The following is a 57,671-nucleotide window of genomic DNA, read 5'->3' as shown; positions in this document are numbered from 1 at the left end:
CATCAACCTACCTACGATGGCCATTATTTTGAAGTACTGGTGCAATGGCAAAAAACAGGCAAGAACAAAGTTATTGGCTCTTGGACCATTACCAGCGATAAAACCGCAAGCTTGCCTGCTATTTCTGCAACTGCTAAAGAGCCTACAGGCTGGCCTCAACACACCGCCTGGTGGAAAAATTTCTGGAGTAAATCGAGCATTTCGGTACCCGATCTGGTTATTCAGAAGCAATATTACCTCGAAATGTATAAATTGGGTAGCGTAGCCCGTAAAGGCGCACCAGCCATTACTTTACAGGCCGTTTGGACAGCCGATAACGGTAGTTTACCACCGTGGAAAGGCGATTTTCATAACGACCTCAATACCCAGTTAAGCTACTGGCCAACTTACACCGGTAACCGCCTGGCAGAAGGAGCAACCTTTACCGATTGGCTTTGGAAAATCAGAAACCGCAACCTGAGCTATACTAAACAGTATTTTGGTGTTGCAGGCTTGAATGTGCCGGGGGTGGTTACGCTAAACGGCGACCCTATGGGCGGCTGGATCCAGTATTCGCTTTCGCCAACCGTTGGGGCCTGGGCTTCGCAGCACTTTTACTGGCAGTGGAAATACAGTATGGACGATGCTTTTCTGAAAACAAGAGCCTATCCATACATTCATGATGCCGCAACTTTCTTAGAAAACATTACCCGGTTAAAGGATGGTGTGCGTAAATTACCGTTAAGCTCCAGTCCAGAGTTTAACGATAATAGCATTAAAGCCTGGTTTTTAGAATGGACCAATTTCGATTTATCGCTGGCTAAGTTTTTATTTAAGGCAGCGGCCGAAGTAAGCCAGGCCAACGGTAAAGAAGCCGAGCGCAAACACTGGTTAACTGTTTTGAGTCAATTGCCTGAATACGAAATTAACGAAACCGGATTTACCATTGCACCGGGATCAAATTTAACCAGCTCGCACCGCCATATGTCGCAATATATGGCCATTTACCCGCTCGATTTGCTTGATGCCAATAAAGAAAAAGATAAAACAGTAATCGATAACTCTTTAAAACGCATTGAAGAAATGGGTACCAGAGCCTGGTGCGGTTACTCTTTTAGCTGGATGGCTTCTTTGTACGCCAGGGCTTACCAGGCAGATAAAGCGGTAAAACAACTCGAAATCTTTGCCAGTAATTTCTGTTCTGCAAACAGTTTCCATTTAAACGGCGATCAGAAAGGTGGCCAATATTCAGGTTTCACCTATCGGCCGTTCACGCTCGAAGGTAACTTTGCCTTTGCACAAGGCCTGCAGGAGTTGCTGGTGCAAAGCCGCAACGGTTATATACAGGTTTTCCCGGCAGTGCCGCAAAGCTGGGCTAATGTTTCATTTAAAGATTTACGTACCGAAGGTGCCTTTTTGGTAAGTGCTGCCAAAGAAAATGGTGTGCCTGCAAAAGTAAAAATCTATGCTGAGAAAGGCGGTTTGCTACGGGTTAAGCTCCCTTTTAAAACTTATGTAGCTAAAGATGTACCTGCAGGAAGTGTAAAAATGGGCGATGATGGAATTGCTGAGATAAAGCTTAAACCAAAGCAAACTGTGACCTTTGAGAATGGTTATGAGTAGTTTTTAATTAGGAGTGCCGCTACAGATAATCGTCATTTCGAGCGGAGTGCAACGAGCCGAGAAAGCTGATTAAAGATCTCTCCCCGCCTGTACGGGCAGGCATTTCGCTGCGCTTCAGTCGAGATGACGATTTTCTATTAGATTTGTCATCCTGAGCTTGTCGAAGGACCTACGTAAAACATTGTGAGGCGTTTCGACAGGCTCAACGTGACAAACCTTAAGGAGGATCTCCATAGGTCACCGTCATTTCGACCGCAGTGGAGAAATCTACTTATCCTAATCCCGTGGTTCGTGTCCGCACGAACCATTATTCTATTCTTTACTTCCAATCCACAACCCTAATCTCATCTCCGGTACGGATAATACCCAGTGCCTGGGGAATAAGGTTCTGGCCGAACATTATTTTTTTATTCAAAGTGCGGTAGCCCGCTAAGGTGCGCAAAGGTTCCTGTCCTTTTTCGCCGGTTTGCTGGTCGATGGTAATTAATACACAGCGGGCGCAGGGCTTTACAGCCGAGAAGAGGATATCGCCGATGTAAAAAGTTTTAAATTGATCTTCCTGATGTGGCTCACCACCCGTAAACACAAAGTTAGGGCGAAACCTATCCATCAATACCGGTTCCTGTAATTTTTCGTTAAGTCCGTTTAAGGCAGCCTGGCCAATCATCAGGCAGGGATAACCATCAGCGAAGCTTACAATCTCGTCATTCGAGGCATAGTCACGGTCAACGAAACGCTTCTCTGCCAAGGGCATTTTTACCAGCTTTACCTTAAATTTCAAATAAGCCGAAAACCACTCACTCACCTCAGCATTTACCTCCAGTCCTGTAGAGGCATCGTTCCAGATACTTACCGGAATGGCGGTGCCAGCATCTTCATCCAATCCAAAAGAAATATGCAGTTCTGGTGTAAGTTTATGCGCTACAGTTAGTTTTCCATCAGCAATACTTACCTGTAAAAGTGCCAGCTCAAAATGTTTTCGCTGGGTAATAAAAGTGCCATCTTCATCAACAAGCATCCACCTTCTATCGTATTTAAGGCCTTTATCTTCTAAGTGTGCTTCTTTAAGGCGAAAGCCACCCAACGATTTAATCGGGTACACGTATATCTCTGAAAGGGAGAACTTGTTCATGCTTTAAAGTTAAAAAACAAACAGCTAATTATTGCAGGTTATTGTGTAAGCAATGTCAAAGGTTTTAGGGGCTGCTTTCCTTTTTGTGCTATCGTTTGCATACTGTATTGTGTAGTTTAATTTATTGATTGTTAATTGTTTGTGTTTATTTTTAATAATTGTGTTGCCAGAGTTTTTGTAAACTGATTTGCTTATGATATATTTGTTATGCAACCGATTGTTATGGCTGCCTTAACCAAATAAAAAATGAATTATAAACGATTGATGTGCTGCCTGGCGCTGTTTATCTGCTGTGGCACCTACGCTATGGCTCAAAATGCAAGCCCTTACCTCATCAATGCCGCAAGCAAACCCTATTTATTGCGAAGTTTCCTGATGTTTGAAGGCAAGAAACGTACCCACGTAATTTCGGTAGGTACCCCCGAAAAGGTAAACTATGCTTACGATTTGAAACAAGGTGCTTTGCTGCAGGTATGGCGTGGAGATTTTATGGATGTAACAGAAATGTGGAAAGACAGGGGAGAACCCCAGCTGGCCAAACCTTTGGGTACGGTTTTACCGCTTTCTGCGGCACCAGCCCTTGCTGTGCTGACAGATAAAGATGCTGTCTGGCCCGATTCTATAGCTTTTGATGACCTCCTGAACAAGGGGTACGCATTAGATAAAAGCAAAATGCCTACATTTTTATACGCCGCCAATGGTGCCGATGTGACCGATAAAATAGCCGTTCAAAATGGCGGTACTGCATTAAGCCGCACCATTAGCATTAGCAACAGCAAGCAGCCACTTTATTGCCGTATTGCTGCGGGGCCCACTATCGAAGCCCATAAAAACAATACCTATAGTGTTGGCGATAAAACTTATACCATAAAGGTTGCCGATGGTACAAAAGCGTTCATCAGAAAGACCCAAAATGGCAAAGAACTGCTTGTACTATTGGCCAATGGAACCGATTCGTTAACCTATTCGCTAATCTGGTAATCAAAACATGAAAAAATTAACATACTTATTGCCGCTTTTGTTACTGGGTGCTGGTTTGGTAAGGGTAAAAGCACAAACAGAAAGCCAGATTTATCCCATTGTAACTATACCCATTCCAAAAGAAATAGCACTCGAAGTGGGTGGAATGACCTTTTTACCAAACGATGAGCTGGCTGTGGCCACCCGTAAAGGAGAAGTGTGGATTATTACCAACCCATACATGAAAGATGGGCAACAACCCAAATACAGGTTATTTGCACATGGTATGCACGAAATACTGGGCTTAAATTATATTAAGGGCGATATTTACCTTACCCAACGTGCTGAAATTACACGCCTGCGCGATTTGGATGGCGATGGCGAAGCCGACGAATACAGCACCATGTATTCGTGGCCCCTATCGGGCAATTATCATGAATATGCCTATGGCCCTATATTGGATAAAGATGGCAACATGGTGGTTACCCTAAATGTGGGCTGGATTGGTTATGGCGCAAGTTTATCTAAATGGCATGGCTGGATGCTTAAATTTACACCCGATTTTAAGTTAAAACCTTTTGCAACAGGTTTCCGTTCGCCTGCGGCGCTGGCACTGAATGGCGATGGCGAAATATTTTACGCTGAGAACCAGGGCGACTGGGTAGGCTCGGGCAGCATTACCCATGTAGAAGAAGGCGATTTTGTTGGCAATCCTGCTGGTTTGGTATGGGCAGATGAGCCCGGCTCTCCGGTAAAGCTGCACAAAAGTGATATTCCGGATACAGGTGAGCCCAAGTTTGAAGTGGCCAAAAGGGTACCCGGGCTAAAAAGCCCTTCTGTATGGATTCCGCACTCTATTATGGGTAATTCTACATCAGGGATCTTAAATTATTCGGATAATGGCAATATGGGGCCTTTTAAAGGACAACTTTTTGTAGGTGATCAATCGCAGAGTAATATTAACAGGGTATTTTTAGAAAAAATTAAAGGCGTGTATCAAGGTGCAGTATTTCCATTTCGCCGGGGATTTTCTTCCGGAATACTCAGAATGAACTGGGGGTCGGATGGCAGTATGCTGGTGGGCATGACCTCAAGGGGCTGGTCATCAACCGGAAAAGCCGAGTACGGGTTGCAGCGCTTAACCTGGTCGGGCATTATGCCATTCGAGGTACAAACCGTAAAGGCGCAGCCCGATGGTTTTGAGCTGGAGTTTACTTTGCCGGTTGACGAAAAAACAGCCCGCGATGCCGGCGCGTATAAACTATCAACTTTTACCTATAAATACCACCATATTTACGGAAGTCCGGTAATTAACCAGTCGGCCCGTAACATTAAAGCAGTTGTTGTTTCTCCCGACCGAAAACGTGTGCGTTTGGTACTTGATAGTTTAAAAGAGGGTTATATCCACGAAATCAGAATGGAAGGATTGCGTGCCGAAAATGGCAATACACCTTTGCTGCACAATTATGGGTATTATACCTTAAACAGGATTCCGGATGGAGAAAAGATAGTCTTAACTGTCGAAAATAAACCCACAGGTAAGATGGAGGGGGAGCATAGTATGGCAGGAATGGAGCATCACCAAATGGGCAATATACCTGCAAGCGGCGGTGCTGTTAAAGGTAATACCGATGCCAGTAAGCATGTAATCAGGCAGCCCGAAAGTTGGGACAAGGGACCAGACAAAACTATTTTACTGGGAACCAAACCAGGCCTGAAATTCGATATAACCAATATTACTTTAAAGGCGGGCACAAAAGTGAAGTTAACCTTTGCCAATGCCGACGATATGCTGCACAACTTTGTGCTTACCACACCAGGCTCGGGTAATGCGGTAGGCGAAATGGCTTTAAAAATGGGACTCGATGGCGAAAAGTACGATTTTGTTCCCGGTAGCCCAAAGGTGCTGGCACATACGGTTTTACTGCAGCCCGGTAAAGCAGATACCATTTATTTTACGGTGCCTAAAACACCTGGCGTATATCCGTTTATTTGTACCTACCCTGGCCATTATATGGTTATGAAAGGCCAGATTAAAGTGGTTAAATAACATTCGGGCTTAACAGCCAAATTATTAAAAGCAGATTGAGTGTAGCTATCAAACACTTAATCTGCTTTTTTTATGCTTTAATTTTTAATGTAGTGGCTTGGTGTAATGCCGTAAACCTTTTTAAACTCGCGGCTAAAGTACTTTACATCGTTAAAGCCTACCTGAACAGCTACCGAAAGAATAGAAGTTTCTCCCTGCTGGAGTAGCGTAACGGCATGTTTTAAACGCTGGGTTTTAATAAACTCATTTAACGAAAGATTAGTAAGCGCACTAAATTTTTTATAAAGTACTGATTTACTCATCCCTATTTCTAAAGTTAAGGCTACAATATCGAACTCGGCATTGGCTAAATTCTCTTCAATAACAAGCTGTAGTTTCGATAACAGCTTTTCATCAGCCGAAGCATTTGGCTGATGGATAATTGGAGGCAGTTGCAGCTGATCGCTGTATTTCTTTTGCATGGCCGTTTTTAAAGCCAGCATGTTATGGATATTAAGCTGAAGAATTTTGTTGCTGAAAGGTTTGGTAATATACACATCAGCGCCGTGTTCTAAACCTTGTATTTCATGTACCTGTGCCGATTTTGCCGTGAGTAGAATTACCGGGATGTGTGAGGTGCGGACATCTGTTTTGATTTTTTTGCAAAAGGTTAGCCCGTCCATAACCGGCATCATAATGTCGCTGATAATCAGATCAGGTAGGGTAGTGCTTGCAATTTCCCAGCCCTGCAAACCGTTCTCACTCACCTGTACATCATAATCATTGGCTAACGATTGCTTAATGAAATCTCTCAACTCCTTATTATCTTCTACAATCAGAACAGAGGGCTTGTTATTGTTAGCGGCGACTGTTGTTTCCGTAAGCGGGCTTTCGGTAGCATAATCGGGCTCGTGTTGCAGTTGGTAGGCTTCAGATACGGCTGCTTCGCCGGTATAAGCCCCTGTTAAATGGCTATTGCCCAGTTGTAACAATACTTTAAAAGCAGTGAAACCCCGTTCATTTGCTGTAGCTAACCTGCTGTTTACCCTGACCTCTCCCTGGTGTAGTTCTACCAGTTTTTTAGATAGTGCCAGGCCAATACCGGTACCCATACTTTGGTCTTCCTGATAAAAATTCTTGAAAATATCGTCGATGTTATAAAGTGCAATGCCTTTCCCATTGTCGTTAACCGTAACAGAAACTTGCTCAAGGCCGTTTTGTTCAATCACCAAGCTAATTTCGCCATCGGCAGGTGTAAATTTAAAGGCATTTGATAATAAATTGAAGAATACCTTTTCCATTTGGTTTTTATCAAAATAAACGGGTATGGCTTCATCAGTTGTTTTAAAAGTATAAGTTATGTTTTTGGCTTCAGCAAGGTGCGCAAAATTTTCAAACACGCCGCGTAAAAAAGCCACAATATCTGTTTCGGCAAAGTACAAGCGCAGATTTTCAGAATCGGCTTTTCTAAAGTCGAGCAGCTCGTTTACCAGGTGGTACAACCGCTCGGTATTGTTCTTAATGGTTAAAGCGTATTGGTGTACAACGGTATTATTGGTGGTAATCTCTTCAAGCTTCTCCAGTGGCCCTAAAATAAGCGTAAGTGGTGTTCGTATTTCATGCGATATGTTGGTAAAGAAATCCAGCTTCATCTGGTAATTTTTCTTCTGGTGTTCCGCTTCAATATGTTCCAGATAAAGCTCTTGCTTTAGCTTAGCCTTCGCCCTGAAAAATTTAATGATATAGGCAACTATAAAATAAATGGCTATGGCATAAAGTAAATAAGCCCAGATGGTTTTCCATATTGGCGGTAAAACGGTAATGGTAACCGATTTGATTTCCCTGCTCCAAATGCCATCGTTATTGGTTGCCTTAACCAGAAAGGTATAAGTTCCTGCTGATAAATTGGTGTAGGTGGCAGTGGGTACTTCGACATTGTTCCAGTTGCTTTCAAAACCTTCCAGCTTATAGGCATATTTGTTTTTACTCGGTTTTATAAAGTTTAGTGCCGAAAACTCTAAGGTAAAATTGTTCTGCAGGTGGTTAAAAGTGATGTTTTTACTCAAGTTAATATCTTCGGTAAGCAGCCTGGTTTCATCATTAATTTTAACCGGGTTATTAAAAAGCTTTAAGTTCGAAAGCACCACTTGAGGGGCAGTATTGTTTTTTTCTATTTTCTGCGGATCGAAGGTAACAAGGCCGTTAAAGGTGCCGAAAAACAATGCTCCGTTGGCAGCTTTGTAAAAAGAGCTGGTGTTAAACTGATTGTCGGGCAAGCCATCCAGCATGTTAAAACTCCTGAAAAAGCGGGCTTTGCGATCGTATTTTACCAAACCATTATCGGTACCAATCCATAAATTGTTTTGATTGTCTTCAACCAAGCTTAAAATGTTATCGCTGGGCAGGTTGTTTTTATAGTTAAACAGCTCGAAGGTTTTATTGCGCTGATTGAGCAGGGCTAAACCTTTGTGGTAAGTACCCAGCCAGATATTTCCTTCACTATCCTGCTGAATGCAGTTAATATTCAACTTAAATGCATGGTCTGGTTCACCTTTGTAATTTTCAGGCTGTATGGTCAGGTTAGGCGAGAGGCTGTATAAGCCGGCTGGTGTACCAATCCAGATCTTGTTCTGGCGATCCTGAAAGAGTGCAGTAATTTTTTTATTAAATCTGCTGTTGCTACCCGCTAAATTTAACAGCTGAAAACGTTTGGTTAAAGGATCAAAAAGGTTTAACCCTTCGTCGGTACCAACCAGTACCTGCTGCCCGCGGCTTACCAGCAGGCAATTCACATTGTCGGATGCGATATTGTTGCTGTTATTTCCAATCCCCTTGCGCTTGTACACGGTAAATTTTCCGGTTTGAGGATCAAAATAACTTAAGCCTCCAACTGATGTGCCGATTAGTACATGCTGATACTGATCAATCGCTATCGCTTTAACCAGATTGGAGCTAAGGCTGTTTGTATCGGCTGGCGAATTCTTATAGCTGATAAACTGATTGCTCTGCCTGTTAAAATAATTTAAACCACCAGCTTCGGTACCTACCCACAGGTTATGCTGCTTATCTTCGACTATAGCGCTTACTATACTGCTGCTGATGCTATTGGGCGAGAGGTTATTCTGATAGCTTTTAAAAGGGGTATTAACCGCATACACCACGTTTACACCACCAAAAAAAGTACCTATCCAAACCGAGCCGTCTTTATCCTGAAAAATATCATGAATGGAGTTTTGGCTTAAACTGTTTGCATCGGTAACATCGTGCTGGTAATGCTGAAAAGTAAACGAATCCGGATCGCCGATAGAAAGGCCATCCTGTGTGCCAATCCACATCTTGCCATTTTTAACCGAAATGATTTTCCGGATGTTATTGTTAACCAGGTTTCTTTTATCGGCACCGTTTTTGGCAAAGTGGCTAATCTTTTTGGTAGCCATATTCAGGATTTGTATGCCATTGGTTTTGGTGCCAAACCACAAATTGCCGTTTTTATCCTGTGCAATGGCTTTAATCTGGTTGCCATAAAATACATCAAACGCAGCCTCCTGATGCAACAGGACCTTTAGCTTTTTGTTGCTGAAAAAAAGTTCGTATAAGCCAACCGAAGTACCTACCCAGATATGCTGATCCCTATCTTCAAAAATTTCGCTAACCTCGTTACTGCCTTTACCCAGCTGGATGGGAATAATTTTTTTACTGTTTGCCGCAATAAATTTTAATCCGGTTAAGGAGGCTATCCAAAGTTGCTTTTGTTTATCCTCTACAATTTTGGTAATCCCTGAGCCAATTGGCATAATATGCTCGAAAGATTCGTTAACGGGGTTGTATAGGTCTAAACCACTGTTTATTACCCACATGCGCTGGTCGTTCCTTATTTCCAGGCATTTAATAAAATCGTTTGAAGAGATTGAACCGGTATTTTGCGGGTCGTTTTTGAAAATCCTGAATGTGCGGCCGTCAAAGCGGTTTAAACCGTATTTTGTACCCAGCCAGATATAGCCTGTAGTATCCTGATTGATAGATAACACCGAGTTATTAGACAAGCCGTTGCTGATGTTTAAGTGGTTGAAAATTAGTTGGCTACTTTGGGCGTGGCTTTTAGTGGCATTAAAAAAAATGCAGTAAAGCCATATCAATACCAATGAAAATCGAAGAGCCTTCAAATTTTTGTCGTTAAGTTCTGCTTGTTATTTGGTTTAAATGCTATTGGGTAGCGCTATTATTACTGGCAATCGTTCCTAATATCTAACCGGGATGAAGCGATTTGCATTAGCAATAATCAAATTTAGGAATGAAAAGGAAATATTTACCCTTTTTAAGGAAAAAAATTACCCTTCAACTGGCAGAACTACAGCAATTTCGAATAAGACAAAAGGCCGGGTAAACAGTGCCACATGGAGGCTTACAACATTTACACCACCTTTTACAGAACGAAAAGAACCGGATACACCTGGAAACAGGCATGCACTAACCAAATTAAAAATGATAAAGAGAAATTTACTGATCGCCGCTTTTACTTTTGCTTCGTTAACCACTATAACGAGTACTACCAAAGCCCAAACCGAAGAAAAGTTTATTACGCATAACCTGGCCCTGTGCCAAAAACAGGTAAAAGAAATGTTGGGCAGCAAAAGCCTTACGGCTACAGCTTTTCCGCAAACAACCGATAAAGAAGGGAAGCTGCGCAGTGGTGGCTTGTACGAGTGGACTACCGGCTTTTTCCCGGGCAACCTCTGGTATGCTTACGAGGCCAATAAAGATGCCGCACTAAAAGCACAGGCTATACAGTGGACAGAAAAGTTAGCACCCCTGCAAAACTTTACCGAGCATCACGATTTGGGTTTTATGATGTACTGCAGCTACGGCAATGCTTACAGGCTTACCCAAAACGAAAACTATAAGCAGGTTTTAATTAATTCGGCCAAAGCATTAAGTACCCGCTTTAATCCGGTTACAGGTTGCATTAAATCGTGGAATGTGTTTAAATCGTGGCATGGTAAAGAGAACTATAGCTTTCCGGTAATTATCGATAACATGATTAACCTGGAGTTGCTGTTTGCTGCCTCAAAAATATCGGGCGATACCAGTTTCAGGCACATTGCCATTACACATGCACTTACTACAATGAAAAACCAGTTCAGACCCGATTACAGTTCTTACCACGTAGTTTGTTATGATGATAAAACAGGGAAGGTACTGGCGCGCGAAACTGCACAGGGCTATTCAGATAACTCAACATGGGCACGTGGCCAGGCCTGGTCTATATATGGTTATACCATGACCTACCGCGAAACCAAAGATGTTCGCTTTTTAAAAATGGCCCAGGGTTTAGCCAATTATTTTATCGATAGCAAAAACCTGCCTGCCGACTTTGTACCTTACTGGGATTTTAATGCCAACCAGGCTGGCTATACACCGGGTGTAAACTCTAATGCCAATAACATTAAGGTAAAATACCGCGATGCTTCTGCAGCAGCAGTTACTGCATCGGCCCTGTTAGAACTGAGTACCTATACTACAGGTAAAACTGCCAAAAAGTATAAAGATGCAGCCGTAAAAATGCTTCACTCGCTGGCCACACCAGCATACTTTGCGGCAACAGGTACCAATGCCGATTTTATTCTGAAACACAATGTAGGATCGATTCCGCACAACAGCCAGATCGATGTACCTTTGGTATATGCCGATTACTATTTTATGGAGGCATTACTCAGGTACAAGAAGCTAAAGGCAGGATTAAAACTGTTTTAAGAAAATTTAACTCAGTGTGGTGAAAAAGGATAATTTTCACCCCTAAAAGGAAAAAAATACCCCTTAAATTTACACTTGAAGGGTAAATTTGATATCAAACAACCAACTATAAACTTTTTATTGAATTAGTGTTATGAGAAGAATTCTGCTATTTTCAGTCTTCCTACTGACCGTCTTTTCGAGTTCTGCCCAGCAGAGTAAGATAATAACCGGAACCGTTACCGATCAAAAAACAGGGGAAACCCTGGCCGGTGTTAGTATAAATATTAAAGGTACAACCAATGGTGCAGTTAGCACCCGGGCCCAGGGCGAATACAGTATTAGCGTACCTACCGATAAGCCAATTATTTTGGTGTTCAGGTATGTAGGCTACCACGCCAAAGAGGTAACTGTAAACCAACAAAAAACAATAAATGTAACGCTGGCCGAGCAAAACAACGATCTGGATCAGGTGGTGGTAGTGGGCTATGGCACAGTGGCCAAAAAAGACCTTACAGGTTCGGTAAGCTCAGTTAAAATGGCCGAGTTAAACAAAGCACCGGTACGTTCTTTCGATGAGGCTTTAGCAGGTCGTGTAGCCGGGGTGCAGGTAACCTCGGCCGATGGCCGCCCGGGTTCGGGGGTTGATATTGTGATTCGTGGTAATAACTCGGTTACGCAGGCCAACAGCCCCTTGTATGTGGTAGATGGTTTCCTGATCGAAGACCCCAATAACAATGTGGTTAATCCGGCCGATATCGAATCGATAGACATTTTAAAGGATGCATCGGCAACCGCTATTTACGGTGCCCGTGGCGCCAATGGAGTAGTGGTAATTACCACCAAAAAAGGTAAACAGGGCAAACCAGTATTTAGTTTCTCAAGCACCTTAGGTGTGCAGCGCATGGCCAAAAAAATGGAAATGATGAGTCCTTACGAGTATGTAAAATACCAGCTAGAACTTACGCCTGCTTTAACCGGAACACCAGCTACACCTACGCAAATTTATCTTACCGATGGAAAAACCGTTGATTATTACAATGGTGTTAATGCGATTGACTGGCAGGATTTGGTTTCGCGCACAGCTGTGTACAACAATAACGATTTTGCGGTAAGGGGTGGAACCAAAAAACTGAAATATGCAGTTTCTACTTCAACAGTTAACCAAAACGGTATTTTATTAAATTCAAATTATCAAAGATATACCGGCCGTGCAGTAATTGATTATGCCATTACCGATAAGTTAAAAGTAGGTATTAATGCCAATTACAGCTTCCTTAAACAAAAAGGGATAGACCCCACCAGGGGCGAAAATGGTGCTACTACCAACGTAATGACTTCTATTCTGGGCATGAGGCCAGTTCCTTCCGAAGTGTTTGATCTCGAAGATTCTTTCCAGGATCCGGATATGAACGCCGCTAACGATTACCGCATCAACCCGGTTATCAGCTTGCAGAATTCGTACAATGTAACCACTACACACAACATTACCGCCAATGGTTATGCCGAATATGCAATTCTTAAAGATTTAAAACTGAGATCATCTTTCGGTATTATCGAAAATAAATCCGAAAATGATGTATTCAACAACACCAAAACCTCTGCAGGTCGCCCGGGAGGAGTAAACGGCGTAAATGGAAGAATCAGCAATAACAATTACAGTAACTGGTTAAACGAAAACACGCTTACCTGGGATAAAAAAATAAGCAAAAAGTCGAAGTTAAACCTGTTAGGAGGATTTACACTTCAAAAAAGACACACTTGGAGCAATGGCCGCTCAGTAACCCAATTGCCTAACGAAGACCTGATGTTTGATGGCTTTGACCAGGGTGTACAGCAAAGGGTCGATCCTTCAGCATCCGATTGGACCATGGCTTCCTTTTTAGGCCGTATCAACTACAATTACGATTCTAAATACTTATTTACCGCCTCTTACCGCGCCGATGGATCGTCTAAATTTCCAAGCCAAAACCATTGGGGTTACTTCCCTTCGGCAGCTATTGCCTGGCGGTTTGATCAGGAAAATTTCCTCAAAAAATCTAAAATACTATCAGAAGGTAAATTGCGTGTGAGTTACGGACAAACTGGTAACAACCGCGTAGGCGATTTCGATTACCTGACCAATTATTTCAATCCGATTGTAAATACATACACTTTCAACAACGAATACGTACCGGGGGTAATCCCAACCAAACTGGGTAACTCCGATTTGAAATGGGAAACTACCGAACAGGTAGATGCCGGTATTGATTTAGGCTTTTTTAAGCAAAGAATTACCTTCAGTGCCGATGTATATAGAAAAGTAACCAAAGATTTATTGTTAAACACCCAATTGCCACCATCGGCAGGCTTTGGTACCGCATTAAAAAACATTGGTAGTGTAGAAAACAGGGGTTTGGAGTTAACCTTAACTACTCAAAACATTGTTACTAAAAATTTTACCTGGACTACCAATGCCAATATTGCCTTTAACCGCAATAAACTAATTTCGCTAGCTGAAGGGCAAAACACCCTCGAGAGTACCATTAACTGGGATGCCGCCTGGCGTAACGTAAGCGCTTATGTGGCCGAAGTAGGCCAGCCTTTAGGTTCTATGTATGGTTACGAGTGGTTGGGTACTTATAAATATGCCGATTTTAATACCTCCGTTAATGGCAGTGGTGTTACCGTTTATACTTTAAAACCAGAGGTTGCTACCAATGGAAATACTAGGGCTACCATCCAGCCGGGCGATATTAAATATAAAGACCAAAATGGCGATGGCGTAGTAAATGCCCAGGATTACGTTAAAATCGGAAATGGTTTACCAGCCCACACCGGTGGTTTTTCTAATAATTTTACCTATAAGGGTTTTGATTTAAATGTTTTCTTCCAATGGTCATACGGTAACGATCTTTTAAATGCCAATAAAATGCTGTTCGAAGGAAATACAAATGGCCTGGGTAATTTTAATCAATATGCGAGCTATGAAAACCGATGGACACCACAAAATGCCGAATCGGAGATGTTCCGTACCAGGGGCTTTTTTGGAGGCGGATATTCATCAAACTATGTAGAAGATGGTTCTTACCTGAGGCTAAAAACAGTATCGCTGGGCTATAACCTCGATCCGAAGGTGATTAAGAGAATTTACCTTAAATCGCTAAGGTTCTTTGTATCGGCACAAAACCTGGCCACTTGGACCAAATATTCGGGAGGAGACCCTGAGGTAAATACCTACCGTTCGGTTTTAACACCAGGATTTGATTTCTCTGCCTATCCGCGTGCCCGTACTATAGTTTTTGGTACAAACATTACATTTTAATCAAATAAATTATTTCAAGATGAAAAAGATATATGTATTATTAGTTTTGGTGGCCATTGCCAGCAGCTCTTGTAAGAAATTCTTAGATACCCAGCCAACCGATAAAATTGCACTTGAACAATATTATACCGATGAAACAGGCTTAACCCAGGCATTGGCAGGGGTGTACGATCCGCTGGGTTCGGGTAATGTGTACGGCAATTTGCCAAATGGTTTCGAAGCTTGTACCGATGAGGGCTATTATGCCCGTTCGGGTACAGTAACCGGCATACAGGTATTTAATTTCGATCCTTCCAATACCAACGTAACCAATTTATGGACCGACCTTTATACCGGAGTTAACCGTGCCAACGATTTAATTGCACACATTGATGTACCGCAAATGGATGAAGGCAAGCGGCAGATTATATTGGGCGAGGCTTTATTTTTAAGAGGTTACTACTACTTTATGCTGGTTACCCGCTTTGGCGATGTGCCTTTAAGGTTAGCGCCAACCACAAGCCCTAACGATGTGCAGTTAGCCCGCACCAAAACGGCTGATGTTTATGCCCAGATATTGAAAGATATGACCACAGCCGAAACAAAAGTGGCCACTTCTACCGCAATTGGTTACCCCAGCCGCGTTTCAAAAACGGTAGTACAAGGTATTCTGGCCAGGGTTTGCCTGCAAATGGCAGGCTACCCGCTAAACGATACCGGTAAATATGCCGAGGCACTGGCCTGGACTAAAAAAGTAATCAGCTCGGGCGAACATAGCCTGAATACTACTTTTAGTACCGATGCTGTATTTAGTGGTTTTAATGAAACTTTGCCATCGGTACCGGCCAATTCCAATAATGCCTACCGCCAGATCTTTATTAATGCTGCGCAGGAGATTTACAATACCAAAGAGAGCATGTGGGAAATTGAATTTAAAGGTAACCGTGCCGATGGTTATTTCGATCTGGGCCCTTTGGGGAGCCAGGTGGGAATTACCATGACACCATCGGCAGCCAATTCGCCCTTGTATTCCTATCCGGGTTATTGCTATGGTTTTATAAAAGGAACCGCACGTTTATACAATAAATACGATGCAACCGGAAAAGATTTACGCCGCGATTGGGTACTCACAACCTATACCTGGACCGTTAACAATACCACCAATACTGCTACCAAAACGGCTATTGCCAAAACCGTACAATACGGCAGGGATATGGCCAAATGGAGAAGGGAGTACGAACTGCTTACACCTAAAGATAAAAACCAGACCGGAATTAACTTCCCGGTGCTGCGCTATGCCGATATCCTGTTGATGTTTGCTGAAGCCGAAAATCAGGTAAATGGCCCGACAGCCGAGGCTTACAATGCCATTAACCAGGTGCGCCGCAGAGGTTACGGGTTGCCGGTTGCGGCAGCTAGTGTTGTGGCCGATTTGACCGGACTTAACAAAGCTACCTTTCAGCAAGCTATAGAAGACGAGCGCATGCGTGAATTGTGTTTCGAAGGCTTGCGCCGCATGGACTTAATCCGCTGGAATAAATTTGTAAGCACCATGAATTCGGTTGGTGCCGAAATGGGCGCTGCACCTACCAGTGGTGCACTAACTTCGGGTAACCAGCAATATGGTGGTTTAGGCGGTAAAAATGTTACGGCAAGAAATTTATTGTTTCCCATTCCTTCTTTAGAAATGTCGTCGAACAAATTAATAACTGAAAATAACCCGGGCTGGTAAATAGCCGCTAATACGTAGAATCTGCCGGAACACAAAACCGGCAGATTTTATTGTTTTGGCTCATCACAATTTAGGTATGGCTTTAAAAACATTTATTTTAGGTTTAATTACGTTCAGTAGCCTATCGCTGCAGGCTCAGGAAAGCACGATATGGCAGGATTTTAAAACGGCTAAAAGTACAGGTGTCACACCTGTTTTGCCCGATTTCTCTTATGCCGGCTACCGCTACAGCGAAGAAGCCATCCCCACGGTAAACTATAAGGTTTTCGATGTAACCAGCTTTGGGGCCGTTCCAAACGATAATATATCGGATAAAAAAGCATTTATTAGTGCTATTGCAGCAGCAGAGGCCAATGGCGAAGGGATTATTTATTTCCCCAAAGGCCGGTATCTGTTTAATACCGCTAACGACGATCAGCAGGTGATCCGCATTTCAGGGTCGAAAATTGTACTAAGGGGAGCGGGTAACGGAAAAGGGGGCACTGTTTTGTTTTTTGATAAAGATTTGCCTCCTGCCAATCCAAAGCAAATGTGGTCGGTACCGATGGCCATAAACATTGGTGCAAAGGGTGCCAATAAAAAACTGGCTGATGTAACAGCCAACGCCCCGCGCGAAACCCACATCATTGAAGTAAGTAATGCTTCCAAAATTAAGGCTGGCGACTGGATTATCCTCGAGGTAACCAATAACAGCCCCGAACTAATTGATTACGATTTAAAAGGTATAAAACCCGATACTAGCTGGGCTTCGCTGATTAAAAAAGGGGTGCAGGTTAATGAACGCCATCAGGTGGCTAAAGTAGACGACAACAAGCTTATGCTTGTAGAACCCATCCATTACGATGTGCAGGCCAAGCACCACTGGACCGTTTTGGGCTTTGCCCATTTAAGCGAGGTAGGGGTCGAAAATATTGTTTTCGAAGGCAACTGGCTAAAGAAATTTGTGCACCACCGCTCTGCACAGGATGATAGTGGATGGAGTATTCTGAGTTTAAACAAATCGGTAAACTCTTGGGTAAGAAACTGCACCTTCCGCAATGTAAACAACGGTTTAACCATCGGGGCATCGGCAGCCTGTACTGCTATTGATTTGGTTTTTGAGGGCAACATGGGACATAATTCTGTCGATGCCGCTGGTGGTTCGACCGGTATTTTGCTGGCCAATATTACCGATTTAACCGGTATGCACCATGCCGTAGGCGTAGGTGGCGGAAGCACTACCGCTACAGTAATCTGGCGTTCGAGATACCCCGAAAATACCTGTTTCGAATCACATTCCTCGCAACCCCGCTGTACCCTGCTCGATCAGGTAACCGGAGGCCTGTCTGACGGAAGGGCGGGAGGGGCCATATTTAATATGCCCAACCATGGCCGTAATCTGGTGCTGTGGAACTACAAGCAGTTAGGTGCTGCCAGAAAGAATTTCGAATTCTGGCCAGCCAAATCAATCTGGTGGAAAATAGTGCCGCCCATAATTGTGGGTTATCATGGTGCCGAAACCACGTTTAATAAAAACCAGGTACAGGTATTGGAAAGCCTGGGTAAAGCCGTACAACCCGAATCGTTATTTGAAGCCCAATTGGAATTAAGATTAGGTAAATTACCGCAGTGGATAGCCGAAGAGAAAAAGAAAATGAAAGAACAGGATAATCTGGCCGAAAAATAAGAGGAGCAACAGAAAGGAATAAGCACATACCCGGCACAGCTGCCCATAATGAAAACTGATAAAAACCCAAGACGAATGAGCAATAAAAAATATCCTCCGTATATTCTGTTTTTTCTATCCCTGTTAGTTGCGTTCCCGGCCATGGCACAAAAGGGTACGAAAGCTAAAACTAGCCCAAATTTGTTAATTATCATGGCCGATCAGTGGAGAGGGCAGGCACTGGGTTTCGAAGGCCGCGAGCCGGTATTGACGCCCTATTTAGATCAGTATGCCAAAGAGAGTTTGGTGCTGAGCCAGATGGTGAGTAATTACCCCGTTTGTTCGCCAGCCAGGGCCATGCTCATGACCGGACAATACCCACTCAAAAACCATGTTTACAGCAATGTAAACTCCAGTTCGGCCCCTTTCGGCATCGAACTTCAAAAAGATGCCGTATGCTGGTCGGATGTATTGAAACAGAACGACTATTCGAACGGTTACATAGGTAAATGGCATCTCGATTCGCCTTATCAACCTTACATTCCTACTTCAAACAACACAGGTAAAGTAGCCTGGAACGAGTGGACTGCGCCAGAGCGCAGGCATGGTTTCGATTATTGGTATGCTTATGGTACTTACGATGAACACAACAAACCCATGTACTGGGATACGGGCGATAAACGCGATGATTTTAAGTACGTAAACCAATGGGGCCCTGAGCACGAAGCCGATAAAGCATTGGCTTACTTTAAAAACGAAAGCCGAAAAATCCGTAAAAATGGTGCGCCTTTCTCATTGGTGGTTTCCATGAACCCGCCGCACTCTAATTACCGCACCGTACCCGAAAAATACTATAACCTGTACAAAGATGTTCCTTTGACCGATTTGGTAAAAGATCCCAATATCCCGGCAGCAGGTACGGCATTTGGCGATCAGTACCGTAAAGATGTTCGTTATTATTATGCCAATATTACTGGCGTAGATGAGCAGATTGGCCGCATTTTACAAGGTTTAAAAGATGAGCACCTGGAGGAGAATACCATTGTGGTCATTATGGCCGATCATGGTAACTGTTTAGGTAAACATGACGAAGAATCCAAAAACAACATCTTTGAAGAGTCGCTGCGGATTCCTTTCATTGTAAACTGGAAAGGTCATATCCAGCCCCGTAAAGATGATACCTTTTTAGGCAGTTTACCTGATATTTATCCAACCCTTTTAGATTTGATGGGATTAAAAAATAAAACACCAAAAGATGTAGATGGTAAGAGTTACGCCCAGTATTACCTGAATGGTAAAGGCGAAAAACCAGCCGAACAGTACATTTTAGGAGCCATTGGCAGCAGTAATGTAAACATTAACACCGGTTTCAGGGGCATTCGTACCAAGGACTATAAGCTGGCTTTTGTGAAGAAAAAGGGTAAAGGCGCATATGAGCTTTACGATTTAAAAGCAGATCCTTTCGAACTTAATAACATCTACCAGCCGGGTTTACCCATCGTAACAAAGCTGCAGCCAGTTTTGCTGCAGTGGCTGGAAAAAACAAAAGATGCCTTTGTTATCGGGAAATAACCTTAATTCATGATTTAAGCAATGAAAAGAAATTTAATATATAAGTGCCTGGCATGTTTGCCATTGCTTGGTACTGTTAACCTTGCGGTTGCACAAAATAAAGAAGCCGATAAAGTAAAAATGGAGCACGCCCAGATTGGCATTGTTGAAGATGCAAAATCGGGCTACAAGCATACCACCCACCCCGGAGCACAGTGGTTTCCGGAGGCTGGTTTAGGTATGTTTATCCATTGGAGCATTTCATCGATTAAACAAATAGACCTCTCGTGGCCCATGATGGCCGGCACCCAGATTGGCTGGCGCTCGCCCAAAATGGATTCGGCATCGGTTAAAAAGATTATGGATTCGGGCAATTATTTTGCCGGAAATGGCTGCGAAAAAACAAACAGCTGTATTACTCCGGTTGAGTATTGGGCACTGGCCAAAGACTTTAATCCTCAAAACTACGACCCCGAAAAATGGATTAAAGCAGCCAAAGCAGCCGGTATGACTTATGCGGTGCTTACAGCAAGACATCATGATGGTTTTGCCCTGTGGCCAAGCGCTTATGGTAATTTCAATACCAAAAATTACATGGGTGGCCGCGATCTGGTAAAAGATTATGTGGCCGCCTGCAGAAAATATGGATTAAAGGTTGGGATTTATTACTCAGGACCAGACTGGCACCAAAATGGCGATTTCCAAAATTTCATGTACTATGGGGTAGGTAGGGATTACCCAAATATCCCGGTGCTGGATGAAAATTTAAGGCCTCGGACTACCGTAAAAACCGAAGCTGAAAAGCAGGTTCATTACAATGAAATGGCTGCTTATGTAAAAGGGCAGGTTACTGAGCTGTTAAGTAATTACGGGCAGATTGATATGATCTGGTTCGATGGCGCAGCCGATATTTCGCGTGGAAATAAAGCCTGGGATAAATGCATAACCATGGCCGAAATCCATAAACTGCAACCCGCCATAGTGGTAAGTCCGAGATTTTTCGGTTATGGCGATTATAAAACCTTTGAGCAGGATAAAGCATTACCCAAAACCAAACAAGATGGCTGGGCCGAACTTTGTACGACCATTACCGATGGCGGTTGGGGCTATACCGGCAAGCCTTTAAAGCCCGTATCGCTGGTGCTTAACAATCTGATTAAGTGCAGGGCCAACAACGCCAATATGCTGTTAAATTACGGGCCAACCAAAGAAGGGGTACTTACTCCTGAAATGTACGCCAGCCTGGCCGAAATTGCCAGTTGGATGAAAGTAAATGGCAGTGCCATAAAAGGTGCACAGGCACTCAATGCCAGCGAATCTGCATCGGTACCGGCCACTGCAACTGATAAACACCGTTACCTGTTTTTACTGGCTCCTAAGAAGGGCGAAAAACCAGTCGATGAACAGGTGACTTTTAGCACAAAGGGAAGTATTAAAAACGTAAGTCTATCAGGTAATAAGGCGCCCCTTAAATACAGCGTAGAAAATGGGCAACTTACTGTACAGGTACCGGCAGCATTAAGAACCGCACTGCCCAATGTTATTGATCTGGAATTGAAGTAAGCAGAAATCGGGTTGTTTTATGGATTAAATCACAGTAAAGATTGTAAAGGACTATAGAACCTTCCAAGTATGAATGAGTTAGAAATGAGTGCCAGCCTCCATCGTGCCTGATCGAGGACACAGTAAAGAATAATGAAACCTATGGTTTTTGAGAGGCTTTATCTGATGCAATAGAATCAATTAACTCCCAGTTCGAAAAAGCCTGTCGAAATGATTTCCTAAATGATTGCGCATTGCATTGCGAAAACTTTCTGCTGAACCGTGTTTAAGTATTTCGACAAGCCCTTTGTGGGTAACAAATTTATCTTTGGCTTCATAAGGTTTGAACAATCCGCTTTTATGGACATAATCGAAAATAGGAAGTAACATAGTCTGAAATTTTTTAAGCATATTGTTTCCGGTGATTTCATAAAGCTTCCCGTGGAAAGCTATTTCCTGTGAAATCTGAAAAATCCCGTTGTCAGGTGCGTCCGGCTCTGTTTGTACAATTTCTTCCAGAATTTTAATATCACTATCAGTAATCCGCTCAAACAGTAAATCTGCCATTCCAATTTCAAGAACAAGTCTCAACTCGAAAATTTCTTTCAGTGTGCCCTCATCCAGCACAAATGGGTTCATGCTCTTACTGATTATTTCAAATATATCCGGACTCGTGATAACGGCACCTTTCTTCTTCCTTGATTCAATTAATCCCCTCAATTTTAATCTAACCATAGCTTCGCGAACTACGGTACGGCTAACTCCAATAGCTTTGCAAAGCTCCATTTCGGTAGGTATGCTATCTCCAACTTTTAATTTTTGATCCTGAAGAAATTTCACCAGCTGAGCTTCTACCCGATCAACAAGGGATGTAGTGTCAACTTGATTAAAAGTATTTATGTCAATCATGCTAAATTGTAGTTATGATGCAAATATAAGCATTGTAAAGAGTATTCGACATCACCTTAACTCAACAGTTTGGAGCGCAGCCATAAAGTTGGCTTGGTTTATTAGAGACTGACCTGACTGGTTGGCTTGTTCCTATCCAAGATTATCGATTGGTTATAACGGGGCACAGTATAATGAATATATTTGGTGTGTTTTTGGGCGTAGCCAAGGTGCTTTACTTGTTCAAAATGTATCTAAGATTTCCGAAAAGTCTTTGCAGTAATCTTTGGTCGTTTGTAATAATCTCAGCTACACCCGTTGCTTCAGCCTTAAAATCGAGCTTAGCCCCATAATTGGTTTTCAATTGTGCAGGAAAATCAACAAGAATCATATAGGTTTCAATATCAGCCTTATCAGTCTTGGTTATGTTTGTAGTAAGAGAAATGGATTTCACCCTTCCCTCAATCGTACCGTATTCCATAAATGGATAATTATCTAGTTTTACAATGACCTCTTGGCCCGCTTTGATTTTACCGCTACCGGTTGCCGGGAGAATCAGCTGTCCGAAGGATTTCTCCTCCTTTGGTACTATGGTAAAAACCTGCTCACCATTTTGAACGAATTGATTTTCCCTGTAAAATTTCAAAAACTGTACTTTTCCGTTAAAAGGAGATTTAAATACGAATTTTTGTTCCCAGTTTTTAATGTTGTCAAGTAAGTCATGATAAGCTGAGATTAGTGCTATTCGAAGTTCTTTTTCCTTTTCCGGCTTTTGAATACCGAGTTCCTGTAACTTGCTTTCTGTCTGTTTTAAAGTTTGTCTTGCGTTGATTGAATTAGTGATTAGGTTTTGTAAAGCATCTTTATTTGATAAAAAGCTCATTTCCGTTTTGTCAAATTCAGCTTCACTAATTACTTTCCTTGTAAATAGAATAGAGTCTCTTTTGAAAAATTTATAGGCATAGTCTAAATTATTTTTGGCCATCTCGATTCTTTTTGTCGCTGTAGTTATGGCATTGTTTTGTTCATGTAAGAGCACACGCAAGTTTTCATCCTGTTTATCATATAACCGGTCAAGTTTGTAGTTGCTAAATTCCTGAACGGCATTAACAAATGAATAATACTTTACATTGAGCTCACCCAGCGAGAAGTTATGGGGTAATTTCTGTAGTATATTTAGAATATCATCATTGTTGGGGTTATACACTTTAAGCAAACTATCAATTTTGGTTACATTGGTAGGCGTGGTCGAGTTTTCCAGATAGGCAATTATTTGTCCTTCCCTGACGATATCCATGGATTTTATACTATTCAGTTTAAGTTTGCCATTGTTATTGGCGATTAATTTAAGCGGTGAAAGGTTGGTGTTAACAGTAATCTGGCCTGTTACTACATCAGGATATCTAATTACCCAGCCGAACAAAAAAAACAGTACAAATAGAAGTGAAAGCACTGCCGTAACCCAAAATCCAAACCGTTTTGGCATCCTATCAATAATATTTTGTACTTCTTCCGTTCTCGCATTTGTAAGGTATAATTGTTCCTCGTTCATTTTAATAGTGTGTTTTGGCAAAAATAAATTTGGTTAGAAATATTATCAGCAAGCTAAAATTAACTGCTGATTGTCTCGCTTAAATCCAGTTGGGATTGGACTAGTTGGTGATACCTTCCTTTAGTCTCCATTAAGCTATTATGGTTACCAACCTCGACAATAATCCCGTTTTTCATTACAATAATTTGGTCAGCCTTGCGGATAGTGCTTAGCCTATGGGCCACTACGATTACAGTCTTATCCCTAAAAACATCATCCAGTGCCTTGGTAATCTTTTGTTCATTAATAGTATCCAGGCTATTAGTTGCTTCATCGAAAAATAAATAATCGGGGTTTTTGTACAATGCCCTGGCAATCAATATCCGCTGTTTTTGCCCGCCGCTTAAGCCTCTGCCTTGTTCCCCCATCAGTGTTTGATAACCCATAGGAAGGGCTTCAATTTCCTGAGCAATATTGGCTGTTTCTAAAGCTTTTTTTAATCGCAGGTAATCTATTTTTTCATCCTCTAGCGTGATATTATTTAGGATGGTATCATTGAAAATTTTTCCATCTTGCATTACAGCACCACATTTATCTCTCCATTGTCGCAGACTGATATTATTAATATTCATGTTGCCTATCAGGATTTCGCCGTAACTGGGTTTGTATAAGCGCAATAGTAATTTTAGCAGAGTAGATTTGCCGCTACCGCTATCGCCTACAATAGCTGTGATTTTACCTTCTGGGATAACCAGGCGGATGCCCTGTAAAACGGGTTTGCCATGTGGGGTATATTGAAACGCCAAATTTCTGATGACAAGACTTTTGTTTTCTGGTAACTCTACGCTATTTGTCCCAACGTTTTCGTGTTCGTCCTCCAATTGGTGTATTTCGTTAAGTCTTAAAAAACTAATTTTAGCAAACTGATAAGATATAATGAATTGAATGAATTGCACCACTGGAGCGTTTAACATGCCAATGATGAATTGAGTGGAAATCATTACTCCAAAGGTGATTTCGCCAGCGATTACAGCTTTAGCACAATAGAAGGTAATAAATAGGTTCTTAAGGCTATCGATAAACTGAGCACCAAGGTTTTGGGTGTTGGTAATGCTCAGTACCCTTAGGTTAACCTTATAAAGGCGAGCCTGTATATCTTCCCATTTCCATCTTTTCTGCTTCTCATAATTATTAATCTTGATGTCCTGAATACTTGCAATGGTCTCTACCCAATAACTTTGGTTTTTACTTACCAGATCAAAATATTCCCAATCTAGTTTCTTACGGATATTAAGAAAAGCCATTACCCATGAAACATAGATGAGGCTTCCGATTAGAAAGATATAAAAAATTACGGGGTTATAAATAAACATGATCACGCCGAAAACCAAGAATGTTAAAGCCGAGAAAATCATATTAAGCGAATTATTCATGATGAAACTTCGTATCCGTTCATGATCTTGAGCACGTTGTAAAATATCCCCAGTCATCTTATTTTCAAAGAATGTTATCGGTAAGCGCATGAGTTTAATAAGATAGTCGGATATCAAGGCGATATTAACCCTGCTTGTGACGTGCAGCAAGATCCAGTCCCTAACCAGATTACTTAATAGGATACTTACGACGATAGCTATATTCGCTATCAAAACAATATTTATAAAGTCAATATCCTTCGTCTGGATTCCGACATCAATTACAGCTTTGTTTATAAAAGGTAAGAGCCCCTGAAGTACAGTGACCATTAACATGACAATAAATAGATTCGAAAAGCTTTTTCCGTAAGGCTTAAAGTACCCGATAAAATTATCAAAAGTCTTCTTCCGCTCTATTTTTTCATCTCCTTGGCGCTGCTCGAAGTCAGCTTGTGGCGCTATTGCCATCAACATTCCCTTTTGCTGATTTTCCTTATACCATTTTTTGATAAAATCCTCCGAGTTGTATTTGATGTATCCTTTAGCCGGATCAGCAACATAGATATAGCCAGTAATTCCTTTTTCTTTACTTCTTTGGGCATTAACCTTATAAACGACAACAAAATGGCTATTGTCCCAGTGCAGAATAGCCGGCAATGATAGTCTAAGTAATAAGTCATCGATTGTACATTTTAGAGATAAACTCCTTAGACCAATTTCCTCGGCGGCATGACTTAAATCTAAAAAAGAAACACCTTCTTTACTTACACCGCATTTATCTCTTAAGTATTGCAGAGAATAAAATTTACCATAATGTTTAGCTATCATTTTTAGGCAGGCCGGTCCACAGTCCATCATGTCGAGCTGCATATCGCAAGGGAATTTTTTCAAGAGTCTAAAGGGGGATAAGCGTTTAATAATTTTTACAAAGCTTGAAAAAATATTTTGATTTCAGGTTATTTCTACTGATAATTGTTGTATTAAATAATACATAATTCATGAAAACAAAATTTAAATTAGCGTTTGACGAACTTGAAAATGTAATGGAGATGATGACCATCTCAGAAATTTTGTCTGCAAAAGGAGGGGAAGGCCCGCAAAATGGAGACGTATGGACCGTTAATGGGTATACTTTTGTCTACGATGCCTCTTTAGGTCAGTGGGTCGGATCGCTTCCTGAAATTACCATTACTTCTTCTTCTTCGGATCCTTACAGCTGGAATTGGTCAAATTATCTCAATGGTTACACTGGAAGTTTTTCGTATAGTAGTAGTGGTTATTCGGGTACAATTAGTCCAGGAGGAGGAGGCGGAAGCGGATCCGGCACAGCCCCGACATTATCTGTTGTTGATATCGCAGCAATGGCCATTCAAAATGGGCTCGCCTTCAATTCATTCTACAATACCTTAGATGCTGCAAGATTGGGCCAACTCCCGTTGGAAGCTAAAGATATCGTACACAATTTACTCCAATCCAATCCGGGTTCCGCATTAATCGATGATATTAAAGCAGCTGGGTCATTAAATGGAGTTGCTGTATTAAGTGCTGCTGGAAAAGTTTTAGGCTTCACTCAAGCTGGCGTTAGTTTGTATAACTTGTATCAAGATATCGCAGATGATGATGGTACAGTGTCTATGGTAAATGTTGCCGACGCGGTAATAAGTGTTGGTTCATTATTTATAAAATCTAATATATTGGGTGCAACCGTTTCGATGGGTTGGTTGATAATCAAAGGCGCAATTGATGAGAATTAAATTATTGGATAAGCTCTTTTACGTGGTCTATAATTCGTATTATAAACATGGAGAGTTTAAAAATGATATTCCCCCGCTAACAGTCGGGGGGATATTTGGAATTATGTTTTTATGTATGACATTATCTATTTTTTGCGTACTTGGATGGATAAACCCGGTATATGCGAAATTACCTAAATTAAATAAGGTCATACTTACACTAATTATGTTGTTTTTTGGTGCTTTGGTTTACTTCATATTTTATTATAATCAGCGGTATCTTAAAATTTATAACCTATATAAAGAAAATAAATTTCTAAATAGTCAGGTAGCAAAAATTGAATGTTTTGCTTTTATAATAGGGGTGATATTATTGCCTATAGCACTTTTGTTCATCCGAAATAAAATCGTTAACGGTCGTTGGTTCTAAATATTTGTTGGAGTATAGACTTTATGAAGAAAAACCTAATTCTTGTAGGAAATAAGCCGCCAATGAGGGAACCACTAGGAAATGAAATAGATTCATTTGATTATGTAATGCGTATAAACAGAATGAATTATTTAGGGCATTCGGGAAATAGGATTGATGGATTGTTTCTTGAGGCCAATACAGAGTTTACTAAAATATTTAAAGGCGGGGATAACAAAAAATCGATAAAATCGGCAGGACAGATTTTAATGCGAAATTGTTGGTATGAAATGTTTTCGGAATGGAGAGAATATATTTCAGAACGGCAGTACAATGGAATCGAAATTATTAATGAACGCAATGCAATTAGTGAGACTGGATTTGAACGGCTTACATCGCCGGTATTGCTCTTAGGACATCTGCTAAACTCAGGATGGGCCGAGCAGTACAATATATGGATTACTTGCCTTGATATTGAAAACCGGGCAATTATGATCGATAATCATAGCATCTGGCAATGGCATAAAGGTGCTGGGTTGTTTGAAGAACGTTATTTGAAAAATAAATTAAAGTCGGGCCAAATATTTCGATTAAAGGATGAATGATATTCCGGTACTGGTTCCTGTGAAAGGGAAAAGCGTTCGTTGCCCAAACAAGAACGAGACGCTTCTCCCTTTTACCTTAAATTATTTGAAGAGAGAAGGCTTCGAGAACGTTTACGTGATTTCTGATTCAAAAGAGCTATTGGGGATTGCCAAAGACTACAAGTTTAATGCATTCTTCGAGCAATGGAAAGAGGGGGGAGATGAGTTGCATTCAAGCTGGTCACTTATGCAAGATCTCAATTACGAAAGCTTTGTGCTTTCTTCGGTAACCCATCCATTCAAATCCTACAGGCTAATTTCCCAAATGATAGGACTAATGGAGCTTTCGGCTAATGTTCCTGACTTTATTGCAACTTCCAACACCTTTCCCGATAGAAAACAGTATTTCCTGGAAAAGAAACAAGGAAATGAATACCGTTTCAAGTTCAATTTTAAAAATAGGAAAGGATCTTTAAGTGACTCTCCTGAGGAAATGATTGACGGCGCAATCTATTTGATAAAAAAGGCTTTCCTGGAAAAAGTAGTCAAGTCGAATGATTCTAATTTGACTTTCTGGAGTGGCAATTTTAGTTGCATACCTAATAGTGCGCCATTTTTCGATATCGATACGATAGAAGACCTAAAAAGGTTTTTATCCTTTATTTCCCAATTTACAGCACAGGTTTAAAATGCCAGAGACTACCATATTGATTCCTACATATAATTGCGCTAAATTCATAAACCAAGCCGTTAAGAGTGTTTTACTACAGGATTATAGGGATTACGAAGTTTTAATTTTGGATGATGGAAGTACAGATAATACAGAAGAGGTTGTTTCCCGTATACATGATGCCCGGATAACCTATATAAGAAGCGAGTCGAATAAAGGCATCGTGAGCGCGCTAAATGAGGGAATTATTAGGTCTAATGGAAATTATATTGCAAGAATGGATGCAGATGACATTCTTCTCGGTGATAGGTTAAGTTCACAAATTGATTTTTTGAATGCTAATAATGACCACGGACTGGTAGGGGGCTGGTATCAGACTACGGATATACATGGGAGGATACTGGATCGGATTGAAACTCCATGTGATCCCTGGGAAACAAAAATGGGATTACTATTTCAAAATAAGTTTGCCCATTCAGCAGTAACTATGAGAGCAGAATATGCCTTTGACCTACGCTACGACCAGGAATATCAATATGCCGAGGACTATGATTTATGGTGCCGTATAGCGTCGATAAGCAAAGTCTCCAATTTGCCATCTTACTTCCTTAGCTATCGATGGTATCAGGGCAATAGTTGTAGCTTAAATCAAAAAATATTAAAAATGAATACCTTAAAAGTGCTTTCCAGAGAGCTTGATAAGTATGGGATCGTTCATAGTTCAGCAGAATTAGTTATCCATGGGGCATTGTGTTTTCGGCTAGGCAAACAATATTTTAATACAAAAGAACTTGTCGGAGAATTGGAAAACTGGTTTGAAAAAATATTAGGCTCCCATTTACTTTCCAATTCCGAGAGATCAGCGCTCAAAGGTTATATAGTTAGGAATTATAATGATTTGATCCAGTCAAAAAATAATTTACCATCAAAACAAGCAAGTTAATAATATGTGGGTTGCGGCTATAGGGTGCGTAAACCAAATTAATTGAACCCGTTCGGCCAATTTTTAGGCATGTTGTAGCCGATTGTTGCCTAGTATGAAGTTAAGTAGTTGTCTTTGGTGAGGCGGAGTCAATCTTTTTTTGGTTTTTTCATGTATGTAGGCTAGTATTTGGTATCTGTTATTTTTGCTGGAACCTAGGCTTTTTTCATTGGCAAACTATAAGAGTTCTGTGACTGAAAAGACATTCGGTTCTGTCTGTCCGGAAGGCCATTTGACAAGTGACGCCTCTGACTGTACCTTCAATTTCGTTACAGTAGGTGTTTTTTAACTATAATACCTTCCAAATAAGGGAGCATAGTTTTTGCCGGCGGTTTATTTAGTGATTGATTTAGGTAGCATGATCTTAAGCAGCGATATTATAGTCAATTAAATTGAAGCTGATGCAAAAAAAAAATATTTCCTTTAACGAAATACGTGCCCAAGATTATCAGGTCATGATGGTTTGCTGATCATAATATAGATTCTCGTGAGTTTTCTCCATTTTTGTACACCAAAGCTCATGGTAAGAGAAATAGTAAGCATAACCTTATGCATAAATGTAGGTAAACATCGTTACCACCAGCACCTGTATAGATGATTGTATCGCCAAAATCCTCATCCTCTACATACCCCCTGAAAGTACAATGGCGGCAACACTTGTTTTCCCAGTGCCATCTATTCCTCCGGCCCAGTTTCTATGGAAACTATCCTTCATCATAATTCTTCTATCTTCAAATTGATGGCCTTCTAGAATACCTTTTATCTCTCCAAATATTATCGGCTTAGTCATGAGAAGTTAGCGCTTAGTTTAGTCGTTCTTTTTTTAATACGAGCTTGATTAGCTAAGATGCTTTTGAATGGAATGTGGTAGATCTGGATATTTAATTGTCATTCAAACCTCTCAACCCTGCTCTCACTGCAGTTACTTCGTTGTGCAATATCCCGTAACATTAATTCAATGATAGACGGGGAGCTTGTTTTTCTATATCTATTTCCGAAAAGCTCTACCCTCGCATTGCTTCTTAGCTAATTAATTTCTTTTTTTACTTTACTTTTCACATATAAGGTTAATAATATATATACACCTGCTACGTAAAGTAATGTGATAAGGTCATAATTTTCTCCTCTCGGTCTGTTTGGGTCGCCAGTTGAAATAAATATAGCTTCCCTAAGCACGCCTCCCAATAAGAAAGCCACTATTGCACGGACCCAAGCTTTTTTAAAGTGGTGTATATACATTATGCATTATTTTTTACTTTGAAACCTTTAATTTGACTACTACTCCAGTCACTCGGATATAGTAACTCCCTTATATCAACTCTAAGAAATTCAGCGATCTCGTTTAGATCGTTCACAGACGGTTGTCTATGATTGTTCACCCATCTTGATACTGTCTCTTCAGATTTATTAAGATGTTTAGCAATATCCCTATTATAAACATCCTTCTCCTTAAATACTTCAGCTAAACGATTAATGTCCCTCATTTTATAAAAAAAATATTTCAAAAAAGTTTGACGTTATATGAAAAACTTTTACTATTATTGTGTTATCATAATGCGAAATATAGAGCTGGTTTTTCAGCTTTAAACGATGTTACTCGTCCAAAATCCGCCAGATTTACCACGAGTTGACCGGGTGTTCGCCTACATACTGGAATTATTATACTTTTGTATAATCCAGTAGGGCGTACCTCGTAAACTTTTGGGTAACTTTTTATCTTTGATGAAAAGCGGTTCTGGCGGAACCATGGCAAAAGTGAAGAGGTGCGCCTTATTGGTTTTTTACCAACATGTTTCCCATTTACTTTGTTGAGTCCGCATCGTTTTACATAAAAATTAACCGTTTATGAAAACGAAAAAATTAAGCGCCATCAAAGTGATTCACCTCCAGGAAGTGATTCGTAATTATTCCCTACAACTATTATTAAAGAACGTTATCTGTTCCCCATCGTAATACGTGCCAGAATTCCAAGTTAAAATATAGCCCAAAAGAGCAGAGGCTAGTGTGAAGAGAGCGCACAAAGCCCAGCAGGTTAATTTAGCTTGTTACCAGCCCTTTATTGCTAATTAGGCAAAGGTGCAGCACAATGGTTTTTCGCAATCCCAAGGTAAGTATCTTTTTCCTAATAACAAATATGGTTTACCATATCCGCATATATTAACGCGGAAGGGCTGGTTTTTGCTTTATTTCGCCCCCATTATTAATATTAATTTGAATCAGAACATAAACACTGATTTATGAGAGCAGAAACCATATACAACATAAACGAGAAGAGCTTTTATTTCAACAAATTCAGCAGTGGTGATGAAAAGGGCCTTGAATATTTTTATAATCAGCTCTATCCTTCGTTATTTTATCAAAGGAGAAGGTACATTAAAGATGACGTCAACGCGGACTGTATCGTTAGCGAAGCTTTTCTTCGTCTTTGGCTCATCAGAAATAGTATAACCTGTCCGAGCCACCTTAAAACCTTTCTCCATAGCACCACCCTAAAGGCCTGCAAAGCTTACTATAAGACCTCCCGCCACAATTTTCAACGGAATATGCTCAAACTTGACGAGATCGATAACTACCAGGAATTCATCGGAGGCTACGATCCGGAGGTAGAACCGGATCCTGAAGACGTTGTCTATCAGGAAGAACTGGATGAAGTCTTAAAGCTAAAATGGCGGCAAGTCGAGGCGGTCATGCCTAATCTCAACGAAAACCAGCAACTGTTTATTCAGCTCTGCCTGAAATATGATTTCAACTACGAACGCATTGCCTGGCATATTGGTGGCATTTCGGATTATCAGGTAGCCAGAAGCGTGGAAAAAACACTGGAAACATTAAAATCAATTCTGACCAGCTCACAAAAACTTGAGTCTACCGGAAAAGCCAGAAAATTCAAATTTGAGGGCGATCTGTGCGAGGAACAATCTAGTATTCTGCACATGCGGTATGAACTCCAGTACAGTTTTGAAGAGATAGCCAGAGCATTGAATTTAAGCCAGGAGCATATCAAAAGAGCTTTTGTGCTAGCCTATACCAAAGTAAAAAGGATAAAAAATTAATGCCATGGAAAAAGAAACGATGATTGTTACCCGTAAAATCCAGTTACTGATTGACTCGGACGATAAAGAAGTGATCAGAGCTGCGAAGGATCAGCTATACGACTGGCAACGCATTTGTTTCCGTGCTGCCAATATGATCATGAGCCACCATTTTGTGCAGGAACAAGTAAAGGATTTCTTTTACCTGACCGAGGAGATCAAGCTGAAAATAGCCGATGAGAAAAAGGAAGCGAACGGGATCCTGAATTCCTCACGCCAGAATACTACCTACAAACTGCTTTCCAATCATTTCAAGGGGCAGATTCCTACCAATATCCTAAGCAACCTCAACAATACTTTAATATCCTCTTTCAACAAAGAGAAGGATGCTTATTGGAAAGGAGAAAAGTCATTGAGGAACTACAAACGCAACATCCCACTGCCTTTTGGGGCAGAGGTAATTTCCAAACTGGCCAAAACTTCTGACCACAGGAATTTTACCTTCAGGCTTTTTCAGATTCCCTTTAGAACTTATCTTGGAAAAGACAGGTCGGACAAAAAGATCATGCTGGAAAGGATCTTGGGCGGTACATTGAAACTCCGCGCCAGCCACATTCAGCTCGATAAGGGTAAGGTATTTTTGCTGGCCGCCATAGCGATTGAAAAAGAACAACATGTACTTGATCCCACGATCATTGCCGAAGCCTCACTTTCAATAGAGCACCCGGTAACGGTTAAGATCGGTAGGCACGAGCATGCAATTGGAAACAGGGAAGAATTCCTATATAGGAGGCTAGCAATACAGTCGGCGGTAAACAGGGTCAAAAAAGCCGTAACTTTTAACCGTGGCGGCCATGGCAGGAAGCGGAAAATGAAAAGCGTTGAAGATTACCGCAATATGGAAAAACGGTATGTGGAGTATAAACTACATGTCTACAGCCGGATGCTGATCGATTTCTGTGTGAAACACCGGGCGGCAACATTATTACTGATTAACCAGCAGGAAAAAGAGGAAATAGCGAAAGAAGATCATTACCTGTTGCAGAACTGGAGCTATTATAGCCTTAAGGACAAAATCAACTATAAGGCAGAAATGGCAGGCATCCAGATGATTGTTGAGTAAGATATTAAGAGGTTTTTTGCAGAACCGTAGGGTGAGATAGCAATATCCTCACAAGCCGATTAAACTAGGCGTTGCAATGGCGGACTTCATGTTAGAGAAGAAATAAAAATGCATACTCTAGAGTTAAAGCTTATCCTGATCTGGATTTCCCAGACGAATATGCTAATACTGGGTCTGTTATTATTAAAGATGTTACTAAAGGCGATATTTATAATGCCAACTATATCTTAGTTAATTTTGGTACGCGAGTTGATTTAGATATTACCTTTTTGGATTTTAGGATAACATTATCCTCTTTTCCTTGGTGGGAGATAGTGTCTGGCAGTGATGGTCAGTTATTAGGCAGATTTGAGGATGTTATTGAACAATTGTATAATTTTCCTATTCATTCTGTAGTTAGGAGAGATTAGTATTTGGCGTACCGACATGCGTATGGAGCGATGGTCGTTGCAGTAAAGCTCGTTAGAGCGATGCAACGATATGTTCTATGGAACTTCAATCTGTATACAAGAAGTACATCAGGTAATATTTACTAGCTCCATTTAATATATAATAGTCTGAAGATATTCCGAATTGATAAGAGTCGCTAAGTTCGGTAATCTTATATATTTCATTTAGCATCAGTGCTTTATTGAATAACTTATAAAGATGATTCACTTCTTCATCTTGCTTAGTTTGTGCAACTTTTAATATCGTCATGTTTCCACTCAGATATAGCCAAGACTTAATTTCAGATAGGAATGTTTCTTCTTCAAGTAGTTTAAGCTGGAATGACTCTTCCCTAAATTCATTAAACTGCTCCTTAATTAACGAAATCACATCATTCGATTTACCAATTGTAATTAAATCAAAATCGTAGGAAAGACCTGAAGAATGCTCATTTATATCTGCGTAGGTATGTAATATGCCTTTGAGGTAATCTATCGAGGAAATTTCATATGGTTCTCCAATATATGGCTGTCTTTGCATGCGCGTTATTTAAGATTTCAATATAGTAAAATAAGTGTTTGCTCACCGCCTGAGAAATGTGTTAAAGTTACTCTTATTACCTAATTAGTGGTATGTATTCAGATGGAATATCATAACCCACTAAATCAGCTATGGCTTTAAAAGTTGCAATCTCAAAACTAAATAGAGAAGAATCAACCTCATGATAAGCCCCATGTACCACCTTGATTTTTAAATTGTCCTTTTCTGGGTGATCTGAGCAAATAGCTTTCACTGTTGAAAAAACCATATCAAAGTACTCGCTAGGAATCTGTTTTTCATTTACATCCCAACCAAAGGTTAAATAACAATTTTGTACTCTCTCTATTACTATCTTTACCTCTGCATATCTAGTGTTACTAAATCTTCTTTCCGTTTTGCCTTCTCCTTCATGTAAATCTTCATTGAACTCATATCTACTATACGCTTCTCTAATTTGTTTATATGGGAGAAGGGTTGATGGTGGGTGATAGTTTATGCAGATATCCATTTGGCTAAGATAATAAATTTAGTTGTGCTCGCTCACCGCCTGCGAACTGAGAAAATGTGTGAGAATCAGCAGTTGCGTAGCAGCGGGATTCGATCTATGTTTTAACACAAGCGACTGGCGAGATATTTGACCAAATATCGTGACAGTCGTGCAGCATTTTCGATTGCGCAGGTGAGCTGAAAAGTGGAATGCGATTAGATTTATCCAGGATGAAGCGAAGCAAATCCTAGATAAAGATAGAGAAAGCATTCATGAGGCAACCGCTTTGCCAAAATTAAAACCATGACAGAACGGATGTGATGGCATGTGTTTTAAGTGGCATTAGACTTGCCGAATACCGATCTTCCTTCCGTAACCCACAGTCTTTTGCTAAGAATCACTAACAGAAAATTAAAGCATTGCCCTAATAAAAATACAGCACAGATGCCACAGCACATAATGAATGACTAAACCGAGCCTTTCCACTTGGTAAGCAGCAGGAGAGTGAAAGGCTTGGTGTAGGAATGTTAAGTTCCAACTTGCCAGCCGTCTAATTGACAATCATATTGATAACCAAAATCCCACATGATTTGATTCCAGTTATTGATTTCATTCAATGACATTTCGATGGGATGTGTAATGCCTTGTATGTCCCACAAATCATCAGACTTTTCTGCAGCGATTTTACTGTAGGTCGGAAATTGTAGTAAAAGACTATTTTTGAATAGAATAGCTTTTTGCTCGTTGTCAGTGATGAACACAAATTCTATCGGTAATTTTTCTTCAGATTTTATTCCATCAGCATATATGTTATCCAAAATATCTTCATTTATCTCCAGATGAATCTCAGAATTGTATAAGTCCGTTGTAAAGAAAGTGTTTGAGTTATTAGCCATGTACGAAAGTAATAAAAACTATCAAAAACTATTTAAGTTCAATCCATGTCTATAAAGACTAAACCATTCCTTTCTCCGTGTAAGCAGCTTTTTTGGAGAGAGGAATGGATTTAGGATGATAGAGATCTCTTCTCAAACTTTAAAACGGGTAGTTAAACCCTTCTCCATACCACCTGTCAAAATCAGATAATTTTTCATTGCTATAGGATTCTGCCCAGCCTGTGTATAAGTCTATTTCACCTATTCCAAAATAAAACTTCTCGCTTTCAAAGTATCTTACTCCGTTTTCGTTGTACTGTCTTATATCTTCTAATTGCTCTCGTTCAGACAACTTAGATTTGTTTCGCCAAAACAAATCATAATTAGCATAATCCGTATCCATTCGTACTTGAGCATTCTTAAAATCTAATTTGCCTAATATGTCTTCAAATTCTGTTATAAAGTTATGAAGCTCATGCAAGTCACGAACGAAGTATTTTGCAGTTCTTCCAAATGAAAACAAAATATCATCATAGTAATAAGGATACTCTTTAATTCCTGTTGAAAAAATGGCAGGATGAAAGTAATTATATTTCTTTTCAAGAATTCCGTTAACGATAAAGTCCTTCGATTTCTCGTATTCTCTATCAATCAAGATAGCTCCATAGAAGTTGTTCCATTCAAACATATTGGAAGCAATTAGGCAAGTATAAAATGATATTATGTAAGTTAAAAATGGTTATTATCCTATGCTAGGAAAGGAATAGATTTAGATCTATGATTGCACTTGTCTCTTTCTCTTCCACATTTGCCAATAATATTTTATTGATCCAGCAAGGCCACCGAAAAAAAGCAGAGCATTAAAAGCATTAAACAATATGTTATCGTATAAAGCTACTGGGCTGCTGAGATACCATAGAAGAAACATTGCAATAAAGGTGATGGTATAAATGGTAAGCCAATCAGCTTTTGGATTGATAAATCCTTTAATTATGAAATATATAAATGTGCCTGTAACCGCGGTAGTACCTAAAACCTCGCCTACTGTGTAACCTGTGATTTCCATTAGCGTTAATTTAGAATTCAAGTATAATAAAAAAGCACAACATTGCAACGGATCTTATCTTGCCTTCTTTCGATAATTATTTCCTAATCCATTCCCTTTTCTTAGTTTTGGAGTCTAAATAATAGAAATAAACATAGGGCTTATTAGAGCCAGTAAATGTTTTCGGAATGCTTAGATAGAACTCATAATCTTCCCAAATGTGTATCAATTGGGATTGTTTTGACTGTTTCATAATTTGCTTTTGTCGCCACTTTTGTCGCCAATCCGAAAATAGAACTAATAATATGTCTTTAAAGCCCTTTAAACAATACAATACATGAATCATTGGTTAGTGAAATCAGAACCTTTTAAATACAGCTGGGAGAAATTTAATGAAGATGGCCGCACCTTTTGGGATGGCGTGCGCAATTACCAGGCCCGGAATAACCTCAAAGCCATGCAGGAAGGCGATTTAGTACTTTTTTACCACAGTAACGAGGGTAAAAACGTAGTGGGTATTGCCAAAGTAGTAAAAGAGTTTTATCAGGACCCTACAACCGATGATACCAACTGGGTGGTGGTTGATTTATCGCCTGTTGAAAGCTTAAAAAATCCAGTTTCGTTAGAGCAGATCAAAGCCGAACCAAGTTTGGTTGATATTTCGCTGGTACGCCAGGGCCGTCTTTCGGTTATGCCTTTAAAAGCAGCTGAGTTTGATAAGATCCTGGAGATGGGAAGCTAGGCAGTTTGTAGAGGGGACTTTTCAGTTTGGAGTTGGCATTTCTAAGTTTGGATTTTTAGTTGGCAGTTACTGAACTAAAGCCTAACGCTAAGCGCCTAAGGCCATGCTCCGTGCATTACGCTTTTACATGAGATCTTACTATCTTGAGCAATCTTAACGCTTTCATATGAAAACCATCTTTTTTACCCTCTCTCTTTTGCTTACCGCTACTCTGGCTATGGGTCAAAGCATTAAACCCTATATCGCCATTGTTAAAACCGAAAATGTTAAGTACAAAGGTATTTTACAAAGGGTAGATTCGGTAAAGGTGGTTTTAAATCATGAAGGTACGCTTATTCCGGTGCTGCTTAATGAAATTAAAACGGTGCAAATCAGGACGGTTAAAAAAGGCTATGAAGGATTTAGTTTAATTAAAATTGGTGAAGACCGCGCTGAAGAATATAAAATGGATGCCAGTGGTAAAATGGTAGATAAATGGGGCAAAGAAGAACCAACATTTAAGGAAGATGTATCGGCCACTGTATTTTCGGTTATTTTTACTGCATTGGGCAATGCCATTGCTTTGCCTATTCATGCCATTAACCCTAATGTTGCACGTTTTAAGTTCAGTGATAAAGCTCCCAAACAGGTAGAAGAGCTGAGTTATTATTCTATTTATTACCAGGCCACCCCCAACACTTTGACCGAGCTGCAACAGCTCAAAGCCATTTCAGGCAGCTTTAAACCTTAGGTATTTCGGCTGTTTTTCTTTTGCTGAGGGTAATGCCCAACGTCATTATGATACTGGAGCCCAATACCACCAGGAATAAAAACGGCGTGCCTACTCCGGGTATTTTCAGGCTATCAGGTAGGTGCAAATACAGCAATATACTGATTAAACCACGCGGAGCAATGTATAAAATAGGACTCAGGCTTTCTTTTTTAAATACTTTTAGAAACACTAACCTGATGAGGTAAATAGCTAGCAGGATGAAAAATCCGTTGGCTAGTACATTCTGGTTGTTCAGCTCGTTCAGGTTCATGGTAAATCCAAATATCACAAAAAAGAAGGTGCGTAAAATGAAAGCACTCTCGGCAGAGAGTTGGTAAAGCTGAGATAAATCTGCTGACAGATTTTTATACAAAAACACACTCCTGAACCAGGCATTCCTGATGGTATCGGCATTGTTGAGGAATAAACCGGTACTTAATATGAGCACCAGCGAAGATAAATGGTACGACTGACCTATGGCGTAAACGAGTATGAGGATGGCAATAATTAAAAAGAATTTAATGTGGTGTACAAGCCTACCCATGATATAAAGCAATACCACGCAGGCAATGGCCGAGAGCAGTACAATTAAAAAAGTGCTTAAGCCGAGGCCTATAACTGCCGAAGTACTAAAACCATGGTTGGTAATGGCAAAGTTAAAGATAATAACCCCCAGGATATCGGAAAAGGAAGATTCGTAAATTACAAACTCACGGTCTTTATTGCCCAGGGCAGCTGCCGAAGGGATGGCAATGGCAGAACTAATTACGCTAAAAGGAATGGCATTGGCCATGCAGGTGTATAAATCCTGATGCGTGATTTGATAAATAATAGCGGTAATAACAGCAATGGAACCGAGTAAAACACTTAGCGCCGATAATAAAGCCGTACGGATAACTTTGTTTTTATGCTGGTCGTATTTCAGCTCGAGCGAACCCTCGAAAACAATCAGAATTAGCCCAACAGTACCCAGCATAGGTAAAATAGACAGAAAATTGAAGGTATGGATCTGGAGATAATCGACCAGAAACCGCAGGCCTATGCCCAATAAAAGTAACAGTAAAACCGACGGGACTTTGGTTTTACTGGCCACCAGATCAAACAGATAGGAGAAGATCACCAATCCGCTTAAAATAATAAGTATGGTATAGGTTGTCATATTTTCAGCGCAGGGTAAGCTGCTAAAATAAAACAAACCGTTTAACTACCAAGAAGTTTTACTGTAAAAATTAGGCTTTAAAGAAAAGTGCCTTCAGTTCGCTGGCATCATCCGGATCCATTTTACCACCTAAAACCAGGCGTAACTGGCGACGGCGCAGGGCACCATCATACAGGTCTTTTTCCTCAGGTGTTTCGGGTATAAGCTCGGGTACAGGAATGGTACGTGCACTCTGATCAACGGCTACAAAGGTGTAATAGGCCTCATTGCTTTTCTGGCGTGCACCACTGGGAATGTTCTCAGCCCAAACATCTAAACGAACCTCTACCGAAGTATTAAAGGCGCGAGTAACCTTGGCTTCAATAGTAATTACGTCGCCGAGTTTAATGGGTTGCTTAAAAGAAACATTATCAACCGATGCGGTTACCACAATGCGGTTGCAGTGCTTTTGCGCTGAAATTGCCGCTGCAATATCCATCCAGTGGAGCAGGCGGCCACCCATCAGGTTGTTTAGCGTATTGGTATCGTTCGGCAATACCAACTCGTTCATGATGGTAAAACTCTCTCTGGCAAATTTCTTTTTTAAGCTCATTTGCCCGCAAAAATAAGGAAATTGTTGTTAAAGTTGTATTTAAAACGGGCAGCTATGCTATTTCCATGGAAATCTCTGCAATCAGCAGGAAAATGGGTAAGATTTTTCCTGCAGATGAAACAGACTAGCGCGCAGAGTGATTGTTTTGTTTTTCTGCGGTGATCTGCGCAAACAGCAGAAAAAGCGTACAGGGTTATTCCTGTAAATCTAAAAAAAAACAATTGCATATTAAACATGTTATGTAATCTAAAATCCCATTAATGCAGAACCAGACCCTGATCCAATTTTTCCATTGGTATTATAACGAAGAACAAAAATTATGGACTAAAGTGGCCAAAGAAGCCAGTCATTTAAAGTCGCTTGGTGTTACCTCAGTGTGGTTGCCGCCTGCCTACAAATCGCACAATGCGGCTTACGATGTAGGCTACGCCGTTTACGATTTGTTTGATTTGGGTGAGTTTGACCAGAAAGGCAGCTTGCCGACGAAATATGGATCGAAAGACGAATATGTACAAGCCATTGAAGCCCTGCACAAGGAAGGAATTGCGGCTTTGGCCGACGTGGTATTTAACCATAAAGCTGGGGGCGATGAGCTGGAGAAAATAGCCGTGCGCAGGGTTAACCCTGATAACCGGAACGAATTTACCAGCGATGTTTTTGAAATTGAAGCCTGGACAAAGTTTACTTTTCCGGGCCGCCAGGGTAAATATTCGGAATTTATCTGGACCCACGAATGTTTTAGCGGGGTAGATTGGGCGGAAGACCTGCAGGAAACAGCTATTTATTCAATTCAAAATACCTACGGGGAAGGCTTCGAAGAGGTGCCCTCAACCGAATTTGGTAATTACGATTACCTGATGTTTAATGATATTGATTACCGCAACCGAGCAGTGATTGAAGAGTTGAAATACTGGGGCGAATGGGTGGTAGAAACCACAGGAATAGACGGTTTCAGGCTGGATGCAGTTAAGCACATTAACCCCGATTTCATTATCGAATGGATTGACCACCTGAATGATAAATATAGTCGAGAATTCTTTATCGTAGCCGAAGACTGGAATGTTGAAGATATTGAAGGTCAGCTGGCTTATATCGAAACTACAGGAGGCCGCACGCAGATTTTTGATTCACTTTTACACCATAATTTTTTCCTGGCCAGCAAAGCCGGCGGCGAATTCGACATGAGTGCAATTTTTGAGGGTACACTGGTTCAGGTTAAACCTGAGCTGGCGGTTACTTTTGTCGATAATCACGATTCGCAACCTTTACAAGCTCTGGAATCGTATGTAGAATTTTGGTTCAGGCCATTGGCCTATGCGTTGATTTTATTGCGAGAGCAGGGCATTCCTTGCTTGTTTTTCCCGGATTTATACGGAGGGATTTATGATGACAAGAATGAAGCTAGCGAGGATGTACATGTGGAGCTTGTCGGGATAGCTGAAGTAGAAACGATGAGTAAAATCCGTACAGCTCTGGCTTATGGTGAGCAGCGCGATTATTTTGATCACAGCGATTGCATAGGCTGGACACGCTCCGGCGATGAGGAACATGAAAACAGTGGTTTGGCGGTGCTTTTGAGCACGGGAGATGATGGCTTTAAACAAATGGAATTAGGAGCTCATTTTGCAGGGAAAACCTTTGTTGATGCTTTGGGCAACCGCGAAGAGGAGATAACCATAGATGAAAACGGCTGGGCAGAGTTTTATTGTAATGCTGGTAGTGTTTCGGTATGGGTTTTGAAGGCTGGTTAAGTGGAAATGGGGTTGTTTTGTACAGAGACGACCATGGCTTTAGAAAATCCGTCATTGCTGAGAAGGCTTTTTCAGCCGGCGAAGCAATCTTTGAGCGCTGGTAGCGCAAGCATTAAAACTGCTTCGCGGTTGAAAATGACAGATTTTAATTACAAAAAGTTGTCCTCAGTACGGTAGGCCGAAATTACTGCCAGCTCACCTTCCTTACCACCTTTCGAGTTACCATGCTCCATCCCCATAACACCTTTATAACCTTTTTTATGAAGGTGTTTGAACAGGTTTTTATAGTTGATTTCGCCTGTGGTTGGCTCTTTTCGGCCCGGGTTGTCACCGATCTGGATGTAGGCAATTTCATCCCAGCAGCGATCGATGGTTTTGATCAGATCACCTTCGGTGCGCTGCATGTGGTAAATATCGTAAAGGATTTTGCACGACGGACTTTTAACAGCCTTACATACCGCGTATGTTTCGTTGGTTTTTTGCAGAAAAAGCTCCGGGGTATCGCTTAGAGTTTCGAGTACCATAATTAAGCCATGTGGCTCAAAAACCTCAGCGCCTGCACGCATGGCATCTATTACGTTGGCAAACTGGTTGCCGTAAGGTAAATTACGTTCGTAAAAGCCGGGTACTACGGTTAGCCATTTGGCATTACATCGTTTAGCGGCTTCTACTGATTTTTTGCAGGTTTCTACAAACTTATCTTTAAACTCTTTTTTACCGGTAGTGAGCGATGTTTTCCAGTTATCACCACCATCAACCACAAAAACGCCCATGCGCATGCCTAATTTCGACAGCAGCTTACCAATTTTTTCCTGTTCTTCAACAGGGCGGTTCAGGTAACCGTTATCTTCTATCGAGCGGAAACCTTTATCGTACATAAACTGGATCTGATCTAAAAAGCTTTTACCGGCATGGTTTTCGAACATGCCCTGGTGCGGAGCGTAATCGAGATTAAAGGTCTTATCTCCGAAAGTACTGGCCTGCTTTTCGGCTGCAAAAGTATTGGTAATTCCTGCACCTGTGGTTATAGCACCGGCGGTGAGCAGGCTATTTCTGATAAATTCACTTCTTTTCATCATTTAGTTTTTAAACTGAGGGGAGGGGATAATCAATTTTTTAAACCCTGTTGTCAGGGTGTCGGCAACGGTACCATCTTTTTTATGGTATACAAAATAAGCTTCGAGGTTTTTGCGGCTTTCAACAAAGGCCATGGCATCTTTGAGGTGCATGGCCATCAGTGCATTGTCGTAGCCATCGGCGGTAATGGCATCGTTGGCATAAACCGTTACACTGATCATTTCGTTATCCAGCGGATATCCGGTTTTAGGATTAATCAGGTGAGAGATTTTCTTTTTCCCGCTTTGGTGAAATTTGCGGTAATTGCCCGAAGTGGTAACGGCACCGGTATTAATGGCGGCAATATGCCTGATGATCGGCGTACCGTCTTTATCAGGTCCTTCGATACCTATTTTCATGGCTTGTCCATCGGGTTTAGGTCCTGCAATGCGGATTTCGCCACCCAGTTCGGCTACATATTGCTTAATGCCTTTTTGGGCAAGGTAAGCGGCAATAAGATCGACACTGTAGCCCTGCGCAATTCCGTTTAAATCGATCTGTACAGCTGGGTTTAACTTACTGAGCCAGCCACCTTTTAATTTTAACTGCTGCATGCCAACATTGGCCAGTATAGATTTGATGGTTGCCGGATCAGGTTCCGTTCTGGTTTCTTTTGGTCCAAAGCCCCAGGCTTGTACCAAAGGTGCTACCGTAATATCGAAAACACCTTTGGTATCCTGGTTAATTTCAAAGCTTCTTTTCAGCACAGCGCTCATAAAATGGTCTAATTTGACCCCGCTTTTGGAAGCGTTAAACTGATTGATCAACGATCCCTTTTTGTAAAGCGACATGGATAAATCGATTTCATTCAACAAGCTATCTATGCCTTGTTTGGTTGCCAAACTATCGCTGGCATAATAGGTAATTGCATAATCAGTTCCCTGTGCATAACCGCTTATTTTATATGGTTTAAGTTCCTGCTGAACAGAAAAACCTAAAAACAAGGGGATGAGCAGGAATAGCAATTTATAAGGCATTACGCTATTGGTTAAATTACTTTGGCCTGTCCGGGCATAGCTATCGGATACAAGCCTTTCTCATCAGGCATTAATTTAGGGTTGGCATCCCAGGCAAAACGCTCGGGCATTAAACTGATGTTCGATGCCAATGCTTCATCCCATTTAATGGTTTGGCCAGAATAAGTTGCATAACGGCCAATAATTGATGAAAATGTACTGGTTGCAGCATAATCTACATTGCTGAATTTGTATTCGCCTTTAGAAACCGCTTCGAAAAGTTCATCGTGCTCGGTTTGATAAGGGTTGGCATTTCCTTTGGTATTGTGGTTGTACAGCTCCTTGCCACTGTAATCTTTCATAATGGCCTGGTTGCTGCCCGATAGATATATTTTACCTTTAGTGCCCTGGAATGATTCATCAACGCGGTTGCTGATCCCCTCAAAGTGCCTGCACTGGCTATGGATAATTGCGCCATCAGCATAGGTTAACTCTATAGAGTGGTTATCGTAAATTTCGCCATAATCTTTACCGGTACGCCAAGCACGGCTTCCGGTACCCTGTACCGAAATTGGGTGTGCATTTTTTACCCAGTTGGCAATATCGATGTTGTGCACGTGCTGTTCTACAATATGGTCGCCGCATAACCAGTTAAAGTAATACCAGTTTCTCATTTGGTATTCCATTTCAGTTTGGTTGGCTGTACGCGGACGTACCCAAACGCCACCGCTGTTCCAGTACACCTGGCCTGCCATAATATCGCCTATGGCGCCATCGTTAATGCGTTTAATCGATTCGCGGTAATTGGTTTGGTAACGGCGTTGTAAGCCCACCACCACGTTTAGTTTCTTCTTTTTGGCTTCTTCGGCAGCTGCAAGTACTTTTCTGATTCCAGGTGCATCAACAGCAACCGGTTTCTCCATAAAAATCTGTTTGTTTTGTTTTACCGCTTCTTCGAAATGGATAGGACGGAAACCCGGAGGCGTAGTTAATAATACTACATCGGCCAATGGAATAGCCTTTAAATAAGCATCAAAACCTACAAACTGACGTTCTTTTGGTACTTCTACCTTTGCGCCGAATTTCGAGCTTAAAGATTGGTAGCTGCTATCCAACCGATCCTGAAAAGCATCGGCCATGGCTACCAGTTTAATGTTAAATTTAGTGCTTAAAGCCTGAAATGCTGCTCCTGTGCCGCGGTCGCCACAGCCAATTAAGGCTATTTTAATGGTGTCCGATCCCGAAGCGTAAGCTCCGGCCAATGGGATGCTGCTCAACATGGCTCCACCGGCAAGCATGGCTGTTGCCTTTAAAAAATCGCGACGATCTTGTTGATTAATTGGTTTTTTCATGTGTTTAGTTCTTTATTGTGGTTAGGGTGATTTTTATTAATAGTCTTTGATAGGTAACTTGTTGTAATAGGCGTCTATTTCTGCTTTTGAAGGAGTTTTTGCCGGCCTAACTAAACGCATACCCACAAACGGTGCTTCAGGGAACCACCAGTTACTTTTCGGGATTTGCGGATCTAATTGTTTCCAGGTTGGATTTGAAGCCAGCCTTGCGGTTGAAGTTAGGTTATCGGGTGTTTCATCGTAAGAGCCACCACGAACGGCATTGGGGTAAAGTTTTTCGGGTGTTGCTACAGGGTTTTCGGCTGTTTTGCCTGCGCTTTTAGCATAAAAATCGGCTATGTATTGGTCGTAAGTCCATTCGCTAACATTACCATGCATATCGAATAAGCCCCAGGCATTTGGCTTTTTAAGCCCGACCTGGTGGGTTTTATTATCGCTGTTATCTTTATACCAGGCATAATCGCCCAGTTTGCTGGCATCATTGCCAAAGCCGTAAGTGGTTTCGGCACCGGCTTTACAGGCATATTCCCACTCAGCCTCGGTAGGTAAGCGGTAAAAAACGCCGGTACGTACGTATAACCATTTACAAAACTGAATGGCGTTATATTGGGTCATGGCTACGGCTGGCTGGTGTTCCTTGCCCATACCGAAAGTCATATCCAGATAAGGTTTGGTTGGACGTGTTACGGCATCAACATCAGCAGGAATGGCACCTTCGCTGGCTTTCTTTTCGTAATCGCGGTATAAGAAAGGTTCGAAAATATCCCAGGTTACTTCGTGTTTCCCGATCCAGAAAGCATCGAGTTTTACTTCGTGTACAGGTTGTTCGTCGGGTTTACCCGTTTTACTTCCCATTTTGAATTTGCCTGCAGGAATGGCCTGCATATCAAATTTTAATTTAGTCCCATTGATAGATTGGGTGTACGGGCTGTTTGTGCTTTGTGCAAAAATATGTGCACAGGGATGGGCTAATAATGCTACGGCAATTAATTTTTTAAACATAATTTTTGGTTAGAAACACTTATTATCTAGGTGTTTATCTGGTTACTCCGGTTTCGCTAAAGTAAAGAACAGCAGATAAAACAAAGAAAATTAATGTAACAATAAAGGTAAGTATTGTAATATTAAAAGTCAAGTTGACAATTAATGTGTTTATGAAGGGTTTAATTTATCTTCTGTCGCTAACCTTATTGCTGAGGTTGGTAAAACCTACCAGGGTATCCCAGCGGGCACCCGGACGGCGGTAATACACGAAAATCTGGTAACTGTTTTCTGTTTGAAAGAAAGCACCTTCAAATGCCCTGGTTTCCATTTGCTGGGTATCTTTGTTAAACCAGGCAAATTCATAATCGTATAAGCCTTGTTTAAGCATAATATTCCCATAAAACTGTTTGCGACTGGCATCGTACAACAGTTTGTTTTCGTTGCTCATGGTGTAATTATTGAAACGGCCTACTACGTAAGCATCGCCGTTAGAGCTTGGCGCGGCAGCGTTTAAGGTAAAAAGCACACCCATGTATTCGGCTTCTGTTTTATCATCACGGCCATCGGTATTGCGGATAAAGAAGTTGCCATTTTCATCGAACTGGTTGCCAAAGGCACCAACGCTGCGGGGCGCATCCTGAAAAAGCATTACGTTTACCGATTCTTTATCGCGGTAAATATCTTTCACATTATCGGCTTTGTACCTTAAACTACGCGTATCGAACTTCCGGAATTCGTTATCGCCCCAAAAATCGTTGGTATTTAAATCGTTATACACCAATTGATTTGGGCGTACAAAAGATGGCCTCGAATTAAGCTGAATGGTATTGGCATTAAAGTTCTGCATCACCACCGCTTTTAAATCCTGGTAGGGGTTTGGGATTGGGAAGGCATGATTAACCGTGAAGTTGATTTTTTGCTTGTTGTTGCGAAATTCTACCTGTAAGGAGTTGGTTATTTCAGCTGCTATGGCAAGCTGACTATCTAACACATAGAATCGCTGAGAAATTACCGGCTTGTTTTTGTCGCCATCCAAATAAACCTTTAACACGTAATTACCACCAATTTTAGGTTGTATTTGTGTGTTGGGCAGGCTAATTTCGTAATGGGTATATTTTCGGGCAGTGTTAGAAGAGTAGCGGTAATTGATAATGCGGTCGTCGTTAAAGCTGCCCAGATAGTCTATAGTTGAGATTTGTGAAGGCTTCCACTCGGCAGTACAATGCTCGATGGTGTACCAGTAATTTTTAGTGCCCGCCAGTAAATCATCAAAAGAAAAAGTAATGGTTTCTGACGAGTTGAGCATAATAACAGGCAAGCTCTGCTCTTTATTGCTGTTGTAACACAGCACAGTTTTAATGTTGGGAAGGTAAATTTTGTTTTCGCTGGTAAACGTTTTATCGTTTTGGGCAAGGGTGAGTGTCGGAATAAAGAAAAGTAGTACAGCGATTAGTTTTTGCATGGATAAAGCTACATAGTATTCGGCAGAGATAAAAAGAAATTTTGTTTTGTGCTTAGTTCAGCCACGGATGCCCGGAAGCCATAGCTCACTTACCGTCATGCTGATCCGATAGCTATTGGATTTGTTTCAGCATCTCTTTAGTAGGAAAGAGACCCTGAAATAAATTCAGGACGTCCACTATGAAAAATCGCATAAAAACATTCCGTGTAAATCAGTGCCTCCATTGCTTGATTTTGTTAGAGTCAGGTGGAAACACCTGACAACACAGCAAAAAAAAGCCACAGGTTTTATCTGCGGCTTCATTATAAATTATAGTTACCCTTCCAGCTCCATAATTTCGGTAGCCAGGGTTTCCCATTTGGTTTGACTGTTATCTAAATCCTGTTTAGCGGCCAGGTAACGTTTATTCGCTTCGGCCAGCTTATCGGCGTTGCTGTAAACATTTTCGTCAGCCAGTTCAGTTTCGATGCTTAAAACAGTTGTTTCCAGTTCAGCAATCAGTGCTTCGATTTTTTTCAGCTCATCGTTCAGCTTTTTTAACTGATTAGCTGTATTAGGACTCGCTGGTTTTGGTGCTTCCTTTGGTTTATCAGGCATTTTAACTGGAATAGGTTTCGATGCCGGAATTACGCGTTTGCTGTTCCACTCTTCGTATTCCTCGTAGGTACCCGGGTATTGTTTAATTTTCTCGTTCTCGATAAACCAGATTTTGTTGGCTACGTTATCCAGGAAATACCTGTCGTGAGATACTGCAATAAAAGTACCTTCAAACTGATCTAATGCCTGAATAAGAATATTTACCGACTGGATATCCAGGTGGTTGGTAGGCTCATCCAGAATCAGGAAATTTGAATCGGTAGTTAGCGATTTAGCCAGGGCCACACGAGATTTTTCACCTCCCGATAATACTTTGATTTTCTTGAAAACATCATCGCCGGTAAACAAGAAGCAGCCTAAAATACTACGCAATTCTGTATCACTGTGTTTAGGTGCAAAAGCCTGTAGCTCTTCTAAAATCGAATTGCCTAAGTGCAACGATTCTAATTGGTGCTGGGCAAAGAAAGTGGTAGAAACATTATGACCGGTTTCGCAGAAACCCTCAAATTTTTCCGTTCCGGCAATCATCCGCAGTAAGGTCGATTTACCTTTACCGTTTGCACCAATCAAAGCAATTTTATCGCCTTTTTCAATCACAGCTTCTGCATCTTCCAGGATATGTACATTTGGATAGTGCTTGGTAGCATGCTCTATGCGCACTACATGCCTGCCCGATGGTTTCGTAAATTTAAAGGCGAAATTAACGGTTGGGTTTTCGTCGTCCACATCCTCCACACGTTCCATTCTATCTAAAGCTTTCATGCGCGATTGTGCCATCTTCGCTTTAGATGCTTTGGCTTTAAAACGCTCAATTAAACGCTCTTCCTGTTTAATTTTAGCCTGCTGGTTTTTAAATTCACCTTTCTGTATCTCACCGCGCAGTGCTTTTTCTTCTACATAAAAGCTGTAGTTACCTGCATAAACGGTTAATTTTCCTTTACGCGATTCAACCGTACGGTTTACAATCTTATCTAAGAAATACCTGTCGTGCGATACAATAACGATTGCACCTTCAAAACCCATTAAATAGTTCTCTAACCACTTGATAGAGGGTAAATCCATGTGGTTGGTTGGCTCATCGAGTAATAAGATATCCGGATCTTGTAAAAGGATTTTGGCCAGCATTACCCGCATCCGCCAACCTCCTGAGAAGGTATTTAACGGACGGAGCTGATCGGCTGTGCTAAAACCTAAACCGGCCAGGATTTCGTTGGCCCTGTATTCGATATTGTAACCATCTAAAGCCTCAAATTCCTGTTGTTTATCACTCAGTTTATATAAAACCTCTTCACTGTAATCGGTTTCGATTTTTTTAAGCAATTCTTCAATTTCATCGTGCAGCTGGTTCTGGCGCTCAAAAGCTTCCATGGCCACGTGCAAAATGCTATGGTGCGAATCGTAAGAAAGTAAATCCTGGTTCAGGTAACCTATTTTCAGGTCTTTCGACATCGAAATAGTACCCGAACTTGGGGCATACTCACCTACAATTAATTTTAAAAGTGTCGATTTTCCTGTTCCGTTAGCGCCAATCAAGCCCGCTCTGTCGCCCGGTTTAATGTGCCAGTTGGCATCATCGTATAAGGCTCTCGATCCTATCAGGAATGTTAAATTATTTATTGAAATCATTTCGGCTGCAAAAGTACAAATTTTAAAAGGCTTTTTTAACCCTGGTACTCAAATAGAAATGATTGGACTTTTTAAAATGGCTTGCCCATGCGTTCATTTTAGCTGGGTATGGTGTAAATAGACCCGATAGAACGGAAAGCCCGAAGCGCGAGGGACTGTGTAATGGACGGAATTGAAGTGATAGGGGGGCTGAAGTTAAAAAAGGCTGGTGTCTCTGCTCTTCAAAAGAGATAGGACTGAGCTTGTTAAAGCAACCAACAACGAATATGATATATTTATTACCGTGGTGTTTAACCGGCATAGCTGGTAAAATGTATTTTTGGGCTACACCACTACAATATGAGCAACGAAAACATTAAGATAATCAGTAAAGAAATCCTTTCGGATAATTGGTATACGTTAAACAAAATAACTTTCGAGTACCGTAAAAAAGACGGTAGCAGCGAGATTCAGAACCGTGAAGCTTACGACAGGGGAAACGGAGCAACAATTTTGCTTTATAACAAGGAACGGCAAACGGTTATCTTAACCAGACAATTTCGTTTGCCAACTTATATTAACGGCAATGATGATGGTATGCTGATTGAAACCTGCGCTGGTTTATTGGATAAAGACAATCCGGAGACGGCAATAAAGCGCGAAACAGAAGAAGAAACAGGTTACCAGATAAGAGAGGTTAAAAAGGTATTCGAAGCTTATATGTCGCCGGGTTCGGTAACCGAAATCCTGTATTTCTTTGTGGCCGAATACACCAAAGATATGAAAGTTAGCGCCGGCGGAGGCCATCACGACGAGCAAGAAAACATTGAGGTTTTAGAAACAAGCTTTAATGAAGCCCTGAATATGATTAGCACCGGCGAAATAAAAGACGGTAAAACGATTATGCTTTTACAGTATGCACAGATTAACCACTTGTTGGATTAATGATCATTGCTGTTGGCTTTAGTCAACAGCAATGATCAATTTATTTCCCTTCAGGGCTTTCTTCCAGTTTCCCTTCTTTATTTCTTTTCAGTTTAACAACAGGTTTTTCCTGCGTACCGGTAATGCTTAGCGGGATGCCAAATAAACCAAAAGGGGGAAGGCCTAAACGTCCGCTTAAATTTAAACGGCCATCAAAACTTACCTGACCTTCAAAGCGCGGCCTAAAACCGGCAACCTTCATTTTAGTTTGTTCGATGGTAATGATGTTGTTTTTGATGGTCGATTTTACCTGTACATCGGATAAATCGGGGTTAGTTAAGCTGTCTCTTTTGGTAGCCTTACTCACTGCGTTCATCATTTTAAAACCCATTAAGCTTACCTTTTTTAGGCTTAAAACACCACCACCTTTCAGGGATAGGAATACAGGGAACATCTGGTCGTTTAACTTGCCCGAAAGCTGATAATCTAAACCTACAATACCTTTAATTTTCGATGCAGAGCTGGCCATTTCCCTGAACAGCTTAATTTCTTTGTAAGCTCTGGCAATGTCAAATTCTTTAGCAGTTAGGTGAAAATCAAATAAACCACTCTTCGGACTTGTGCTTTTGTAGGAAGCATCCATTCCTACCTGTGCGCCGGCAATGTTAAAACCGGTTTGCTGTAAGGTTAGTGCACCGTTGTTAATGCGCATGGTTCCCTTTGCGTTTTTGATATTAAGGCCGTTGTATTTTACCTCGTTGGCATTGGCCGAAAAAGTAACATTCAGGTTATCGGGAATCAGGATTACCCCATTTGAGGTTGTTGGATTGTTGGCCGTACCGGCTGAGTAAACCATAAATTCATCAGCTAAAATTTGTTTACTGGTCAGCTTAAAATTCCCTTCCAGTTTAGCTTTATCATTTAAAACATAGTTGATTACATTGTTCAGGCTGCCATTCAGTTTAAAATCAGACTGGCCATAAGTGGCATTAAATTCATCAAAATTCATCTTATCCTGACGGAAAGAGAATACACCGTTTTTGATCAAAAAGCTTTTGGGGAATAAATCAGATTGCAGATTTAAGTCTTTAATGCCCAAACTGCCGCTATTATGTAATTTGTTGTATCGTCCCGCCATAGCATCGCTTTGTAAACCCTTAAAGGAAACATCGGTGAAGATAAGTCCATTAACCTGATAACCCTTAATGGCAAAAAGTTTATACATTTTACCGATATCAACTGTGCCTTTTGATGAAACGTTGTAGGAGATATTTTCGAAATTATGCACATCAGCTTTCAGCATAAACGGTTGCCCCGCCATTTGAAAAGCAATGGGTTTAATGTTCAGTTTGGTGTTTTTTAAAGTTCCGTCTGTGTTAATCAGGTCGGCATCGATTTCGATTTGATTTAAATGTAGCGCTAAATTTAAAGGCCTAACCCAGCCATTGCTAAGCTTGATACGGGCAGTAGTAACCGGGAAAAGTTTTTTTACTTTACTGTACCGGCCTTTGCTTTGCAGGTCGATATTCATAATTCCCCCTAACTCGTAATCTTTAACCGGATAAATTTTTTTGATATCGGCAAAGTTGATCAACGATTTCAGCTGGATATCTATTGGCATATCAGCTGCGGTTTGCAGTTTAGCAAAACCTCTGATGTAATTGTTCAGCGCCTGGATATCGATGTTTTCGATCGCCAGTTTTGTGGTTTTGTAATCGCCATCGGTATTAGAACCGTTAATATTGAAGTTGATTTTATCAATAGCTGCAGGTAGGGCAGGGTATTTGAAATAGCCACCCACCAAACTGGCTTTCAACGAAAATTTGGGTACTGTAGCAATAACAGTATCAACCTGCCTGATGCCCGAACGCTGTACCTTTTTAGTATATTTTCCATCGGCTTTGAGGTTGATGTTCAAGCGGCCTTTAAGCTGCAGATCGTCCATGTTTACTACTTTGGCCCATTTGGCTAAATCGATATTGGAACGGGTGTCGGTATAAATTTCTGGTGCCGATAAACCTTTAATTTTAGTAACCGAAGCTACATAGTCTTTGCCTACGTTAAAATAAAGGCTGTCCATATCAATTAACAAACTATCTGGATTAAGGCTGGGGAGTTTGGTTTTGAGGTTTAAAAAAATGTTGCTGATGGGCTCAGGAGCATTGGGATTTGAGATGTTACCCTCGCGCACCTTCATGTTAAAAGCAAGTGTGGGCATGGTATGCGTTGCCGCCAGGTATTTTCCAATCAATGAGGCATTAATTTCTGCATAACCCTTAATCTTGGTTTTTTCCAGTCTGTCTGCAATTTCAGCAGGTAAGGCTGTGAAAATATTTTGCAGATCAGTTTCTTTTGCGTTAGTTCTGAAATCGATATCATAGCCATCCTTTAAAAACGAAAAATGACCAACAAAACGGATGGGCAGCGAGTTAATCATCAGGTTGTTTTCGTCAAAAATCAAATTCAAGGAGTTGGTATTTACCTTGGTAATTAGCTTGGCGTTTATTTTTTTCTTTATCAGGTAAGGGGTATTGGCGTAGTAAACGTCCATTTGGTTGATCGAAAGATTACTCTTTAAATCAAAAATGGCATTGCTTAAATCGCCTTTTCCGCTATAGTTGAGCCCTTGTGTGCGGATAATCATCGGGATTGACTTATCGCTATAGGTAAGATTACTGTTATTGATAAAAATACCCTCAATTTTTATGGCTGTTGAGCTTTCTTCTTTCGGTGTATCGTTTTCTTTTTTGCTTTCGTAAACGTTGTAATTGGCATGACCTTTTTCATCGGTAAGGATGTTTATGCGTGCATCATCGAGGTAAAACTCATCGATTTTAACCTGTTTGGAGAATATTGAAAGCAGGTTAATGCCCAGTGCCAGTTTTTTGGTGTAAATGAGCGTATCCTGTTGGAACGGAGCCGATCCTTTCAGTAAAAATTCATTTAAGTTTAAGGTTAACGAAGGGAAGTGGTTGAAAAAAGAAATATTGGTACTTTGAAACTTTACTTCACCTTTTATGTTTTTATTAATGATTTGGGTAATCTCTTTATTAATGGTTTGTGGGATTAAATAAGGGATAATAAATAAAAGCGCCAATAATGCCGCAAGCGTTATGGCCGAAATTTTTAAGAACTTTTTCAAGATATTAATATAAAGGGAGTTTCGGTTGCAAAGATACGTTTTAGATGAATTAGGAATAAAGATTTAACATTTTTTGTTTTATTGTTTTTTTAATACCTTTGTTCTGTAATAATAAAAGTTACAGTATGAATAGCAGTCATTTTTCCATATCGCTTCACATTTTAACTCTCCTCGATAAGGTGAACGGGCAGCTATTGAATTCTGAATACATTGCCGGAAGCATTAATTGTAACCCTGTTTTGGTACGTAAAGAGCTGGCCAACCTGCATAAACATGGCTTTGTGCAAAGTAAAGAAGGGAAGGGCGGCGGCTCTACCCTGGCTAAAAAACCTGCTGATATTAATTTGGGTGAAGTGTATAAAGCCGTGAAACAAAAAGGTTTACTTGGCGAAAGCAAAAACGAACCCAATCCCGATTGCCCTGTAGGAAAGCAAATTACCAAACAGTTAACACAGTTATATAGCGATGCCGAAAACGCTTTAATTAAAGATCTTTCGTTAAAAACCTTAAAAGATTTTAGTATGGGATTTGATTAAAAAAATTTGATTATAACTGTAATAAAAAATGTTACAATTTTAAGTTTGATCGTCAGTTTGTAGTTGGATCAGGCTTTGGACTATGAACCAATTTTCAGTTTACAGTTCTCAGTTTCCAGTTGGATCGGGCTATGGACTATGAACCATTAACTAATAAACAAAATAATAAACAATAAGCAGATGTTGGGGTTATCAAAATCGATGTAATCCCCTAATCTGTGTAATTTAATTAAAATAATATGAAAGTAGCATTAATAGGAGCCTCAGGATTTGTAGGCAAAGCCATTTTAAACGAATTGGTAAACCGTGGAAATGATGTAACAGCCATTGCCCGCGATACGGACAAGATCGAAAGTTCGGATGAAAAAGTAACCAAAGTAGCTGTAGATGTACTGGATATCGAAAAATTAGCTGGGGCTTTAAGCGGTGCAGATGCGGTCGTAAGTGCATTTAATGCCGGTTGGTCAAACCCTAACCTGTACAATGATACCGTTACAGGTGCCGAAGCGATTCAGGCTGCGGTTAAAGCATCGGGTGTTAAACGTTATATCTTTATTGGTGGAGCAGGTACCCTGCAAATCGATGGTCACCAGTTGGTAGATGGTCCGAATTTCCCGGCTGAGTTTAAACCAGGCGCATCGGCAGTGCGTGATTATTTCAATACACTGAAACAAGAAACTGAGCTAGACTGGTTATTTTTTAGTCCGGCTATCGAAATGCACCATGGCATTACCACAGGTCGTACAGGTAAGTACCGTTTGGGTAAAACCAGTCCGGTGTTTAACGAAGCTGGCCGTTCTATCCTTTCTGTAGAAGATCTGGCTATTGTAATTGTTGATGAGCTTGAAAATAACGCACATCACCAGGAGCAGTTTACAGCAGCATATTAAGGGATGGAGGATGTAAGATGGGGGTGGAGAACATTTCTTCTTCCATCCTCCATATTTTTTACATTTTCCATATTTTACTTATCTTCGTGGCATGTATCGCCTTATTAAACCAATATTCTTCAAGTTTGACCCCGAAAATGTACATTATTTTGTAGTAAAGCGGTTAAAATGGTTTAACGATAAGTTTCCTTTGGGTAAAACCATTATCCGTAGCAGCTTCGATGTTCATATAAAAGGCCTCGAAAAAGAAGTTTTTGGTATAAAATTCAGAAATCCTGTTGGCTTGGCTGCCGGTTTTGATAAAAACGGCGAGTATGTAGAAGCACTGAGCAATTTGGGCTTCGGATTTATCGAAGTAGGAACGGTTACTCCAATGCCGCAACCAGGTAACGATAAACCGCGTATGTTCCGCCTGCCAAACGATGAGGCTTTGATTAATCGCATGGGTTTCAATAATAAAGGGGTAGATGTGATGGCTGAGCGTTTGCGCTTGCTAAAAGATAAACACCCTGATATTGTTGTAGGAGGAAACATTGGTAAAAATAAAGCCACACCTAACGAAGATGCGGTTAACGATTACATTAAATGTTTCGACAGGCTTTTTGATGTGGTAGATTATTTTGTGGTAAATGTAAGTTCGCCCAATACGCCTGGCCTACGCGAATTGCAGGAGAAAGAGCCTTTAAAAAATATCCTAAATACCTTACAGCAACGAAATCTAAAAAATAATATCTCGCGTCCGATACTGCTGAAAATTGCTCCCGATTTAACCGATGCGCAGCTTGATGATATTATTGAGATTGTTGCTGAAACCAAAATTGCAGGTATTATTGCTACCAATACTACCATTAGTCGCGAAAACCTGGCTACAGAGAAAGTTTTGGCAGAAGAAACAGGCGGTCTAAGTGGTAAGCCTGTAAAAGAACGCTCAACAGAGGTAATTCGTTATCTTTCGGAAAAATCGAATAAAGCTTTTCCCATTATTGGTGTAGGGGGAATTCACTCAGCAGAAGATGCGCAAGAGAAATTAGATGCAGGTGCTTCTTTGGTACAATTGTATACGGGCTTCATTTACGAAGGACCGGGACTGATTAAAAGCATTTGTAAAGCACTGGTGAATGTTAAAGCAATAAGTTAAATTTCGTTGCAAAAATATCTGTAAAATAACGTTTAGCTTTTTTTGTTAGCATCCTTATAGCTTATTTGCATGCTCAATTCTGTTTTGGTGTTTTAATATTTTTCTCACGCTTTTTGTCTGAAATTGATTTTACGATGGTTAGCCCATGTTGAATCTGTTTTTTATCCTTAACTTTTGCTTCAGCATTTAGGTATGCTTCTTTCATCAGGTTTTGGATGTAGGCGAGAGGGAAACTATTTTTATCTGCTACCAAAATATATCGGTATTGATTTCCTTTTCCTAAAAGAATGTTGTTGGTATCAGTAAGTTCACTGCCCCAATAAAAACCGAAGTGAATATTTTTACTCGTCCGTCCAACTGCAATTGAGCAGAAGGTATGCCCAACCTTATCTGTTGGCGACCAACCAAAGGCTACTGCATTATAATTATCGTAAATCAGCTCATTGGTTTGCGGGTACAGTTCCCAAACAAAATTGCGTAACCACATTACCAGTGTGGTAATATCTTCACCGAATGGTTTTAAAAATATTAGCAGGTCTTTAGTTTGTTCTTTACTCATTTTCTTTGTGGGATTGGTAAATTTTAGCTCCTGGGCAGTGTTTTTCTAGCCTTGTCTGCTAACCATTGCGTTGATCCAGATTGGGGCAAAGGGAGAGGTGCAGCCTTTAGAAACGGGATAATCTCGGTAAATACCCAGCTTTTCACCTATTGCTAATGCCAGGTTTCTGTACGCTGGATGGTTGATCCCAATTTGGGCTAAAACGGTATTCATGGTCCATTGCACTTCTGGTGCTTCATTGGCCATTTCGCTTTCAATGCGGTTAAGAATAGCAGGAATGTCAATCCCTTCAGGTGTTCTGGTAATACGGCCACTGGTTAAACTCCAGCCAGCACGGGCCAGCATCTTATCGCCTGAGTTCATCCATTTTTCGCGGAATTGCTCTTTATCAGGATATTCTTTAACTACGTAATTATAAAACCAGTCAGCGGCCCAGGCAAATTGTTCTGATGCAACCATTTTCTCTATT

At 40.9% G+C, this 57,671-nt stretch carries 44 protein-coding genes and 1 pseudogene (2 of these 45 running past the window's edge); 22 read left to right on the top strand and 23 right to left on the bottom strand.

Features of this window, described 5'->3' with window-relative positions:
- A protein-coding gene (locus DBR40_RS13070; RefSeq protein WP_124560195.1) for a glycosyl hydrolase family 95 catalytic domain-containing protein crosses the window boundary here: on the top strand, nucleotides 1-1,602 show its 3' portion. The gene continues 657 nt to the left of window position 1, outside the view; 1,602 of the gene's 2,259 nt are visible here — the last part of the coding sequence; the start codon falls outside the window, past its left edge; its stop codon occupies nucleotides 1,600-1,602.
- Nucleotides 1,603-1,921: 319 nt separating this feature from the next.
- Here DBR40_RS13070 and DBR40_RS13065 read toward each other — a convergent pair whose 3' ends face one another.
- On the bottom strand, nucleotides 1,922-2,734 hold the full coding sequence (locus DBR40_RS13065; protein ID WP_124560194.1) for an MOSC domain-containing protein: 813 nt from the start codon (nucleotides 2,732-2,734) through the stop codon (nucleotides 1,922-1,924).
- A 246-nt stretch (nucleotides 2,735-2,980) separates the two neighbouring features.
- Here DBR40_RS13065 and DBR40_RS13060 point away from each other — a divergent pair, with 246 nt between their 5' ends.
- Together DBR40_RS13060 and DBR40_RS13055 are read left to right on the top strand one after the other, a co-directional pair.
- Nucleotides 2,981-3,715 (top strand): hypothetical protein, encoded by a 735-nt coding sequence (locus DBR40_RS13060; RefSeq protein WP_124560193.1) that lies wholly within the window; start codon nucleotides 2,981-2,983, stop codon nucleotides 3,713-3,715.
- Between the two features lie 7 nt (nucleotides 3,716-3,722).
- The gene (locus DBR40_RS13055; protein ID WP_124560192.1) at nucleotides 3,723-5,744 is read left to right on the top strand and encodes a plastocyanin/azurin family copper-binding protein; all 2,022 of its coding nucleotides are present in this window, start codon (nucleotides 3,723-3,725) and stop codon (nucleotides 5,742-5,744) included.
- A gap of 77 nt (nucleotides 5,745-5,821) precedes the next feature.
- Here the strand turns inward: DBR40_RS13055 and DBR40_RS13050 are convergent, their stop codons facing one another.
- The gene (locus tag DBR40_RS13050; RefSeq protein ID WP_158674047.1) at nucleotides 5,822-9,766 is read right to left on the bottom strand and encodes a two-component regulator propeller domain-containing protein; all 3,945 of its coding nucleotides are present in this window, start codon (nucleotides 9,764-9,766) and stop codon (nucleotides 5,822-5,824) included.
- Between the two features lie 211 nt (nucleotides 9,767-9,977).
- Between DBR40_RS13050 and DBR40_RS13045 the strand changes: the two genes are divergently transcribed.
- The 6 genes from DBR40_RS13045 to DBR40_RS13020 all read left to right on the top strand — a co-directional run bounded on the left by DBR40_RS13045 (nucleotide 9,978) and on the right by DBR40_RS13020 (nucleotide 21,227).
- Nucleotides 9,978-11,474, top strand: a complete 1,497-nt coding sequence (locus DBR40_RS13045) for a glycoside hydrolase family 88 protein (RefSeq protein ID WP_233603882.1) — start codon at nucleotides 9,978-9,980, stop codon at nucleotides 11,472-11,474.
- A 133-nt stretch (nucleotides 11,475-11,607) separates the two neighbouring features.
- Nucleotides 11,608-14,757: a SusC/RagA family TonB-linked outer membrane protein gene (locus DBR40_RS13040; protein ID WP_124560190.1), complete on the top strand. Its 3,150-nt coding sequence runs from the start codon at nucleotides 11,608-11,610 to the stop codon at nucleotides 14,755-14,757.
- A 19-nt stretch (nucleotides 14,758-14,776) separates the two neighbouring features.
- A complete protein-coding gene (locus DBR40_RS13035) occupies nucleotides 14,777-16,468 on the top strand; it encodes a RagB/SusD family nutrient uptake outer membrane protein (RefSeq protein ID WP_124560189.1) in 1,692 nt (563 codons plus the stop codon).
- Nucleotides 16,469-16,544: 76 nt separating this feature from the next.
- Nucleotides 16,545-18,134 carry a DUF4955 domain-containing protein gene (locus DBR40_RS13030; RefSeq protein WP_124560188.1) on the top strand — a complete coding sequence of 530 codons (1,590 nt, stop codon included), beginning with the start codon at nucleotides 16,545-16,547 and terminating at the stop codon, nucleotides 18,132-18,134.
- Nucleotides 18,135-18,209: 75 nt separating this feature from the next.
- Complete coding sequence (locus DBR40_RS13025) at nucleotides 18,210-19,685, top strand: sulfatase (protein ID WP_124560187.1); 1,476 nt, start codon at nucleotides 18,210-18,212, stop codon at nucleotides 19,683-19,685.
- A 21-nt stretch (nucleotides 19,686-19,706) separates the two neighbouring features.
- Entirely contained in the window at nucleotides 19,707-21,227 is a 1,521-nt protein-coding gene (locus DBR40_RS13020) for an alpha-L-fucosidase (RefSeq protein WP_124560186.1), read from the top strand.
- A gap of 180 nt (nucleotides 21,228-21,407) precedes the next feature.
- On the opposite strand, the gene DBR40_RS13015 is transcribed toward DBR40_RS13020, so the two are convergent.
- The 3 genes from DBR40_RS13015 to DBR40_RS13005 form a co-directional block, all read right to left on the bottom strand.
- Nucleotides 21,408-22,115: a FadR/GntR family transcriptional regulator gene (locus DBR40_RS13015; RefSeq protein WP_124560185.1), complete on the bottom strand. Its 708-nt coding sequence runs from the start codon at nucleotides 22,113-22,115 to the stop codon at nucleotides 21,408-21,410.
- A 214-nt stretch (nucleotides 22,116-22,329) separates the two neighbouring features.
- Entirely contained in the window at nucleotides 22,330-23,391 is a 1,062-nt protein-coding gene (locus DBR40_RS13010) for an HlyD family secretion protein (protein WP_158674046.1), read from the bottom strand.
- 314 nt (nucleotides 23,392-23,705) lie between these two features.
- Nucleotides 23,706-25,928 carry a peptidase domain-containing ABC transporter gene (locus DBR40_RS13005; RefSeq protein ID WP_233603881.1) on the bottom strand — a complete coding sequence of 741 codons (2,223 nt, stop codon included), beginning with the start codon at nucleotides 25,926-25,928 and terminating at the stop codon, nucleotides 23,706-23,708.
- 107 nt (nucleotides 25,929-26,035) lie between these two features.
- On the opposite strand from DBR40_RS13005, the gene DBR40_RS13000 reads away from it, so the two are divergent.
- From DBR40_RS13000 to DBR40_RS12985, 4 genes are all read left to right on the top strand, one after another.
- Nucleotides 26,036-26,791, top strand: a complete 756-nt coding sequence (locus tag DBR40_RS13000) for a hypothetical protein (protein WP_124560183.1) — start codon at nucleotides 26,036-26,038, stop codon at nucleotides 26,789-26,791.
- Nucleotides 26,792-27,223: 432 nt separating this feature from the next.
- Complete coding sequence (locus tag DBR40_RS12995) at nucleotides 27,224-27,784, top strand: hypothetical protein (protein WP_124560182.1); 561 nt, start codon at nucleotides 27,224-27,226, stop codon at nucleotides 27,782-27,784.
- Nucleotides 27,777-28,451: a hypothetical protein gene (locus DBR40_RS12990; protein ID WP_124560181.1), complete on the top strand. Its 675-nt coding sequence runs from the start codon at nucleotides 27,777-27,779 to the stop codon at nucleotides 28,449-28,451. Before DBR40_RS12995 ends, DBR40_RS12990 begins: the two co-directional genes overlap by 8 nt.
- A 1-nt stretch (nucleotide 28,452) precedes the next feature.
- On the top strand, nucleotides 28,453-29,376 hold the full coding sequence (locus DBR40_RS12985; RefSeq protein ID WP_124560180.1) for a glycosyltransferase: 924 nt from the start codon (nucleotides 28,453-28,455) through the stop codon (nucleotides 29,374-29,376).
- A gap of 661 nt (nucleotides 29,377-30,037) precedes the next feature.
- On the opposite strand, the gene DBR40_RS26875 is transcribed toward DBR40_RS12985, so the two are convergent.
- Both DBR40_RS26875 and DBR40_RS12975 read right to left on the bottom strand, forming a co-directional pair.
- Nucleotides 30,038-30,205 carry a YDG/SRA domain-containing protein gene (locus DBR40_RS26875; RefSeq protein ID WP_199748334.1) on the bottom strand — a complete coding sequence of 56 codons (168 nt, stop codon included), beginning with the start codon at nucleotides 30,203-30,205 and terminating at the stop codon, nucleotides 30,038-30,040.
- Nucleotides 30,206-30,653: 448 nt separating this feature from the next.
- The gene (locus DBR40_RS12975) at nucleotides 30,654-30,899 is read right to left on the bottom strand and encodes a helix-turn-helix transcriptional regulator (protein ID WP_124560179.1); all 246 of its coding nucleotides are present in this window, start codon (nucleotides 30,897-30,899) and stop codon (nucleotides 30,654-30,656) included.
- A 753-nt stretch (nucleotides 30,900-31,652) separates the two neighbouring features.
- On the opposite strand from DBR40_RS12975, the gene DBR40_RS12970 reads away from it, so the two are divergent.
- Both DBR40_RS12970 and DBR40_RS12965 read left to right on the top strand, forming a co-directional pair.
- A complete protein-coding gene (locus DBR40_RS12970) occupies nucleotides 31,653-32,468 on the top strand; it encodes a sigma-70 family RNA polymerase sigma factor (RefSeq protein ID WP_124560178.1) in 816 nt (271 codons plus the stop codon).
- A 4-nt stretch (nucleotides 32,469-32,472) separates the two neighbouring features.
- Nucleotides 32,473-33,570, top strand: coding sequence for a hypothetical protein (locus DBR40_RS12965; protein WP_124560177.1), 1,098 nt, complete (start codon nucleotides 32,473-32,475; stop codon nucleotides 33,568-33,570).
- Between the two features lie 495 nt (nucleotides 33,571-34,065).
- Here DBR40_RS12965 and DBR40_RS12960 read toward each other — a convergent pair whose 3' ends face one another.
- From DBR40_RS12960 to DBR40_RS12940, 5 genes are all read right to left on the bottom strand, one after another.
- The gene (locus DBR40_RS12960; RefSeq protein WP_124560176.1) at nucleotides 34,066-34,539 is read right to left on the bottom strand and encodes a hypothetical protein; all 474 of its coding nucleotides are present in this window, start codon (nucleotides 34,537-34,539) and stop codon (nucleotides 34,066-34,068) included.
- A gap of 76 nt (nucleotides 34,540-34,615) precedes the next feature.
- Entirely contained in the window at nucleotides 34,616-35,047 is a 432-nt protein-coding gene (locus DBR40_RS12955) for a hypothetical protein (protein WP_124560175.1), read from the bottom strand.
- Between the two features lie 506 nt (nucleotides 35,048-35,553).
- Complete coding sequence (locus DBR40_RS12950; RefSeq protein WP_124560174.1) at nucleotides 35,554-35,922, bottom strand: ribonuclease E inhibitor RraB; 369 nt, start codon at nucleotides 35,920-35,922, stop codon at nucleotides 35,554-35,556.
- Between the two features lie 139 nt (nucleotides 35,923-36,061).
- A complete protein-coding gene (locus tag DBR40_RS12945) occupies nucleotides 36,062-36,589 on the bottom strand; it encodes a hypothetical protein (RefSeq protein ID WP_124560173.1) in 528 nt (175 codons plus the stop codon).
- A gap of 87 nt (nucleotides 36,590-36,676) precedes the next feature.
- A complete protein-coding gene (locus tag DBR40_RS12940) occupies nucleotides 36,677-36,967 on the bottom strand; it encodes a hypothetical protein (RefSeq protein ID WP_124560172.1) in 291 nt (96 codons plus the stop codon).
- A gap of 316 nt (nucleotides 36,968-37,283) precedes the next feature.
- Between DBR40_RS12940 and DBR40_RS12935 the strand changes: the two genes are divergently transcribed.
- Both DBR40_RS12935 and DBR40_RS12930 read left to right on the top strand, forming a co-directional pair.
- On the top strand, nucleotides 37,284-37,688 hold the full coding sequence (locus DBR40_RS12935) for an EVE domain-containing protein (RefSeq protein WP_124560171.1): 405 nt from the start codon (nucleotides 37,284-37,286) through the stop codon (nucleotides 37,686-37,688).
- 166 nt (nucleotides 37,689-37,854) lie between these two features.
- Nucleotides 37,855-38,418, top strand: coding sequence for a hypothetical protein (locus DBR40_RS12930; RefSeq protein ID WP_124560170.1), 564 nt, complete (start codon nucleotides 37,855-37,857; stop codon nucleotides 38,416-38,418).
- On the opposite strand, the gene DBR40_RS12925 is transcribed toward DBR40_RS12930, so the two are convergent.
- Nucleotides 38,408-39,598 (bottom strand): cation:proton antiporter, encoded by a 1,191-nt coding sequence (locus tag DBR40_RS12925; RefSeq protein ID WP_124560169.1) that lies wholly within the window; start codon nucleotides 39,596-39,598, stop codon nucleotides 38,408-38,410. The two genes, DBR40_RS12930 and DBR40_RS12925, sit on opposite strands and share 11 nt — an antisense overlap.
- Nucleotides 39,599-39,668: 70 nt before the next feature.
- A complete protein-coding gene (locus DBR40_RS12920) occupies nucleotides 39,669-40,190 on the bottom strand; it encodes an acyl-CoA thioesterase (protein WP_124560168.1) in 522 nt (173 codons plus the stop codon).
- A 260-nt stretch (nucleotides 40,191-40,450) separates the two neighbouring features.
- Between DBR40_RS12920 and DBR40_RS12915 the strand changes: the two genes are divergently transcribed.
- Nucleotides 40,451-41,941, top strand: a complete 1,491-nt coding sequence (locus DBR40_RS12915) for an alpha-amylase (protein ID WP_124560167.1) — start codon at nucleotides 40,451-40,453, stop codon at nucleotides 41,939-41,941.
- A gap of 149 nt (nucleotides 41,942-42,090) precedes the next feature.
- Here DBR40_RS12915 and DBR40_RS12910 read toward each other — a convergent pair whose 3' ends face one another.
- From DBR40_RS12910 to DBR40_RS12885, 6 genes are all read right to left on the bottom strand, one after another.
- A complete protein-coding gene (locus DBR40_RS12910) occupies nucleotides 42,091-43,017 on the bottom strand; it encodes a hydroxypyruvate isomerase family protein (protein ID WP_124560166.1) in 927 nt (308 codons plus the stop codon).
- A 3-nt stretch (nucleotides 43,018-43,020) separates the two neighbouring features.
- The gene (locus DBR40_RS12905) at nucleotides 43,021-44,034 is read right to left on the bottom strand and encodes an FAD:protein FMN transferase (RefSeq protein ID WP_124560165.1); all 1,014 of its coding nucleotides are present in this window, start codon (nucleotides 44,032-44,034) and stop codon (nucleotides 43,021-43,023) included.
- Between the two features lie 11 nt (nucleotides 44,035-44,045).
- Complete coding sequence (locus tag DBR40_RS12900) at nucleotides 44,046-45,365, bottom strand: Gfo/Idh/MocA family oxidoreductase (RefSeq protein ID WP_124560164.1); 1,320 nt, start codon at nucleotides 45,363-45,365, stop codon at nucleotides 44,046-44,048.
- Between the two features lie 36 nt (nucleotides 45,366-45,401).
- A complete protein-coding gene (locus DBR40_RS12895) occupies nucleotides 45,402-46,367 on the bottom strand; it encodes a formylglycine-generating enzyme family protein (RefSeq protein ID WP_124560163.1) in 966 nt (321 codons plus the stop codon).
- Nucleotides 46,368-46,533: 166 nt separating this feature from the next.
- Complete coding sequence (locus DBR40_RS12890; protein WP_124560162.1) at nucleotides 46,534-47,811, bottom strand: DUF5103 domain-containing protein; 1,278 nt, start codon at nucleotides 47,809-47,811, stop codon at nucleotides 46,534-46,536.
- Nucleotides 47,812-48,126: 315 nt separating this feature from the next.
- Entirely contained in the window at nucleotides 48,127-50,034 is a 1,908-nt protein-coding gene (locus DBR40_RS12885; RefSeq protein WP_124560161.1) for an ABC-F family ATP-binding cassette domain-containing protein, read from the bottom strand.
- Between the two features lie 339 nt (nucleotides 50,035-50,373).
- On the opposite strand from DBR40_RS12885, the gene nudK reads away from it, so the two are divergent.
- A complete protein-coding gene (gene nudK, locus DBR40_RS12880; RefSeq protein WP_124560160.1) occupies nucleotides 50,374-50,958 on the top strand; it encodes a GDP-mannose pyrophosphatase NudK in 585 nt (194 codons plus the stop codon).
- Between the two features lie 169 nt (nucleotides 50,959-51,127).
- Here nudK and DBR40_RS12875 read toward each other — a convergent pair.
- Nucleotides 51,128-54,079, bottom strand: a pseudogene (locus DBR40_RS12875) (AsmA family protein); the annotation flags it as partial.
- 125 nt (nucleotides 54,080-54,204) lie between these two features.
- Here DBR40_RS12875 and DBR40_RS12870 point away from each other — a divergent pair.
- From DBR40_RS12870 to DBR40_RS12860, 3 genes are all read left to right on the top strand, one after another.
- Nucleotides 54,205-54,615: an Rrf2 family transcriptional regulator gene (locus DBR40_RS12870; RefSeq protein WP_124560158.1), complete on the top strand. Its 411-nt coding sequence runs from the start codon at nucleotides 54,205-54,207 to the stop codon at nucleotides 54,613-54,615.
- A gap of 239 nt (nucleotides 54,616-54,854) precedes the next feature.
- Nucleotides 54,855-55,505, top strand: coding sequence for an NAD(P)-dependent oxidoreductase (locus DBR40_RS12865; protein WP_124560157.1), 651 nt, complete (start codon nucleotides 54,855-54,857; stop codon nucleotides 55,503-55,505).
- 91 nt (nucleotides 55,506-55,596) lie between these two features.
- Complete coding sequence (locus DBR40_RS12860; protein ID WP_124560156.1) at nucleotides 55,597-56,643, top strand: quinone-dependent dihydroorotate dehydrogenase; 1,047 nt, start codon at nucleotides 55,597-55,599, stop codon at nucleotides 56,641-56,643.
- Between the two features lie 73 nt (nucleotides 56,644-56,716).
- Here the strand turns inward: DBR40_RS12860 and DBR40_RS12855 are convergent, their stop codons facing one another.
- A complete protein-coding gene (locus tag DBR40_RS12855) occupies nucleotides 56,717-57,202 on the bottom strand; it encodes a hypothetical protein (RefSeq protein ID WP_124560155.1) in 486 nt (161 codons plus the stop codon).
- A gap of 45 nt (nucleotides 57,203-57,247) precedes the next feature.
- Nucleotides 57,248-57,671 carry the 3' portion of a DNA alkylation repair protein gene (locus DBR40_RS12850; protein WP_124560154.1) on the bottom strand. Its footprint extends 242 nt past the window's final position, so 424 of the gene's 666 nt are visible here — the last part of the coding sequence; the start codon falls outside the window, past its right edge — the gene reads right to left on this strand; its stop codon occupies nucleotides 57,248-57,250.

Source organism: Pedobacter sp. KBW01 (assembly GCF_003852395.1).
Lineage (GTDB): Bacteria > Bacteroidota > Bacteroidia > Sphingobacteriales > Sphingobacteriaceae > Pedobacter.
Note: the sequence above shows the minus strand (reverse complement) of the source record. Positions and strands in the feature narration are given on the sequence as shown.

Bases quoted from the DNA above. Each gene is read 5' to 3' on its own strand.
- DBR40_RS12910 (WP_124560166.1), bottom strand. From the start codon at position 43,017: ATGAAAAGAAGTGAATTTATCAGAAATAGCCTGCTCACCGCCGGTGCT.
- DBR40_RS13010 (WP_158674046.1), bottom strand. From the start codon at position 23,391: ATGGATATCGTCAGGGAAGGACAAATAATTGCCTATCTGGAAAACTCG.
- DBR40_RS12930 (WP_124560170.1), top strand. From the start codon at position 37,855: ATGAAAACCATCTTTTTTACCCTCTCTCTTTTGCTTACCGCTACTCTG.
- DBR40_RS12995 (WP_124560182.1), top strand. From the start codon at position 27,224: ATGAAGAAAAACCTAATTCTTGTAGGAAATAAGCCGCCAATGAGGGAA.
- DBR40_RS13065 (WP_124560194.1), bottom strand. From the start codon at position 2,734: ATGAACAAGTTCTCCCTTTCAGAGATATACGTGTACCCGATTAAATCG.
- DBR40_RS12895 (WP_124560163.1), bottom strand. From the start codon at position 46,367: ATGTTTAAAAAATTAATTGCCGTAGCATTATTAGCCCATCCCTGTGCA.
- DBR40_RS12940 (WP_124560172.1), bottom strand. From the start codon at position 36,967: ATGGAAATCACAGGTTACACAGTAGGCGAGGTTTTAGGTACTACCGCG.
- nudK (WP_124560160.1), top strand. From the start codon at position 50,374: ATGAGCAACGAAAACATTAAGATAATCAGTAAAGAAATCCTTTCGGAT.
- DBR40_RS12915 (WP_124560167.1), top strand. From the start codon at position 40,451: ATGCAGAACCAGACCCTGATCCAATTTTTCCATTGGTATTATAACGAA.
- DBR40_RS12890 (WP_124560162.1), bottom strand. From the start codon at position 47,811: ATGCAAAAACTAATCGCTGTACTACTTTTCTTTATTCCGACACTCACC.
- DBR40_RS13030 (WP_124560188.1), top strand. From the start codon at position 16,545: ATGGCTTTAAAAACATTTATTTTAGGTTTAATTACGTTCAGTAGCCTA.
- DBR40_RS13020 (WP_124560186.1), top strand. From the start codon at position 19,707: ATGAAAAGAAATTTAATATATAAGTGCCTGGCATGTTTGCCATTGCTT.
- DBR40_RS12905 (WP_124560165.1), bottom strand. From the start codon at position 44,034: ATGCCTTATAAATTGCTATTCCTGCTCATCCCCTTGTTTTTAGGTTTT.
- DBR40_RS12960 (WP_124560176.1), bottom strand. From the start codon at position 34,539: ATGCAAAGACAGCCATATATTGGAGAACCATATGAAATTTCCTCGATA.
- DBR40_RS12970 (WP_124560178.1), top strand. From the start codon at position 31,653: ATGAGAGCAGAAACCATATACAACATAAACGAGAAGAGCTTTTATTTC.
- DBR40_RS12965 (WP_124560177.1), top strand. From the start codon at position 32,473: ATGGAAAAAGAAACGATGATTGTTACCCGTAAAATCCAGTTACTGATT.
- DBR40_RS12885 (WP_124560161.1), bottom strand. From the start codon at position 50,034: ATGATTTCAATAAATAATTTAACATTCCTGATAGGATCGAGAGCCTTA.
- DBR40_RS12975 (WP_124560179.1), bottom strand. From the start codon at position 30,899: ATGAGGGACATTAATCGTTTAGCTGAAGTATTTAAGGAGAAGGATGTT.
- DBR40_RS13060 (WP_124560193.1), top strand. From the start codon at position 2,981: ATGAATTATAAACGATTGATGTGCTGCCTGGCGCTGTTTATCTGCTGT.
- DBR40_RS12900 (WP_124560164.1), bottom strand. From the start codon at position 45,365: ATGAAAAAACCAATTAATCAACAAGATCGTCGCGATTTTTTAAAGGCA.
- DBR40_RS13015 (WP_124560185.1), bottom strand. From the start codon at position 22,115: ATGATTGACATAAATACTTTTAATCAAGTTGACACTACATCCCTTGTT.
- DBR40_RS12860 (WP_124560156.1), top strand. From the start codon at position 55,597: ATGTATCGCCTTATTAAACCAATATTCTTCAAGTTTGACCCCGAAAAT.
- DBR40_RS13055 (WP_124560192.1), top strand. From the start codon at position 3,723: ATGAAAAAATTAACATACTTATTGCCGCTTTTGTTACTGGGTGCTGGT.
- DBR40_RS12925 (WP_124560169.1), bottom strand. From the start codon at position 39,598: ATGACAACCTATACCATACTTATTATTTTAAGCGGATTGGTGATCTTC.
- DBR40_RS13035 (WP_124560189.1), top strand. From the start codon at position 14,777: ATGAAAAAGATATATGTATTATTAGTTTTGGTGGCCATTGCCAGCAGC.
- DBR40_RS13045 (WP_233603882.1), top strand. From the start codon at position 9,978: ATGAAGCGATTTGCATTAGCAATAATCAAATTTAGGAATGAAAAGGAA.
- DBR40_RS12990 (WP_124560181.1), top strand. From the start codon at position 27,777: ATGAATGATATTCCGGTACTGGTTCCTGTGAAAGGGAAAAGCGTTCGT.
- DBR40_RS12950 (WP_124560174.1), bottom strand. From the start codon at position 35,922: ATGGCTAATAACTCAAACACTTTCTTTACAACGGACTTATACAATTCT.
- DBR40_RS12920 (WP_124560168.1), bottom strand. From the start codon at position 40,190: ATGAGCTTAAAAAAGAAATTTGCCAGAGAGAGTTTTACCATCATGAAC.
- DBR40_RS12870 (WP_124560158.1), top strand. From the start codon at position 54,205: ATGAATAGCAGTCATTTTTCCATATCGCTTCACATTTTAACTCTCCTC.
- DBR40_RS13025 (WP_124560187.1), top strand. From the start codon at position 18,210: ATGAGCAATAAAAAATATCCTCCGTATATTCTGTTTTTTCTATCCCTG.
- DBR40_RS12985 (WP_124560180.1), top strand. From the start codon at position 28,453: ATGCCAGAGACTACCATATTGATTCCTACATATAATTGCGCTAAATTC.
- DBR40_RS12855 (WP_124560155.1), bottom strand. From the start codon at position 57,202: ATGAGTAAAGAACAAACTAAAGACCTGCTAATATTTTTAAAACCATTC.
- DBR40_RS12955 (WP_124560175.1), bottom strand. From the start codon at position 35,047: ATGGATATCTGCATAAACTATCACCCACCATCAACCCTTCTCCCATAT.
- DBR40_RS13000 (WP_124560183.1), top strand. From the start codon at position 26,036: ATGAAAACAAAATTTAAATTAGCGTTTGACGAACTTGAAAATGTAATG.
- DBR40_RS12865 (WP_124560157.1), top strand. From the start codon at position 54,855: ATGAAAGTAGCATTAATAGGAGCCTCAGGATTTGTAGGCAAAGCCATT.
- DBR40_RS13040 (WP_124560190.1), top strand. From the start codon at position 11,608: ATGAGAAGAATTCTGCTATTTTCAGTCTTCCTACTGACCGTCTTTTCG.
- DBR40_RS26875 (WP_199748334.1), bottom strand. From the start codon at position 30,205: ATGACTAAGCCGATAATATTTGGAGAGATAAAAGGTATTCTAGAAGGC.
- DBR40_RS12945 (WP_124560173.1), bottom strand. From the start codon at position 36,589: ATGTTTGAATGGAACAACTTCTATGGAGCTATCTTGATTGATAGAGAA.
- DBR40_RS12935 (WP_124560171.1), top strand. From the start codon at position 37,284: ATGAATCATTGGTTAGTGAAATCAGAACCTTTTAAATACAGCTGGGAG.